This window comes from Peribacillus cavernae (assembly GCF_003989135.1).
Lineage (GTDB): Bacteria > Bacillota > Bacilli > Bacillales > DSM-1321 > Peribacillus > Peribacillus cavernae.
Map to the genome: position 1 here is coordinate 114,698 of NZ_RYZZ01000020.1, position 57,671 is coordinate 172,368.

Below are 57,671 nucleotides of genomic sequence, written 5' to 3' on the forward strand. Positions count from 1 at the left end.
CGTTTCATTGCTTATTGAATATGGCTTTATCTATTTCCGCGGGGCACAGCCTGAAGCGTACCCGTCAGGTGTCCTTCCTACTGAAAAAATCTCGATTTTAGGAGTTTCAATAAATAGCCAGTCCATCTTCATCCTTTGTACATCTGTTGTTCTCATGATTATCCTACAATTCGTTGTCCATAAAACAAAAATCGGAAAAGCGATGCGTGCCGTTTCGTTCGATGCAGAAGCTGCCAAGCTAATGGGGATTAACGTCAATAACACGATCTCGGCCACATTTGCAATCGGATCGGCGCTGGCAGGAGCTGCCGGAGTCATTTTCGGAACCTATTACAGCAAAATCGAGCCCTTGATGGGGATTATTCCGGGATTGAAGGCATTCGTTGCCGCTGTTCTTGGTGGAATCGGCATCATCCCTGGAGCAATGGTCGGCGGATTGCTTTTGGGAGTGGTTGAATCACTGGTCAGTGCTGCCGGATACTCTTTGTGGCGCGATGCAGTAGCATTTATTGTTCTTATCTTAATCCTTATCTTCCTTCCGTCAGGCTTGTTCGGAAAAAACAGAAGAGAAAAAGTGTAGGGGAGACAAAGAGATGACTATTCTTAAAAGTGCAAAAGGTTTTTGGCTCTCAATCTTATTGTCTATTATTTTATTTGCCATTATTCAATTTTTGATAATCGGTGAATATTTGAACGGGTTTTATATTAATACGATCTTTTTCATGGGAATCAATATTATCCTTGCGGTCAGTCTTCATCTCATCATTGGGATCACCGGCCAGTTTTCAATCGGACATGCAGGATTTCTGGCGGTTGGTGCCTACGCATCAGCGGTTGTATCGATGAAATTAGGGCTGCCATTTCCTTTGGCGATCATAATGGGCGGACTCGTGGCAGCGATTGCCGGGCTTGTCATCGGAATTCCAAGCTTGCGCCTTAAGGGGGACTACCTAGCGATTGCTACACTGGGTTTCGGGGAAATTGTCCGGATTGTGTTTTTAAACATTGACTACGTCGGCGGTGCCAGCGGCTTGCAAGTATCCCATTTGACTACCTGGCCATGGGTTTTCGTTTGCATGATGATCACCCTCCTAGTCATTAGAAACTTTACGAATTCAACGCACGGGCGAGCCTGTATTTCCATCCGTGAAGATGAAACGGCTGCAGACGCAATGGGAATCAACACAACTTATTATAAGGTTGTTGCCTTTGTCATTGGTTCCTTCTTTGCCGGGATAGCCGGTTCCTTGTATGCTCATAACTTTTACATTATCCAGCCTTCGAATTTCGGTTTCTTAAAGTCGTTTGACATCTTGATCTATGTTGTACTCGGCGGGCTTGGCAGCATGTCTGGCGCGGTAGTTGCCGCGATACTGCTGACCATCATCTCCACATTCCTGCAGGACTTCCCTGAAACAAGGATGGTCATTTACAGTATTCTCTTGATCGTGATGATGATTTACCGTCCACAAGGCTTGATGGGCACGCGGGAAATCACGTCATTTTTCAAGAAAAAGAAAAGCGTTGAAGGGGGTCCTAAGGATGACAACCAACACACCGTTGCTTAAGGTAGATAACGCCGGCATCCAGTTTGGAGGCTTGAAAGCAGTACAAGGCGTCAATGTGGAATTGGATCGCGGGGAACTTGTCGGTCTGATCGGCCCAAACGGCGCAGGGAAAACCACCTTCTTCAATCTGCTCACAGGCGTTTACGTGCCAACAGAAGGCAGCATTTCTTTAAACGGAGAGAAGCTGAACAAGCAGGCTCCCTATAAGATCACGAGAAAGGGAATCAGCCGTACTTTCCAGAATATCCGTCTGTTCAGTGAACTTTCCGTGATTGATAATGTAAAAGTGGCCTACCATTCGCTGGCAAAGCATTCAATCGCAAGCTCGATATTCCGGGTCCCCGGCCATTTTTCAGGGGAAACAGAAATGCATGAAAAAGCAGTCGAGTTTTTGAAAATTTTTAACCTCGATCGATTTATGAATGAAAAAGCAAAGAATCTCCCATATGGACAGCAGCGCCGTCTCGAAATCGCGCGGGCACTTGCCGCGAATCCGAAGCTATTGCTTTTGGATGAACCGGCAGCGGGGATGAACCCGCAGGAAACGCAGGAACTGATGAAGCTGATCGCGCTCATCAGGGAAAAATTCGATCTGACCGTTTTGCTTATCGAGCACGATATGGCGCTTGTTATGGGCGTTTGTGACCGAATTTATGTGTTGGACCACGGACAGCTGATCGCACAGGGTACGCCAGCAGAAATTAGAAATGACCCAAAAGTTATCGAAGCGTATCTCGGCGAGGAGGTTTCATAAATGTTAAAGGTAGACGGTATCAATGTATATTACGGTAATATCCAGGCAATCAAAGGCGTTTCCCTGGAAATTAATGAAGGCGAAATCGTAACGCTGATCGGGGCGAACGGTGCCGGGAAAAGCACGCTGTTAAAAACAATCTCCGGCCTCTTAAAGCCAAAGCAGGGCAAAATCGTCTATGAGGGCAAATCAATCGGCGGCAAGGCGGCCCAGACAATTGTGAAGCAGGGAATCTCCCATGTTCCGGAAGGCCGCCGCGTATTTGCCAACATGACGGTCGAAGAAAACCTGCAATTGGGAGCATACTTGCGGAAGGATAAAGAAGGAATCAAACAGGATCTTGATAAAGTATTTGAGCTTTTTCCAAGATTGCTTGAACGCCTCAAGCAGCAGGCAGGGACCCTGTCAGGCGGGGAGCAGCAGATGCTTGCGATGGGCCGCGCACTTATGGCGAAACCACGGCTGCTGCTCCTTGATGAACCTTCAATGGGACTGGCTCCCTTGCTGGTGAAAACAATTTTCCGAATTATCGAGGAAATCAACCAGACAGGCACGACAATCCTTCTGGTCGAACAAAACGCCAACCTGGCACTTTCGATTGCCGACCGTGCTTATGTCGTTGAAACGGGCCGGATCGCCCTCTCCGGCGACGCAGAAGAACTGACATCAAGTGAACAAGTTAAAATGGCTTATCTGGGCGGACATTAAATTCTAAAACAGTCGGGAGCGAAACATCCATTTCGTTCCCTTTAATATGTCGGGGGAGTGTGGAGTTATGGAAAATTGGATCCTGCTTGTCATTATTGTTTTAATAGCTTCCTTATTACAAGCCAGTACCGGATACGGCTTTTCCATAGTTGGCACTCCATTTTTGTTAATAATCTACCCGGCGCACACTGCAATCCAAATTAATATGATCCTCTCACTATGTCTCTCTCTGTTCATGATTTTTAAAATCGGAAACGAGGTAGACAAACCTCTGTTATTCAGACTCATTAAAGGCAGCATAGCTGGGCTTGTTTTAGGACTTTTTATTTATCTTTATATTGATGTTCGATTATTAAAAATGGCAGTTGGCGGGCTTATTCTCATTTTAACGGTCTTGCTTATCTGTCAACTTTCGATACATCAAACAAAGAACAGAGATATTTTGTCCGGAGGAATCTCAGGACTGCTAACAACGAGCATCGGTGTACCAGGTCCGCCTTTATTACTCTACTTTTCCAGCGTTGGCACTGGTAAAGCGCTTCTTCGCAGTACCACCTTAGCCTACTATCTCTTTGTCTACTTCATCAGCTTAATTATGCAGATATCATTTGGCGGAACGAGTAAAGAGGCGTGGATTTCATCTCTCATTGCGGTACCTTCCTTATTAGTTGGCATACTGCTTGGACAATTCTTGTTTAAATGGATCAGTCAAAGAGCGTTTCGAATAATAACGTACAATATCCTGCTCTTTACAGGGGGGTATCTGATAGCGAGCAGCTTCTGGTTTTAATAATTGCATAAACATGGCGATATCCTTCGTCGCTCCCATGAAAGCGTTCTGATTAAAAAGGTATTTTTAAAATTGTATTAACAAGGGGTACATAAAATACTGTCCATTCAGACTTAAAAAAGATCAGGGTAAAAAAAGCTTGAATCTATTTTGGTGTTAATTTAAATGAGAGAGTTAAAAAGACTTTTTTTCGGTAGCGATCAAAAAAATGAAATTCTATCATTCATGAAGGTATTTTTAGGACTTAAGTTAGTTGACAATGATAATCGTTATCAATTATTATAAAACTCAGATCACTGATTGATAATAATTATCATTATCAGTATTGGAGATTGTCAACAAGGTTTCTGAAAAAGGATGTGTAGAAATGAGTACGATACAAACCGAAAGTACAAGAGGTACACAAAAAGAGGCTTTTGATGAGGAGGAGTTAAAAACTTTAAGTTACATTAGGAGTAAAGAACCAGAATTGGAAGAAGGGTACCTAACGAATCTTCAGGCAGGACGAAGAGGTATCTTTCAGCGTCTATTTCAGGCACTTATACGAGAAAAGCTAATCGAAGCAGAGAGAGTTTCCTGGCTAGAAGGAGTTGGAACAAGCATCTGCATTAAGCTGCCTAGTGGAAAAACGCTGCAAACTGCCGTCAAGAAGCGGCATTCACTTGGAAGATTTGATGTAGAAGGTGATGCTGTTGTTTATGGTCGTGAGTATTCTAGAGTACTTACACACCCTGTTGAACTTCTAGAGTTATTAAGGCAAGAAGGATTGTTAAACGAAGCAACAGAAGAGCAGTTTCAACGATTCAAAATGGAGATTCAAAACGGAGTAGCGAATCTAACCTTAGCATTGGTAGGTGCTGTCCGAAGAAAACGGGAGTTAGCTACTATAGCTAAATTAGAACATATACAGACCTCCTTAGAATGGGTGGTCAAACAGAGTAAGGACAACAGGAACTTTAGTCCACTGGCTTTTTATGAACAATGGGTAGTGGAAGGTCATCCTCTACATCCTGGAGCTAAGACGAAGTTTGGTCTTGATGTAGCTGATGTCATCCGATATTCACCAGAATGGGGCGCCACTCCAGAGGTAGCACTTGCGGCGATTGTCAAAAACTGTTGTCACACCACATCCATCGATGGATACACCGTGACAACTCGTCTGTACCAAGAGTATGAAGGCTTACAATCATTCGTTGAAAAAACATTACAAAAGCAGGGATTAAATCCTATCCAGTTTGAATTGATCCCCGTACATCCGTGGCAGTTTGATCATACAGTATACCCCCTGTACAAAAAAGAGATTGAACAGAAGAGAATTGTTCCTATTTCAGACTTTCGTATTCCGACACAGTCATTGGTTTCTTTTCGCTCTTTAGCTCCCATTCAAAACCGTGGGCAGAGAAAGCATCATATAAAAACAGCAGTCAATGTACAAACCACCAGTGCTGTACGTACCGTTTCACCTAATTCTGTGGAAAATGGGCCCATTCTTTCGAAGATATTAGCTAACATACAAGAAAGAGAAAATGATTTTGCGGGAAAATTTGTTGTACTTCAAGAGCGTGCAGGTGTTTATTTCCAACCGATAAATCCAACGTTGTCGGGAGATGAGCGATGGACACTACAGGCCAATTTAGCGTCCATCCTGCGGGAGAATCCTGAGAACCATGTCAAAAACGAAGAGGAAATTCCTATGGCTGCTGCAGCGCTTTTAGCGGAGTCTCCGATCAGTGGTAAGCCTATCGCGGTTGAATTAATAGAGGAACTAGCTGGGCATTATGGTTTGTCTGATTTAGCAGAGGCGACATATTTATTTATCCAAAGATATGCTCAAGCATCGTTACCGGGCTTTTTAACCTTGATGGTACGGTATGGAATTAGTTTAGAAGGTCATATGCAAAATAGTGTTTCTGTTTTTCGTAATGGCGAGCTGGTACGTATTCTTTTAAGAGACTTCGGCGGTGTGAAAATTTTACCAGAAAGATTGAGGAAGCAAGGATTTCAAGCAGAGTTTTATCCAGGCTCCTCCATAGTAACAGAAAAAGAAAGTCAACTACGAAATATTATCTTGTATTCCGTCATGCAGAACCATTTGGCTGAATTAATCACATGCATCGTTCGTACCCTGGGAATCGATGAGGAGAAGCTTTGGAAGCAGGTTATTGGAGTATGTAAAGCTGTTTTTGAAGAACTGAAGAGTGACCCTTACATTGCAGAACAGGCTGCAACAGATGAGCAAGCTCTTTTTCAACCTATGATTGACTTAAAGGCCCTAACGACTATGCGACTACGAGGAGATATTACAGCCTATTCATTTATGAAAGTTCCCAATCCTATGATGGGATGGAAAGGAGAGATTCAGTCATGAGCGTAAGTTCAACTCGACTTCTGGAGACCGATGTTCTGCGTACGGCATATAAGAATTACAGACAGGGACTCATGTTGCAAGATGAATTAAAAATCCTCACTTTTTTACAAACCAATTATCCTGATATGGTTTCTGCATATGTGTTATCTCTCGCAAGAGGGCGTCTAGGGATTTTGCGTCGGCTAGCAGAGGCCATGTTGCGTGAAGATATCATGGGACTTACTTCAAGTTCGCATGATCTGTACGTTATTGACTCCATTCACGCTTTAAATGTTCCAGCCATTGATGAGTATTGGCAAATGATTATTCAAACGCTCCATACATACGGCTTAGAAAATAGTAAAATATACAAATTATATCCTCTTTGTGTGAGAGAATGTCTCGTGATTCCTATAAGTCGAACCTATGCATTTAACCGAGTAGAAGTAGATGGGGTTATTTTACATGTTACTAAAGATGGAGTTAGAACAATAGAACACTCTGTTGAACTGCTCCAGTTGATGCGCCATAAGGAAGAGCTTCACCAGGAAAGAGAGCAAAGCGCTTGGGTGAAACTAGCTGAAGAATTAGTAAACGGAAGTGCCAATCTAGCACTTTCCCATGCCTATTGGGAACAGAAAAAAAAAGAACTTCAACAAAAAGCAGAAGAACACGGAATCACAACTGCCATCGATTGGGTACTGTCACAAAAGAGACAAGATCATAAATTTGATTCAAGTTTGTTTTTTGAACAATTATCCGTAGAAGGACATAATCTTCATCCAGGTGCTAAAACCAAAATAGACATGGAACCAAAAGATGTGTTTCGTTACGCACCAGAATTTGATGGAGTAGCTGATATTCAGTTTGTCGGAATTCGGAAGGATTTTATGGAGTGGTGCGTTATAAAGGAAAATGAAGAGGATGCGAATGCATTTCTCTTTAAAGAGTATCCAGAATTATCAAAGGAAGTTGAACGAGAATTCGCAGGACAAGGTCTTTTTGTTAACGATTATGTGTTGGTCCCTGTGCATCCGTGGCAACTGGAAAAGGCGATACCAGACATCTACCACCTAGAAATCAAGGAACAGATCGTGGTTCCTATACGCGGCATAATCATTTCAAGTGGGGCAACATCTTCTTTTCGAACAGTTGTTCCTCTTGTGAACGGGGAGACGAGGAAGTATGCGATAAAAGTAGCAGTCAACAGTCAGATGACTTCTACTGTTCGCTCCATATCCGCAAATACTACAAACAACTCAACGGTTTTTACTCGGCTCATTCGTTCCATTATGCAACAGGAACAAGACCTTGTTGAAAAGTTTGTACCTGTCTGTGAATGTGCAGGATTTAATTTCAAAAGTAAAGAAACAGAAGGTCTTAAAGGTAATCATCAGCTAAAAAGCAGAAATCTATCTGCTGTGATACGTGAGAATGTAGAAACATTTGTAGCGTTGGACGAAGTAGCTATCGTTGGAAGTTCACTTTTTGCTGAATCCCCGATCACAGAAAAGCTGATTCTTGTTGAATTAATTGAAAGGTATGCTGAAAAAAGGAAGGAAACGTCATTTCGTAAGGCAGCGTTTCAGTTCGTCTCAGAGTATGTTTCGATCGCACTTCCAGGCTTTCTTACCCTCATGGTAAAGTACGGAATTGGTTTAGAAGGTCACTTGCAAAACAGTGTGATGATATTTAAAGAGGGGCGTCCTGTTCGAATGCTTTTTCGCGATTGGGGAGGAACTAGAATTTATCGAAGCAGGCTTCAACAACATCAAGTTCAAGTGCAATTTTATCCTGGTTCCGTCACGATGACGGATAGTCTAAAGGAAATGCATAATAAGGTATTTTATACTGTATTACAGAATCACTGCGGGGAGTTAATTCTACAAGTATGCAAGCATTTTGGCTTAGGGGAAGGAGAGTTGTGGCAGGAGATTCATCGGATTTGCGAAAAAGTCTTTGATCAACTTGAATCCTTGCCCCAATATGCCGAAAGCGTACGCATAGACAGGAAAGCATTATATCAAGCTGAAGTAGATCACAAGGCACTTACAAAAATGCGCTTAGAACCTGAAGGAAAAGAATATTCCTACGCAATCGTCCCCAATCCTCTTCACGAATTTAGTCGGAAGGAAGAATAAGGGATCATGGCACAAATAGATGTTCCGTTTCAGAAATCATCAAGCTTTGCTCTTCACTCAAGAACGTTCAGAATTTTTATGTCTGGGAGTTTGGTGACACGAGTAGGGGATTGGATGGATTTAGTCGCCCTAAATTGGGCTGTATTACAATTGACGAACTCCCCGCTTCATTTGGGGTTAATGAATGCTTGCCGTTTGGCCCCAACTTTTTTACTCAGTGTACCGGCAGGCATCTTGGCTGATCGATACGATAGACGAAAATTATTAATTTGGCTTCAAATAGGAATGATGTTATTGACGTTTTGCCTTGGCTATCTTATCGAGGCAAGACAGTCATTTTGGCTTTTTGCATTCATTGTCACATTACGGTCTATGCTTGCAGCTATGGACCCGCCTATTCGTAATGCGTTAGTACCAAATCTCGTGCCTCAAAGCTCTATGGCAAGTGCAATCGCTATTAATACAATGGTCATTAATCTTTCTCGTATTATTGGACCGGCGATTGCAGGAGCATTGCTTGCCATTATCGATATTGCCAATTTATTTTATATCAATGCGTGGGGTACGTTAGGTGTACTATTCTCTTTACTTATGATTCGTACTGATTCCTTTCCAACCCCTGATAAAAAGGAAGGAGAGAACACAACTCTTCGTGAGGCAGCAGATTATGTAAAGAATCAACCATCCATTCAATCTTTACTCATTTTAGCTATTGTACCCATGGTATTTGGGTTTCCTTATACAACGATGATGCCATTATTTGCTAGAGATCTTTTAAACCTTGGACCTGAAGGATTTGGAATGCTTTTATCTGTTTCATCTATCGGTGCTATAGTTGGTACGACATGGCTTTCTCTTGGTAAAGAGATCAAAGGCACGGGAAAGTGGCTGATTTATTCCATTATGGGTTTTGGCTTTTCTTTGCTTTTATTCATAGGAACCAAAAATCTGTTCGTAGCAGGTACAGCTATGTTTCTTGTCGGTTTAACGAGTCAGACCTACCGAACATTGAGCCGTATTACTTTACAGATGCACGTTCCTGATCGACTGCGCGGAAGGATTTTGAGTATTGCCTTAATGGATAGAGGCTTTATTCCGTTAGGAGCGCTACTCATTGGGGCAATTGCCACATGGGCAGGAACTCTATGGGCAGGGGGTGTGATGGGATTAGGTTGTATTGTAACAACCTCAGTCATTGTAATAAGAAGACGCCAAATCTTGAAATTGTAATTATCAATATATATGGGAGTGTAGAACATGATGGAAAAAATCGTGCAATCTCTCAGGATGGAACGAGAGAATCCTTTTTGTGCCTATTTATATGACTTATCGAAACTGCGTCATCATGTGCATCGATTAATGACAACTCTTCCGTCAAGCTGTCGTTTATTTTATGCAATTAAAGCAAACTCAGACGTGACTCTTCTTAAAACCTTAGCTCCGATTGTTCATGGGTTTGAAGTAGCTTCACTAGGGGAAATCGAGAAAGTCAGGGCTGTGGATAAGAAAATCCCCATCCTGTTCGGCGGACCTGGGAAAACACAGAAGGAGATTGAAGGGGCTATTCATTACGGAGTTACTTTGCTTCATGTCGAGAGTTTACATGAATTACAGTTGGTCAATCACATTGCCAGTCAAAAAGGGACTACCGTATCAATTTTGCTGCGTGTCAATCTACGTAGTTCCGTTCCAAACGCACAATTGAAAATGGCAGGTGTACCGACACAATTTGGAATTGATGAAGTAGAAGTGCCCAATGCGATTGCTTTAGCAAAATGTTTGCCGAATTTGAAACTCCTCGGTTTCCATTTTCACGCGATGTCTAATAATGGTGATTCCAAGACCCATGCTTACTTTGTAGACCATTGCTTTGAAATGGAAAAAACTTGGCAAAAAGAGTGGGATATAGATATCTCTTATATAAATGTAGGCGGAGGTATTGGGATCAACTACCAAGATGTAGAAGAGCAGTTTGATTGGGATGACTTTATGAAGTGTGTAAAAAAAGTAGTAGAGAAGCACAAAGATGCCAATTGGCAGACGTTGTTTGAATGTGGTCGATACATCACTTCTTCATGCGGCTACTATGCAGCGGAGGTATTAGATATCAAGCAAAATCATGGTAAAAATTTTTGTGTGGTTCGCGGGGGAAGCCATCACTTAAGACTCCCGGCAGCATGGAAACAGAGTCATCCTTTTACAATCGTACCAGTAGAAAAGTGGCCATACCCCTTCACGCGTCCTGAAGTAAACGAGTCTGTGATTACTGTAGCAGGGGAGCTGTGCACTCCTAATGATGTACTTGCAAGAGATATATCCGTTCCACGTGTAAGGGTTGGAGATATTCTTCTTTTCAGTTATGCGGGTGCCTACGGTTGGGCTATTTCTCATCATGATTTTCTCAGTCATCCGCATCCAGAGCACCTCTACATAGAATCTAACTCTATCAAAAGTTCTGATGCAAGAACGGAAGATCAAAGAGATGAATCGTATATGTTCTCTTGAATGATCCATTGAAGTTAAGCAGAATATCAAAATCAAAAGAATAAAAGACAAAAATCCCGACGGTCTTTTCCATTAGACCTGCTTCACAGGATTTTTCCGAAGCAAAAAGAGATAAAGGACAATGGCTATGAACACGGATACCGCAGACGTGGTGTAAATGCTGCTGTATCCCAATAAATGGCCGATCTGGCCAAATACCATGGCCCCGATCCCGACGCCGAGATCAAAGAAAGAAAAGAATGTCGCATTCGCCATGCCCTTCCGGTTCCTTGGCGCCTGTTCAATCGACCATGCCTGCAGGGCCGGCTGGATCGAGCCGAAACCTAATCCGTAAAGGATGGCGGCCACATATAAAATACCGCTGTTTGGCAGCCATGCGAGGAGGATCATCGCTCCCAGGATTAAAGTCGCTCCGGGAATGAAGACGGCCCGGTGTCCTCGCGCATCATAAATCTTTCCAGCAAATGTTCTTGTCAGCATCAAGGCAAGCGCGTAAAGAAGAAAGTACCACTGGATGCCGGATATATCTTTTTGCGCCGTATATAACGGAAGAAAGGCTGCGATACCTCCAAACGTCACGGTGATAAAAAATAAAAGGATAGAAGGCTGCAAGGCAGTCTTTTCATAAAAGTCCCACTTGACTGTCACCGTTTCCGCCGCCGCTTTTTCCGCCTGTTTATAACGAATCCTTGATGATAGCAAGAGGGAAGCAAGGCCAAGGGCCGCACATATTAAAAATAACTGCACAAAACTTAGCGTACCGGTTAATGCCAACCCCAATGACGGGCCAAATGCCAAGGCCAGATTCCCTGAAAGACCGTAATAACCCATTCCCTCACCCCGTCTGCTGGCGGGTATTAAATCAGTGGCGATGGTACCTGAAGCAGTCGTCGATAAGCCCCAGCCTACCCCCTGAATGATTCTCAATGCGAATAAAAAAACAATGCTCGCGGCAAACCCGAAAGAGCCAACAGAAAGAACGAAAATTGAAAGACCGATCAAAAACACAAATTTCCGGCCCCTTGATTCTAAAGCATGGCCAGCATACGGCCTTATCAGCAGTGCGGAAAACGTAAAGATTCCCACCACGAACCCGATCAATTGATCATTTCCCCCTAAATATTCAACAAATAAGGGAATCGTCGGCAATGTCATTTGAAAGCCGAGAAAAATAAAAAAATTGGCCAAACAAATCAGGATAAAATCCTTTGTCCAAATCCTATCCGATGCATTTGCACCCTCCCTGGCAAGTGATTCACCCATACTGTGCCTCCTCTAAAAATCATGTATGTATTATTTTACAGCAAATTATTTCGTGTGGCTAATCATTTAATTGGTTTTTTATGATTAGTATCCTGAGTTTGGTCATGGTTATTCAGGCGGTTGCGACTGTTAAAATCAGAATGATGAATAACGGATATTCCCATCCATGATTTGTTCATTGGCTACTTATCTATAAATTAACTCGATGAGTGTAAATCTGTTTAAATAAGTCATTAGCTGTTAACTCCAGTTTTTCATTTTTTTTACAAGTGTTGTATGGTGGACACCCAATTGCTTAGCCGCTTTCCGGACAGAACCGGACCTTTTGACTGCATCTTTAATCAACCTTCTTTCGTATTGTTCCACTCGCTGCTTTAAAGTGAGCGTAAGGAGCGGGTCTGCTTGTTCATAGAAATGTAGCGGCAGATGATGGGGTTCGATCACTTCATCCGGAACAGCGACAACGAGATTCTCGATCAAGTTTTTAAGCTCGCGCACATTGCCTGGCCAGTGATAGGCTGTTAACAGCTGTTTGGTTGCTTCTGATAATTGTCTTTCAATATGATAGGTTTTCAGAAAGCTGGCAAAAAAATAGTCAGCTAAAAGTTCGATATCTTCCGGACGCTCTGCCAAAGAGGGGATGTCCAGCTCAATGACATTTAACCGGTAATACAAATCTTCGCGGAATTGTCCTTTGTCGATCAGCTCTTTCAGATTTTTATTTGTAGCAGATATGATTCTGATATCCAGGTTTCTAATTTTGTTTCCACCAATACGCCGAATTTGTTTTTCTTGGATAACACGAAGAAGTTTTACTTGTAAGGATAACGGCATTTCACCGATTTCATCCAGCATGATCGTTCCTTTATCAGCCAATTCCAACAAGCCGATTTTCCCCTCCTGGCGGGCTCCAGTAAAAGCGCCTTTTTCATAGCCGAATAATTCAGATTCCAGCAATGATTCCGGGATGGCGCCACAGTTTATCTTGATTAATGGTTTGTCCTTCCTGCTGCTTAGGTGGTGGATCAAGTTGGTGATGACTTCTTTTCCAACGCCAGATGGGCCAGAAAGTAAAATACTGGTTGGGAAAGGAGCGACTTGTTTCACTTGCTGATACACTTGCTTCATCTTTAGGCTTTGAAAAATAATCGATTGCCCATCTTTTTGCCCTGCTTGAAGGGAAAATCGATGGAGACTAAGCTCCGAGATTTCTTTTGCTTTATTAAGTTCTCTTCTGATCTCATTAAGCTGAGTAATATCCCGGACGCTGGTGACCACGAGTTCGATTTCACCCATATCATCAAAAACCGGGCTACCAGTGACAATGACCTCTTTTTTTTCAGCAATTTTTTGAATAATCGAGATTTGTTTTTTTTCTTCGAGAACCAATAGAGAAACAGATTGATCAAAGTAACCCTTGCCCATCAAGTCCTTCATTTGGTTGCCAATTAATTCTTTCCGGTTGTATCCGGTCATTTTTTCATAGGCCGTATTAACGAATACTGTTTTGCCCGAAGCATCAACTACATAGATCCCATCTGTAGAAAATTCGATTATCGCCTCTAGCTGTTTAAAAAGGCTGCGATAATGTTCAATCCTCGTAATGTCCTGAATAACACCGATCGCTCCTGATCGTTCCCCTTGGTGATAAAGGGGGGTAATGTTAATGAAGTATTGCTGGTTAGCAATTTCCATTTTTTGTCCGATTGAAGGAATTCCCTCGTTAATCACTTTATCCAATGATGCAGGAGGAATCAGATCTTGAATGAAGCGGCCTTCGGATAATTTTTCTTTAGAAAATAGTTCCTTCGCCGACTGATTGGCAAATAATACATGGCTATCGCAATCAATGACAATCAGACCGTTATGCGTAGAGTTAAGAATGCTTTCCCACATTTCATTTTTAACTATTGTATCCTTCATTTTATTTCCTCCAGTAAAAGTGGTGAAATTTTTCAATAGATGGTGAATTTCTTCATCAGTTATTACTTCTAGTTTCTAGTGGAAAAATCCTTCTAAGTGCTGAAAAAAATCACCACGGATCTTTATAAAAAGGGATAAAAACAAACGGTGATAACTTGGCACGGTTCTTGCAATACTATTAGTATGCAACGAAAAGGGGTGACAATGTGACAACAGAAATGAAAGGGTTATGGATCAATGGGGAATGGCGTAAGAAGACGGAGTGAATCATTGATTTCGAATGATTTAGTCAAGAAGATTACGTTTACCGGCAGCGGTAAGGTTGGTAAGCTGATTAAAGAAAAAGCTGGTTTAAAGAAAGTAACCCTTGAACTTGGTTCCAATTCAGGATTAATTATTGAACCGGATGTACCAATTGAAAAAATCATTTCCAGATGCGTGGAAGGCGCGTTTTCTTATGCGGGGCAGGTCTGTATTTCTCTTCAGCGGATTTATGTCCATGAATCGATTTATAAGGAATTTTGTAACCGTTTTATCGAAGTGACAGAATCCTTAAATATTGGTGATCTGTTAAGTGAGTCTACCGATATCAGTGCGATGATCCGGGAAAAAGAACTGGACCGTATCCACTCCTGGATCGAGGAAGCTGTTAAAATGGGAGCGCGAATCGGTACAGGGGGCCAAAGAAAAGAGTACGCTTATCAGCCTACCGTTATGCTGGATGTCACGCAGGATATGAACATTGTCTGCCAGGAGACATTTGCTCCGATCGTTTCCATCGTGCCCTATACAGAATTGGAGGAAGCCATCAACTTCGTGAATGATTCTTCTTTTGGTTTAAATGTCGGGATTTACACAGCAGATATTAATAATGCCTTTTATGCGGCTAAAAAGCTCGAATCAGGCGGTGTCATTATTAATGACATCCCTACATTCCGTTTGGATCATATGCCTTATGGCGGGGTAAAAGAAAGCGGATATGGCAGGGAAGGCATCAAATATGCTGTCCAGGAAATGACGGAGTTAAAATTCGTTACAATAAAAACAACTTTTTAGGAAAAAACGTCCTCATTGGTAACCTTCTTAAGGTTCAGCCAACACTAAGGCTTAAAGCCTTGATAACAGGGAAGTTCTGAAACTAATTATTTGAGTCAGCCCACTTTTGAGTCAGCCTCATTATCTGTTTCAACCCACCCATTTAGGGTCGAGCGAAGATCATACAAGAAGGAGGAAGTTCCATGAAGTGGAAACATCGCCGAGACGGCGAAGAAGCACCATATATTCCTGCGGGACCTTTTAAAATAAGGATTCCGTTTGTTCATTATCGCTTTGAATGGCCGGACTACGTGCAGGGATTATTAATGTGTGCGGTAGACTTAGGGGGCATCACGTTATTAGCGGACTATCTGGGCATGCCCTTTGAAGTCGCATTAGCTATCATGATCTTAAATGGATTTATGTATTTATTGCATCATTTATTAGGTGATCCTGTTATTCCGGGTTGGATTACTCCTGCCATTCCTTTAATTATTCTATTTGTCAAGCAGTTCCCAGAAGGACCAGAACGAGTCTATGCACTCATTGCCTTTCAGTTGACGCTAGGTCTCTTATCTATTTTTCTAGGGATGACCGGTCTCGCAAGTAAAGTTGTACGTTTAGTGCCCAATGCGATTAAATCGGGAATTATTTTAGGTGCCGGGATTGGGGCAATCATCTCGATTTTCGAAAAAGGCGGGAAGTTTGACTTATTTCCAGTGACGATTACCATTTGTATTGGACTTGCTTTCTACCTTATCTTTTCTAAACATTTTGAAGGGTTAAAACAAAGAAACAAAGCATGGGTATTCTTTGGTAATTTAGGAATTCTGCCGGCTATTTTGCTTGCTGTTCTAGTAGCTCCTCTTGCCGGCGAAGCGAAATGGCCCGACATCCAATGGGGCTTCAGCCAGCCTGATTTTGCTACTCTTTGGTCAGATTATACTGTATTTGGATTAGGGATTCCTCCGGTTGCGTTTTTCGTCACAGCCCTCCCGGCGGTTCTCGCCACGTATCTTGTTGTATTCGGTGACGTCCTAAAAACCAAAGCGTTATTATCAGAGTCAGATGACGTCCGTACGGATGAGAAAGTGGATTATAACCCAAATCGGGCACATTTAATTTTTGGGGGCCGCAATGTGATTATGAGTATCATTGGTCCTGATATTACCATGTGTGGACCGTTATGGGCAGCGATGCAAGTCGTAGTGATTGAACGTTTCAAGGGAGGCAAGAAAGCGATGAATTCCTTCTTCGGCGGCATCGGTTCCTTCCGTTGGGGAACGAATACAGGACTGCTTCTATTGCCGATCGTAAGCTTAGTCCAGCCTATTCTTGATGTAGCGTTGGCGTTGACGCTGCTGGTGCAGGGATATGTAAGCGTGCGGATTGGCGTTATGCAATCGCGCAGCCAGCGCGATCTTGGAATAGCAGGGATAGTAGCAGCTGTTCTTGTCATTAAAGGTGCGGGAATGGCATTTGCCGTAGGAGTCCTGTTGTGCTTCTTGCTCTATGGAAAGGACTTTCTTAGCGGGGAAGATGATCAGTTATTTACGAATTCATCCAACGAAGAAAAAGAACCAGATAAGAAGGAATTCGGATAAACTCTGCCATTACTTCGTTTGATGGGAGTGTCGTTACCTACATCAGACTATGAAAAGAAACATTTTAAACAGACGATGATTTTCTGAAAATGAAGTAGTGGTACAATAGGTCTGATGAAATAAACGACCTTATTTAGCACCTGCCAGCTGATTTATATAGCGGGGCAGCCTAAGGAATATCAGGCAGGCTAAAAACATTTTGCTTTTCGCTTGAAAGACGGATATTTTCGCTTAATTCCAGGGTATTATCGCTTAAATCTCTTATTGAAATCATAGTAAACTACAGGAGGGTGTTTTATGTCTATCAATACATTAGTTTTCACACCGTTGAGTCATGTTGGCTGGGGAGCACTGGAACATCTCGTACCGGAAGTAAAAAAGTACTCTGTATCAAAGCTCCTGTTGGTCACAGATCCAATGCTAGAGAAGATAGGATTAACAGACAAGGTGTCCAGACCCCTTGAGCAAGAAGGCTATCAAGTAGAACTGTATACCGATGTCATACCAGAGCCGCCCCTTGAAACAGGGGAAAAGCTGGTTTCCTATATAAAACAGCATCAATTTGAATTAGTGATCGGCCTTGGCGGGGGCAGTGCGCTTGATTTGGCCAAGCTTGCAGCTGTTTTAGCTGTCCATGAAGGAAAGGTAGAGGATTATTTAAATTTAAGCGGTACAAAAAAAATAACGCAAAAAGGGCTGCCGAAAATCTTAATCCCGACGACTGCCGGGACAGGTTCTGAAGTGACAAACATTTCGGTATTGTCCTTAGAAAGTACGAAGGATGTTGTCGCTCACAATTATCTGTTAGCGGATGCAGCGATTGTCGACCCTGAGCTGACGATTTCTGTTCCAGCAAAAGTTACCGCAGCGACCGGAATTGATGCTTTAACACACGCGATTGAGGCATATATTTCCGTGAATGCGAGCCCGACCACTGAAGGTCTATCCCTGCAGGCAATCCGGTTAATCAGCCGCTCCATTCGGACCGCTGTGAATAATGGCGATGACAAACAAGCACGTATCGATATGAGCAATGGCAGCTATATTGCCGGTCTTGCCTTTTTTAATGCTGGTGTTGCAGGTGTCCATGCACTGGCCTATCCGCTTGGCGGGCAGTTTCATATTGCTCACGGTGATTCAAATGCCGTATTGCTTCCTTATGTAATGGGATATATCCGTAAAAGCTGTACCAAAAAAATGGTTGACATCCTAAATGCAATTGGCGGTAACTCGAGTTTCCTTTCAGAGGAAGAGGCATCTTCCAAGTGTGTTGAAGAGCTTAAACGAATCGTAGAGGATGTAGGAATTCCAAGTACTTTAGGGGAATTCGGAATACCTGAAGATGCACTCGATAAACTAACCGAAGATGGAGAAAAGCAAAAGCGGATTCTGGCCCGAAGCCCGCTCGAATTGAAAAAAGAAGATATTCGTGCGATCTACCAGTCCGCATTTGATGGAAGAATTGTAGAACCGAAATAAACAAGCCCTACATGTTTGTCACCTCTCAAAATAAAAGAGAGGGGATTATTATCGCGCAATAACTTCAAGCTGTTAAAGCTGGTAAGAGGGAGTAGTTCAATTGACTTTTTCTTGTTTGTGACCCGCTTATTCAATAAATGTTGCAGTGGCATAGAGTAATTTAATACAATTAAAGATGTTTTAAACAAGTTCATTACCATAGCTTAAAGTCCAAAGGATATTTCTGGCTCAGCCCTCATTTTTAGATTGGGAGAAAACCGATATAGATTATAAAAAGGCAGTCTCGTTGGAATAAATGAGACCGCCTTTTTATAGTCCTATGTGAATTTGTATTTAATATCTTATTTTTTCGTTTACAGAACACACGTTCCTTGTTATAATAGGATAAGACTGGAAGAATGTTTAGGCATCAATAAATTTTTTATTGTATTAGAAAATGTAAATTTGCAAAGTGAAAGGGAGTTGAAAATATGAGTCAATAATGAGTTCTTATTTTTAGGATGGAGGAAATCCTAGTTTTCACTTCAGAGGTGCAAGATATCGAAGGATTCACCGATAGTCACTTATTTGAAAAAGTCTAGAGGACGGCGTGACTATCTTAACCAGGTTATGGCAATAGTTTATGAGAAATATACTAATTTTTGAGGAGTGAACGAAGTGAAAAATCAAATAACACCATATCTTACATTCGATGGCAATGCCAGAGAAGCACTGGAATTTTATAAGGATGCATTTGATGCAGAGTTACTGGAGGTTGGAACTTACGGTGAGGCAGATTTCTCGACTCCCCCTGAATCCGATGACAAAATTATGCATGCACGTATAAAAAAAGATGACTTATTAATTATGGTTTCTGATACGTTTCCGGGCCATTCAATTGATGTTGGCAACAATATTTCCTTAGCCCTTGAACTTGAAAACGAGGAAGAAATTCAAAGAATATATGATGAATTGAGCCAAAAAGGCTCTATATTGATGGAGTTGCAGGATACTTTTTGGGGAGCGAAATACGCTAAAGTGAAGGATGCCTATGGAGTGATTTGGGATCTCAATCATACAAAATCCTAATCCATAGAAACAATTGAGTAATGGATCCCTATAGCTTTTAATTTGTACACAACAGCACTCTAAACAGTGCTGTTGTGTTTTTTAGAAAGTTAGACACTGCTGATGATCACACCAAAGTTCCTATCCAGCGAAACATTGTATTTTTTCTTATAGTTATACCGCTTATTCGAATGAATGCGGCGCAAGGACTAAGCACAGACCTAACTAGAAAAATGTATTCCGAACTTTTTTATTAAATCCTCATTTAGTAATATATTCTTTTTTAATGATTGCAATGTTTTCAGCATGGCACTCTGCTGTAAAGCTTGATGGATAAGGCATCTCTTTAGCCAACAAATCCAATTCCTGCGCATCTTCTCTCATTACAGCAGAGATTAGCTTATCCAGGTATTTCTGTGATGATTCGAATCTTGTCCTCATTTCATGCAATTGATCCGTCGCTTTTCCATGACCAGGCACTAAGACTTTTATATGATGCCTAAGTAAAATTTCCTTGGCCGTCTGTAGGGTTTTCAAATACGACTTTGCACTATCGTAGATAAACGGAAGTTCAAAATCAGATAAATAGTCCCCAGCAATCAAGATTCCTTGTGGCTCAATCACAGTAAATATACCATCATGACTGTGTCCTGGTGCAAGATAGAACGTCAGTGTCATGTTGCCCGATGTGAACAGTTGTCCGTCGTCTTCAATGACAATATCACAGACCGGAAATTCGATGGGATAGGGCCTGTCTATGTAATAGTCATTGTCAAATTTTCGTATTTGCCCTAATGTATTCTCCTTTTTGGGATGGTGTTGTAGTCCTTTACTGCCAATAATCTTTGCATCTGGAAAGGCCCGATAACCAATAATATGATCAAAGTCTCCGTGTGTAAACAATAGATAGAGTTCTCTTTTCCCCCTAACGGTTTCAACATGATGCTGGATAGCTTCAATTTCTTGGGGCAGCCAATTTGGATCTACGATTAAGAGGAAATCATCATTCTCCACAACCGTACATGTAGTTTTAAATAGAGCGCTTTGGAATACAGTTAGATGTTTTTGAATAAACTGAATCAACTGTTTCTCCTCCTTTGAGACTAGTTTTGAAAAGCTAACAGCTTGTTAAACACGTAAAAGCCCGAAAAATATCCAAAGTGATAGTTTGCGGATCTTTCAAATGCATCTGTTTGTTACTTTGCGATATAAAGGTTAGACGAGTCCAACAATAAAAAGAAGCCTCGAGTTTCAGGATTCACCTGTACTGGAGGTCTTACCTGTTTTCCAAAGTTTTTCTTGAAACGGAATAGTTCTAGGAAGCAATGTCTTTGTTGGCAGCTGACTAAGCGGGAGTGCTTTTTAAAATTGACTAATACATTGATGACAAAAGGGGTCAATTAGTACAATTAACCTTGTTTTCGTAATTCCTGTACTTCCTCTTTCGTCAATCCTGTCCTTTTTGCAATTTCGTCATCATCATGGACATCTAAAAAATTTCTTGCTATGGATCTTGCTAGTTCCTTTAGAGCTTCCTTTTTTTCTTCTTCAAAAATTCTGGCTACCTTTGTCATGCTTAACCACTCCCTCACATGTTTTGCGTAATTTTCATCAATGAATTTATCAGTTGCAGTTAATATACCAGCAATAGCTTGAAGCTGAATCTCTTCATTATCGATACGTTGTGCTAATTCAACACATTCTTTTATTAATTCCTGGCGGTCTTTACTGCTATTCATAAGAGGAAGAAGACTTAATTTCATGACTTCTTCTTTGCTTAACTCCTCGCCATTTTCGAGCTTGGTTCGAATTTGATGCGAGATATGATCCCCGCCAAACTCACTGAGCAATACAGCTTTTGACTGAAATTGTAGATCTCCCGCTTCCAAAGAGTCTTTTACGTTTGTGACGTCACTCGTATAGACGACAACTAAACGAATTTTCTTTACCTTCTTAGTGTCACAGTAGTACCTATGCAATATTCTATGGGCATAATCTAAGTATTTAATATAATTTTGATGATATCTCCGATTACTCTCAAATTCTAACATAAGGATAGAGTCATCTTCCAACAGGAATAAAGTATCTGAACGTTTTTCATCTGCGACCACCCTTGCATATTCATTTGGCAACAGACTTTTGATTTTTGGCACATCGTCTAGATGCAGAACACTAAGACTGTCATTTTGATACAATTCACTTAATGACTTTAATAAAATGTCCTTGGCATGGTATGAGATACCTTTATTCATAAAATTATTCCCTACTTTCATTACATTTACGCTTCAATTTAACTGTTTTTAACATTCCTTCTATAATATTTTCACTGAAGAAGTCAGCATAATACATTATTATTTTCTTAATATTTTAATAATTATAGCATATTTAATACCATTTCCTGCAGATAGTAATGTATTCATACATATCTACTCCTCACATACCATAAATTTATCGGTTGGAGGTATTTCCGCCTCTAATTTTATTCAATTCTCGCAACATCTTCACCCCTTTCATTCTCAGATTTACCTTAACTGGCAATATACAAGGTTACACAAGGCTGAATAAAAAGAAACCTCCAGATCGGTACTGGAGGCCCTATTATTTGGTATAAAGATCACTTTCGTTTAAAATTGTCTACTTGATATGGTATAACACCAATATTTCTTCTCATCTCGGGTGTGATTTTGATAGAGTTGGATGTGTGTGTTTCGGTCTGTGTTAAGTTAATGGAACCGCTGCCGTCATAATAAACTGGTTTGTTTTCCATGGGATTAATCGCTCCTCGTTTTCCTAAGATTTTGTTAAATCGGGAATACTCTAGGAAGCTATGTCTTTGTTGGCAACTGATTGGGCGGGGGTGCTTTTGAGATTGACTAATACATTGATAACGAAACAAATGATTCCAATGCTCATAATTGTGGCGCCGATAGCGATGAACGGTTCAACAGCAGAGTTGCCTGATTCTAGTAGGACAAGCCCAAGGAGCATGACCGGCATGCCGAGATTATGAAGCCAGAAATGCAGCTTTCCAATCCGTTTTTGAGCAAGTACGGGGAAGAGATGATACACAATGCCTGCCAGAGCAAGGGAAGGCCTATATTGAAACTTGTGCGATATCGACATGAACATGCCAAGCCCAATCCCGATAAAAAATAAACAACCGAGATTTTAAAAACGTAATACCCAAACAAACTCATCCTTTTTCCAGAACCTAACTCCATTATATGTCCAAATAACCATAATAATCAATGTATTCCAAAGGTTTCTTGGATATTTTATGAGAATATTCCTATACTATATAGTAAAAAGACAATTAAACATTATTAATTTAGTAATAGAAAAGCGTTGCAGTTTGTTTTTCAGCGAACTGATTAGAATCCTATCATTCGCATTCTATTTTTGACAAGAATGGAAAACAAAACTTGATAAATACATTCTACATGTAAAGGAATTGAGAAATGATAAACTTTCTGTCGGAAATTTACAATTGCCCAGCCCAAATTGCGACAGTATTTGTGAAATTATTTTAGTATGATCAACCCATATAGAGTTAATATAGGGGGGCTTGGAGTGCCGATATACCATATGAAAGAAATGTGGACTCCATTGAAATGGATCGGGATTAAATTCTTCAGGACGGAAGAAGGAAATCTATATCTCAAAGTCTGGAACAGAAGACGACGTCAGATTAATTAGAAAGACAAGCATAGGCCAGATAAAATAAATCTATCAAAAAAACCAGAATTAAAAATTTGAAACTAGTCTCTAGGTGATTTTATGCATTCTCTCGGAAGCTTCCCTTCCAATATGACTTCCTCACAAGTATTAGAAAGCATCGGGGAAAACATTATCCTTGCTGATGAAGATTATAACGTGGTCTGGGTCAATCCAAAAGCGATTAAGCTATTAACTGTAGTAGGACCTTTATTTGGAATCGAAAATGTCGAGGATATGATTGGGATGAACATGGACCGTTTTCACCGCAATCCTTCCCATCAGCGCAGAATTATGAAGGATTTATCCAGTCCTTTACGTTCCCGAATTGATACTAAGGGCCAGTTTGTTACCGATATTGTGATCACTCCTATTCTTGACACTGAAAAAGAAGTATCAGGATATGTCGTTATGCTGATGGATGTAACGACAAAAGCTCAGGAAGAGGACAGAATGCTGCGCCTCGTTAACGAGCTCTCCGTACCAATCATAAGAATTTGGGAGAATGCCGTTGTGATTCCCGTTTTAGGTAAACTGGATCCGGACCATTTTGAGTTGATTGTCTCTAAGTTGCTCACGTATTCAGTGGAGCATGAGATTAAATATGCTTTTATTAGTTTTGCTGGAGTAGAAAAAGCCGGTGCTGGAACAAGTGACAGTCTGATTAAATTAAATGAAATGCTGCGATTAATTGGGACCCAATGTATCGTGGTCGGAATTTCGGCTACATTGGCATTAAGTCTTAATGCGGCATCCTACCCATTCCCAACCTTTGCTAAGCTTCAGCAAGGTATCAAGTATGTTTTAAAGCAGGATAAAATTACGCTATAGCTTCAGTAAACAGGTTATCTCTTTTACTTAACTTGGTAAACGGGGTAACTTTTTTTTACTTGTACCCGAACAGCCTTCCATTATTTCTGATCAATTCAATCGTAATAGAGTTTATTTTAGTATGGATTTTGGTTTTGTACCCTCAATAAGTTTACAACCACCTCCCCAATTTGCCTGCCTAATCGTAACCCTTCATCGTTGTCCACTTTAAAATGTACGCCAGCGTACAAACGAGATTGAGCACTTTCTTCCATTACTTTTTTTATACTGGATGACTCTGCCGGAAAGAAATAGCTTAATAATACCTCCGCACATCCCGCAATGGTAGCGTGTGCAGAGGATATACTGGAAAACGAGGGGTAGACAAACAGTAGGTAAGTTCCTTTCATACTGATTTGGACGTGCTACATCCCAAAGATATTTAAGAAACCATGTGATAACACAGACATCATTTATAGCGGCGTGAAAATATCCTAGTACCCTGGCAAAATCCGGTGATCCTAGTCTATACTTTTCAGTGAAACTGAAAAGTATAGGGGTAATTCGTTGGGTTGGTTCAACTGTTCCTCATATTGTGCGAGGCGTATTTGTTGAGTAGTTAATGACTTTAAAGTTTGTTCTACTGTGAACAGCTCTGTTCCCCAATCAATATCATTCGGATATTTGATTCTCCACTGGATACGCTGACGAAAGGGATAGGAATCATTGTCTCTTCCCCTTGAAATAAAAAACATAGGCCAATATCCTGCTCCTGGAGAACCTTTAGGTGGGTTTTTCTCTCCTGGATAAATGTGTTCTGTCCATTTCCTGTAGCTTGTTCGCATAAAGATAAAGACCAACCCCCTATAGAATGTTCTATTGTTCCTTATGATAAAGAGTAATAAAATATTACAAAGTTTTAACGTATGTTCGAATATTACGTGATGAATGTTTTGATTAAGTAACCTCCCACAATAATAAATAAGTGTACGATTATAGCCGCATTTCCAGATGAAGAAATGCGGCTTCCGGCCGTAAAGTAAAAGGGGAACGATAAGAATAATCGTTCCCCACAGATTGTCGAGAAAGTAATCGGGTATGATATTTATCCAGGTAAATGAATGATCATAAATTCATCCTTAAACCGCCAAGCTATTGGCGGTATTATTTACGTCCATTTAGTTGTTCCACTAACGGTCCATTAGTTTAAGAAGGAATGCTCCAAAGTAGTGGTATAGTTGCCCCAAAGGGATGAATTGACAGTCAAATTTTAATGCAATATAATTCGGTTCAAAACGAAGAAAGAAGGAGGCTTGTAAATGAAAATTTCATTTAATGATTATATAAGTATTATGATTCATCAAACCGACCTAACCCTGACAAGTTATATCAAAGCTAAGTTAGCACCCTTGAATATTGCACCTGAACAAAATTTAATTTTGTTACTTCTTTGGGAAAAAGATGGACTGAGTCAAAATGAAATAGCTAAAAGACTTAATAAAGATAAAACGAATATCGCTCGTATGTTAAGTAATCTTGAAAAAAAAGAATTGATTAGCAGACATATTAATGAAACGGATGGTCGGTCTTTCAACGTGTACCTCACTGAAAAAGGCATAAAATTAGGTGAACAGGTTTATCCTATTACTGAAGAATTCAATCGTACTGTATGTTCCGGAATCACCAGCGAGGAATTACAAGTAGTGAATGAAGTTTTATTAAAAATGCAACAGAATGTGGAGATGAGTGTTAAGTGAAAATTAGTTGCATAGACTACCAATTTTCTTTATAATTAAATATGTTCCTTTTTGGTTGCTATAGCAACTAAATATAATATTTTGGAGGTATTTGTGATGGAAGCTCTCGGTCTTTTAATTATACGAGTTGTCGTTGGACTATATTATGCTGCACACGGATCTATGAAAGCATTTGGATGGTTTGGAGGTGGTGGACCTGCGGGAACAGGTGCATTCTTCGAGCAAATCGGTATAAAGCCAGGTAAACCTATGGCTTTATTAGCTGGTTTAGGCGAATTCATTGGAGGAATACTATTCTTGTTGGGATTCCTTACGCCTTTTGCCTCCCTATTAATCATTGTTCCGATGATTGTTGCTATTAAAACAGTACACGGAAAAAATGGTTTGTTTTCTGATAAAGGTGGAATTGAATACAATTTGGTATTAATTGCTGTTGCTATAGGAATAGCATTGTCAGGTCCTGGTTCTATATCATTAGATGCACTCTATAATATCAAGTTTTGGTAAATTCAACGTTTATGCATTCTCAATTTGTAAAATAGGTGTTTATTGACAGCCTGAGGGGAACGATAAATAATCGTTCCCCATTTTACATTTTACAGGCAAAATTACATGCGCTATGTGACTGAATATCAAGGTAAGATTGCATAGATCTTTTTTCATTCTGTCTCCGAGCCAGGGATGAATTCATCTTTTGGAGTCAATCCATGCATGATAAACTGGATGGTCCTCTCCATTTCAGCCTCGTCATCCCAGTCTGCTTCCGGAAAGATGATATAGCGGCTAATCAAAAAACCAAATATCGTTGAAGCGGCCAGCCTGATGATACTTTTTGATGGCAATTCAATGATTTGCCCTTTATCCTGGTAGTGTTTAAACATTTCAGAAACCCGTTCGAACACTTTATTGCCAATATGCTCTTTAAATTGTGCTTTAAGTTCAGGATGGAAAGGAATTTCTTGAATGATAATTTTAAATAGCGGCAAGTTTTTCTTTAAAAACTCGATCCGGTTTTCAATCATTGCTCTTAAGAAATCTTCATAATGTTCGAACCGATGATCTAATACTTTATTGATATCTTTGATGACAAACGGCGCAATAAATTTCCCCATCATCGGCGTAATCATCGATAGTAATAAGTCTTTTTTCGTTTTGTAATGCCGGAAAATCGTTCCTTCAGCAACGCCTGCTTTTTTTGCTATTTCACTTGTTGAAGTCGCGGCATAGCCTTTTTCTGAGAAGGACTCAATGGCCGCAAGAATAATTTTTTTCTGTTTTTCTGTTAAGCCTTCTTCATCCTCGAAAAACGTATCCATCATGAAGTCTTGATTGGACATTTTCTACTCCTTCTAATTAAACTAATCATCGTTTTAATCCTATTATATACGAATGAACGAGATAATGAAAAAGCAGGGGATCTTTAAATCTTGCGGTATTTTTTTAAGGCAAAAATGTTTAAGATGATAAATAAAGCAGAAAATCCGGTAAGGACAAGTAAATCGAGATAAATGTCTTTCCAACCGTATCCTCTTACCATGACATCTCGAAGGGCATCGGCGGCATAATACAAAGGCGTAAATGGCCCGATCCAGCTTACCCATTCCGATATCGTCTCCAGGTTAAACAACCCGGAAAAAAAGATTTGCGGGATGGCAACAATGGGGATAAATTGTATCATTTGCAGCTCATTATTTGCGAATGAAGAAAGGAAAATCCCCAACGTTAAGGCGGTGAGCGATAAAAGCAATGTGATTAATAATACGTAGCCAAATGCCCCTTCCATTAACATATGAAGAACATAGATCGCAAACGAAACAATGATTCCAGCCTGGAGGATCGTAAAAATACCGAACCCTCCAATATAACCAATGACAATTTCCCAGCGGCGCAGCGGACTTGAAAGCAGTCTTTCCAATGTACCGGTTGTTCTTTCCCGAAGGAAGGATACTCCAGCAATCAAGAAGACAAAGAAAAAGACGAAAAAGCCAAGCAGGACAGGTCCAAAATAATCAAACTGCCCCATATCGCTGGAACCGTGCAAGTAGTTAACGTCCAATTCTGTTGGTGGCGCATTTTTCTGCAGCGGTTTAAATGCTGCCTGGACCCATTTCATCACGGCTCCGTTAACGCCTGGATCACTTCCTTCGAGAAAGACATATGGGGATTGCTGTTCAAAAACAACGTATCCGTCCAACTTTTTATCAACAAGATCTTCTTTTGCGTGCTTGTTAGTTTGATAATCCGATATCGTCGCATTTTCCAAGTTTAATTTGCTATGAATCTGCTCCGGTACATTGACAAGCCCGATTTTAGGTTCGTAATCATCACCGTTAAACACTAAATTCAGCATCGTAAGAACTAAGATGGGAGCAACAATCATCAGAGCCATGGTTCGTTTATCACGAATAAACTGCCGTAAAATTCTTATCACTAAAGCTGCAATCCTCATGATTCAGCACCTCCGTAAACGAGAAACGCTTCTTCAATCGTAGACGAGTTCGTTTTGTTTTTTAACTCTGCCGGTGTACCGACTGCAATCAATTGACCGTCCCGAATCATGCCAAGCCGGTCGCATTTTTCCGCTTCATCCATGACGTGGGTTGTGACAATAATGGTGATGCCTTTTTTCTTAAGCTCATAAAAAGATTCCCAAATGCTTTTTCGCAGCACAGGATCGATTCCGACAGTCGGTTCATCAAGAATGAGCAGCTCTGGTTCATGCAACAAGGCAATGGCCAACGATAATCGGCGCTTCATACCACCGGAATAGTTAGAAACTAATTTATGGAGGTGATCAGATAGTTCAACGATTTCCATTACCTCTCTTATTCGGTTTTGGCGCTGTTTTCGCGTTAATCCGTAAAGGGAAGCAAAAAACTCAAGGTTTTCCTTTGCAGAAAGCTCCTCGTATAAAGCATCCGATTGAGCCATGTAGCCAATCCTTTCCACGATAGACAAAGAAGGCATTCGTGTTTGGAAAATGTAATTCTCACCTCCGGTAGGCAAATCAAGTCCAATTAATTGTTTCACAAGTGTGGTCTTTCCAGCTCCAGAAGGACCAAGGAGGCCAAAAATTTCTCCGCTGAAAATTTCAAGGGTAATATCGTTTAATACAAGCTGTTTGCCAAATGATTTTGAAACATGTTGACTGGAAATAATGATTTCTTGTTTTTCCATAGCATTTCACCTCTTTATTAAAGTGAGTAATCACTCATATAGATAATAAAACGAAATGCACTATTTGTAAAGTGAGTAATCACTCAATTATACTAAAAAGTTAGAAGAAGAAAATAAAAAAATGCGTGAACAATTGAAAAGTTGCATACGCAAAGGTTTATAAAAAGGTTTAGTTTGACAAGGATTTTACTTCTGATTATTTAGTGGAACAAAAAGTCTCTTTTAAAATTGCCACTTTATTGGCCATTGGTTTTTGGGGATTCCAAAAAGGTAGTGGGATTATATCAAGTGTTCTATTGGGAATTGGCGGTCCGTTATTAATTGCTATTATATGGGGAATGTTTATAGCACCCAAATCCCTTGTCATTTTACCATTCTGGGCACAACTAGGATTAGAGGCAGGAATCTTTGGAGTAGCTTTTATTGTACTTATGAACATGGGGTTTTCGCGAATTGCCTATATAATTGGTTTAATAGTTATAATCAATAGAATCTTGATGATAATATGGAAACAGTAAATTAATCAAGCAATCTTTCAAACTTTACTGAGTGTTGGGGAACTGGCATGTCCACATTGAAGAGACAGAAAAAACCTGAAATAATATCAAACACTTACAAATTGCTGCTTTCTTGAATAAACACCGCCTTCTTCCTATACTCAAAAGGAAAGATATCAGGAAAAAAGTTAAACGATCGGCGGGCGCGATTGTAAGTAAAGGAAGCCCAATTTCTTTTTTATAACACTGAGAAATTGGGCTTTTAATATTGGGATATCCTTAACATTGTAAATTAATAGTTCCTGATGCTATCCGTTCGCACTATACCATGTGGTATCCAGCATTTGCACTATATACTTTTTTTTCATATAACCTTGTTTATTATCATTCCATCTTCGTTTAGCCGGTGAGATGCCTTTTTAATAATTTCCTATTTCCTTTGACCTTTCAAATTAACTCCAATTGCTGCCCCATTTCTGCTGGAATCTGCCACTCCTTTAAAGGTACCATTTTCATGATCTATTAGGATACTTTGTACGTTGCCAATAGTTGTAGAACTTGTTCCAAAACCATGACCCATTTGTTTTAACCGGCTGATAATGTCTGGGGAAATTACATCTTCATAACGGTAAGAGGTTATGCTATTAGTATAAATTCTCGGTTCCTCCACTGCTGCCTTCAGCTCCATATCATACTCAATTGTGTGTAGAATGGTTTGAAGAACAGAAGCGATAATGGTTGCACCACCTGGAGAACCGACGGTTAAAATTGGCTTATCATCTTCAAATAAAATCGTTGGTGTCATACTGCTTAACGGACGCTTATTTGGCTGTACTTCATTTGCTCCGCCAGGAACCGCGTCAAAATCAGTTAATTCATTATTTAACATAAACCCGTATCCTGGAACCATAATGCCGGTACCAAAGACTTGCTCAATAGTCGTCGTATAGGAAACAACATTTCCCCATTTATCTGCTACTGTAAAGTGAGTGGTTTCACCATCTTTGCGGTCATTTGGCTGTTGGCTTTGTCCATAATCAGCGGATTCCTCTTCATATTTCCACGGGTCACCAGCAGTTGGTTTTTTATTGACCGTATTCAAGCTGATAAGCTGTTGACGTTCCTTAATATAATCAGGATTCAGCAAACCCTTTAAAGGAACTTTTACAAATTCAGGGTCACCTGCATAAGCCGCCCGATCGGCATAGGCAAGATGCATTGTTTCGGCAAGCAAATGGTATTTTTCCCATGAGCGTACGTCATATTGAGAGAGGTTAAAATCATCAAGAATTTTTAACATTTGCAGTAGGAATACACCGCCGGAACTTGGTGGTGGCATACTGGCAATTTGATAACCTTGATATTCTCCCCAAATTGGCTGGTCAATCGTTACTTGATAGTTTTTTAAATCCTTAGGAGTCATTGAGCCGCCGTAGGCCTGCACTGTGCTTGAGAGTGTTTTAGCTAGTGCACCTTTATAAAAAACATCTGGACCTTTAGACCGTATTAATTTAAATGTTTTACCTAGATCTTTTTGAATGAGCCGTTCTCCTTCTTGCAATGGTTTCCCCTTTGGAAGAAAAACATCCTTTGCAGCGGTACGCGATAAGTTCTCCTCATTATCTGAGATAGCTGCTGCTAATACAGAGTCAATCGGAAAGCCTTTATCCGCGAGTTTAATTGAAGGACCGATTAACTGCTTCATAGGCCGTGTTCCCCACTTATCAAGAGCTTTTTCAAGACCTTTCAATGTACCCGGTACTCCCACAGCTGTTCCTCCTGTTGATCGCTCAGAAAATGGTATGGGTTTTCCGTTTTCATCAAGGAACATATCAGGGGTTGCTCCTGCAGGGGCGCGTTCACGACTGTTAATGATGGTCGTATTTTTTGTTTTACCATCGTAAACCATCATGAAGCCGCCGCCACCGATACCTGACATCATTGGTTCCACAACATTCAGAGCAAATTGGATGGCTACAGCCGCATCAATCGCATTACCTCCCGTTTTTAGTACATCTGCACCTATTTCAGAAGCAAAAGGATGGGCTGTTGCGACCATGCCACCGTTTCCAGTATCTACCTGACTATACCCATCATAACTTTTGTGACGTTCTTTAGCCTGCCCGCTTAAAGGAAAAGTTCCAACTACCAATAAGATACTAAATAGTACAGCTAAACTGACGTTCCAAATTTTTTTCATTTTTTCCCTCCCCCAGTATATTCCTACTCCCATTATAAGGAAGGGAAAGAACATTATCAAGTTATATATCTAAATTTTCAGATAACTATATTAGAAATGGAGCCATTAAGCTAGAATTTGCTAAATGGCTTCTTACATTTATCTACTCTATTTGTGGGATATTCTCTTTGTATATATACTTCAATAGTAAGGTATGTATCTAACAAATAATACCGGTTATAATGGGTATGGAGTTAAGTATTTTAATAACTTCATGAACTCAACATTTGAAGAGAGGTTAGTGGGACATGACGATCTATATTGCGCTGTTGCGAGGTATTAACGTAGGGGGAAGGAATAAGATCAAGATGGCTGAACTGAAGCATACGCTAGAAGCAATGGACCTAAGTCGAGTTCAAACGTATATCCAAAGCGGCAATGTTCTGTTCGAATCGGATGAGGAGGAAGAACCGCTGCGCAACCGGATTGAGCATGAGATAGAGGCAGCTTTTGGTTTTTCAGTAACGGTTGTTTTAAGAACGGCCGAGGAGTTGAAAATGATTGCCGCGAATTGCCCGTTCTCGGAAGAAGAAGTTTCTGAAGCAGAGGCATCGTCTGAAGGTGAGAGCCTATATGTCTCGTTTTTGCTTGAAGAGCCTTCGCAGGAAGGGATTGATCGGCTGAAGGATTTTAGCAGCGAAAACGAAACGTATCAAATTCAGGGCCGGGAAGTCTTCCTGTTATTCAGTAAAAGCATACGCAATTCCAAGCTTGCCAACAACCTTCAAAAGCTGGGCGTCCCGGCAACCGTACGCAACTGGAAAACGATAAACAAGCTCGTTGCTCTGGTCAATGCAAAGGAGGTTTAATGTTTAAACAGTAATGGTAACGAGATTCATACATTCGGCAAGGGACTGGCAGCTAAGAGAAGAACCACACCGTTGATATACTCAGGCCAGCCAGCTTTAATGCAACAGGGTGAAGAATAATGGGGGATGCAGAATGAATAACAAACTAATCATTAGACAAGCGACAATTCAAGATTTGCCTAAAATAGTTCCGATATTTGATTCCTATCGTGAGTATTTTAAGCAACAGAGAAATCCTGTGGAAGCAGAACGTTATTTATTTGAAAGATTTGAACACTTAGAATCTGTGATATTTATTGCAGAGCAAAACAGCGAAGTTATCGGTTTTGCACAGCTTTATCCAACTTTTTCATCCTTAACGTTACAGCGTGTTTGGTTACTAAATGACTTTTTCATATCCGAGGATTACCGTGATAGCGGAGTGGGGAAACAGCTTTTTGTGAAGGTGAAGGAATTTACATTGTTAACAAATTCAAAAGGTATTGAGCTTTCAGTAGAGCATATCAATAAAAAAGCTTGGGGATTTTGGGAAAGACAAGGATTTAAGATGGACGATGAATTTCGTTATTACTTTTATAAGTTGTAAAAGTATAGTTTTTTAAATTGGTTGATCTTAGAACGTCATAGGCCCGAAAAATGCTATATAATGTGAGCCAGATCGTTATCAAATCTTATGGAGCAATACTGAATATATTGATTAGCAGAGGAATCAAATGGGTCTTACTTAACTATGCATTCACTGATAAAAGTAAATTCCATTGATCTTTGAGCCAATTTATTGAATAGTCAAGGTCAATTAGCAAGATTAATTTTGTTTTCGTAACTTCTGTACTTCTTCTTTGCTTAATCCTGTCTTATTAGCGATTTCATCGTCATTAAGAACATCTAAAAGATTTCTTGCTATGGATCTTGCTAGTTCCATTAAGGCTGCCACTTTTTCTTCTTCAAAAATTCTGGCTACCTTTGTCATGCTTAACCACTCCCTTACGTGTTTTGCGTAATTATCATCAATGAATTTATCAGTTGCAGTTAATATACCAGCAATAGCTTGAAACTGAATTTCTTCATTATCGATACGTTGGGCTAATTCCACACATTCTTTTATTAATTCCTGGCGGTCTTTACCCTATTCATGAGAGGAAGCAGACTTAATTTCATGAATTCTTCTTTGCTTAATTCTCGCCATTTTCGAGCTTGTTCGAATTTGATGCAAGATATGATCCCCGCCAAACTCACTGAGCAAAACAGCTTTTGACTGAAATTGTAGATCTCCCGCATCCAAAGAGTCTTTTACGTTTGTGACGTCACTCGTATAGACGACAACTAAACGAATTTTCTTTACCTTCTTAGTGTCAAAGTAGTACCTATGCAATATTCTATAGGCATAATCTAAGTATTTAATATAATTTTGATGATATCTCCGATTACTCTCAAATTCTAACATAAGGATAGAGTCATCTTCCAACAGGAATAAAATATCTGAACGTTTTTCATCTGCGGCCACCCTTGCATATTCATTTGGCAGCAGACTTTTGACTTTTGGCATATCATCAAGATGCAGAACGCTAAGACTGTCATTTTGATACAGTACACTTAATGACTTTAATAAAATGTCCTTGGCATGGTATGAGATACCTTTATTCATAAAATTATTCCCTACTTTCATTACAAATACGCTTCCAATAACTGTTTTTAACATTCCTTCTACATATTTAGAAGCTGCCATAGTACATCTACCGTTTTCTTAATAGTATAATAATTATAGCATGTTTAAGCGTTTCGAAAAAAGTTCTTTATGATTCTCAACATTAAAATATCAGCCAATACTTTACGTAATTTAAGATCTTAAAGTACTATAAGATGTAAAATTAATAGTCCAGCAATAAAGATTAATTTGGAAGGAGAAACGTTAATGACAATCAGAATAGAAAAGAGTAAGGACTTTGACGCAACCGAAAATATAATAAAAGAAGCGTTTACCGGGCTTCCATTCAGTGACCAAAAAGAACACGAACTCGTAAAACGTCTAAGGGAATCACCAGAATTTATCCCAAGCTTATCTTTAGTTTATGAAGTGGATGAGAAGATTGTCGGGCATATATTACTAACAAAACTAAAAATTAATGATGACAAACAATCTTTTGAGGCTTTGGCTCTTGCTCCTGTTTCGGTTAAGCCTTCCTACCAGAGGAAAGGTATTGGAAAAGAAATGATTCATAAATCGCTAGAAATGGCGAGAGAGTCAGGTTTTAAAGCAGTAGTCGTTATGGGGCACGAACATTATTACCCGAAATTTGGCTTTGAGCCGGCTTCTAAATGGAATATAAAAGCACCGTTTGAGGTGCCTGATGAAACGTTTATGGTTAAAGAGTTACAAATGGGTAGTTTAAAAGGTATTCAAGGGGTCGTAGAATATTCTCCAGCTTTCGGTTTACAGTAATTCTGATATATTTTAACACGAGTGTTGATTATCCAAAATTAGACAGACCCATCCCGTCGTTCCTGGAGATCTTTCTTATAATCATGGCCAACTCCGAAGCCCAGTCAATGGGAAGTTGATCGCTAAACCAAAGCCGTTGAAAGGAGACAAAAGATATTTTTTTAAAAATGCGGCCTTTTGATGTACGTTCATAAAGATATTTTAATAGGACATAGGCTATTAATGCGGCGAATAACTGGTTATAAACCGCATTTTCTGTTGTCCCAAACAAAACAGGCACATGTAAGTTTTGTTTGATCCATCGAAAGAACGTTTCAATTTTCCATCTCGCTTTATACATGTCTGCAATGGTTTCCGCAGAGACATTCATCCGGTCTGTTACCACCCGGATCTCACGCCCCTGATTGTCTTTAAAGAAAACGACACGATGACGCCTGGCAGAACGGGACTGAGGAGTCCCTAGCAGACAAGTCATATCCTTGGTGATGGGTGAGGGTTCCTGAGCTAGTCGCTTTAAGGAGTGCGGCCTTACAATTTCGATATTTTCTTTCATACGGATGACAAAGGATTGGCCGTTAGAAACAAACTGATCAATACGCTTGATTTTAAAATAAGCACGGTCTTCTACCAATATAAAACGTGGGTCTGCAAGCTTTTCACCAAGTGGCCCATCGTGGGCAAGTCCTGTCGACTCCATGACTTTCAGGGGCATTCCGGTTTCAGGTGTAAAACTAACATGTAGTTTCACCCCAGATCGTTCACCATGATAGACGGCCCAGGGAAGCCGAGTTTCCCCGTACAGTGATCGTAGTGGAATCCACAATAAGGAGTTCCTTAGGAATCTTCAAGGTTCGCCGGGTAGCACGATTGCATTTTGAAACAACCAGTTCAAATATTTGCTTAAGTACCTTGTAATCCACGTGAGCTGCCTTTTTTGATAGCGTCGAGTGGTCAACTTGAGGAAGGACATAGCCTAGACCGACATCTGCACCTTCGCGGTAGCTTTTCCATTCGTTCGCTGCTGCCGTTAGAAGGTATTCAACAAGACAGAAAACAGTTAACTTTCGGGCGGAATCATGATAACCAAGGACTTCACTTATGTTATTGACTTCATCTTCTAAAATAATCTTTTGGGTTACATTCGAGAATGTGGTATTCTTATTCATAAGGACACCTCTTTCTTGAGTTTGGTTGCTGGTACATCCATTCTATAAGAAAAGGGTCTTTTTTTGTATTATTTTATTGTATAAAACTGGTTAATCAACACGCCTGATTCTGTATACGAGAAAGAGCCTGTTTACGGTGAATTCTCCGGATTTGAAGTATTGTCTGCACCACCTCCTTTCTCAGGAATTTCCCTGATTCAATCTTTACAAATGGCTGAGATGTTAAATATTCATGAGGCTTCAGAAGACATTACAGACTTTATCCACTTAACCGGAGAGATATCCCAACGCACTTATAGTGATCGTATACATAATCTCGGTGACCCGGTATTTAATGATATTTCTGTAAAAAAGTTAACCGAGAAGGATTACTCTATAAAGCTATCGGACGATATATCCTTTGATGAACAGTCTGATAAATATCGGTTAGACCAGACAGAACAAGATGAGGAACATACTAGCACGACCCATTTTGTCGTCACAGATAAAGAGGGGACTGTAGTTTCGGCTACCAATACTTTAAGTAACTTTTTTGGCTCAGGAATCTATATTGATGGCTTCTTCCTTAATAATAATCTTGATAATTTTAATTAGATAAGCGGCTCTTCTAATAAATATGAGCCAGGAAAACGAGCAAGGACCTTTATGGCACCTACAGTTCTCCGAAAGGATGACCAACTTATTGGTATAGGATCTCCGGGAGGCAGCAGGATACCAATGATGCTAACAGAGGCTCTCATTCGCCACCTAAAGTTTCATGAATCTTTAGAGAGTGCAATTGAAGCGCCACGATTTTATATGGAGGACAATAAAATCTATTCAGAAATCAGATATTCTAGAGGAATTAGGAATGAATTAGAAGAAATGGGGTATGATATTGAATTAAAAAGTTCCCCTATATATTATGGTGGAATTCAAGCAATAGTAATTGACAAAGGGAAAAGTGTCATTTTTGGATCTGCAGATTCTAGAAGAGAGGGTACATGGAAGGTTAAATAAATGGAAGCAAAAAAGCAGCATCAAGAGGGAGAAACGGACCTTGATGCTGTTTTTCTTACGATTTTCAAAGGTTCTTTGCGGACTTCATTCATCAATGACTTGACTGCAGCCCTGATTTCTTAGATAGATGAGAAAAACACATTGTAAATGACCGATTTTCTAACCAGCCCCAAAGTCCTTCCACGATATTGAGTTGGTGGGAGAATGAACTCTTTCGACAATTCCTCTAATTCCTTCGATAAAAGAGATTCCATCACCTTTTTTGCTTTAAGATCCATTTTCTATCCTCCAATCAACCTACTTGCTTAGGGAAATTTGTCCGACTAATTAATCAAGTTTGGAACTATCCAAACAGTATAATATTTATTGGTGTAAAAATGGAAATCCGTTGTGTTAAAATAATACATATAACATAAAATTTACATATTTTGCAATACAAGTAATCGAAGGTAGTCATATGAAAAGTACAGGCATTGTCCGTAGAGTTGATGAATTAGGCAGAGTAGTGATTACGATTGAACTACGTGGATTAATATAAAAGATGCTATGGAAATTTTCGTTAAGGAAAACCAAGTATCCATATGAAATCCCTGTCATCCTTTTTTGTTGAAAAAGATGCATGGCGTTAGGTTATAAGCCTTTTTGCGGGAATTAAAGTCTGAATATTTGAAATTCCATTTTAAAAAGGGGGTGTTCGCGATTTTAAGAGATTATGCTTCTAAAGAAGCGCAAGTGATTATCGATTCTTCCCATGACGGCGTTATTGTCGTTGATCAGGAAGCAAGGGTGACTTTAGTTAATAAGCACGCGAAAGAAATACTCGGGCTGCCCGATCAAATCATCGGTTCGAAAATTACGGAGTTCATCCCAAACTCCGATTTACTCCGAATTTTGCGAACTGGGAAAAGTGAGATGGGGGATATTAATACGATATTTAATAGAGAATTAATCATTAACCGCTTACCGATTATGGAAGAGGGGAAAGTGGTCGGTGCCGTATCAAATATTAAGCACATAGACGACATTCAAAAAATGGAAATGAAAATCCGTAAAAAGCTTCATCAAAGCGGGCTGGAAGCAAAACATCAACTCTCTGATATTATCGGGACCTCCAACGTAATGAAAGAATGTAAAGAATTAGCTGAAAAATTTGCGAAAACCGATGCCACGATTATGATTACCGGCGGGTCCGGTACAGGAAAAGAATTGTTCGCGCAAGGAATTCACTTAAGCAGCATGAGAAAAAAGGGTCCATTTGTCGCAATTAATTGCGCTGCGCTTCCTGAAAGTTTGCTTGAGAGTGAACTATTCGGATATGAAGAAGGAACATTTACGGGAGCCATCAAAGGCGGAAAAATGGGTTTGTTTGAGCTCGCGCACGGGGGAACGATTTTTCTTGATGAAATTGGTGAAATGCCGCTTCGTATTCAGTCGATGTTGCTGCGCGTTTTGGAGGAACGAGAGGTACGGAGGATCGGTGGTGAGAAAATCATTCCCGTCGATGTACGCATTATTGTTGCGACCAATCGCGAGCTCGAACAGATGACTCAAGAGGGAACGTTTCGTGAGGACTTATACTACCGACTCAATATTTTGGCACTTGAACTTCCGGCTCTTCAAATACGCCTTTCGGACATTCCGGAACTCGTCTATTCGTTTTTGGAGGAACTGAACGAAAAACACCCACATCGAGTTGCAGTATTCAGTGATGACGTTTTTTCATTGTTTAAACAATACGAGTGGCCGGGAAACGTAAGGGAATTAAGGAATGTTGTCGAACGAATGGTGATCCTGGCTGAAGACGACACAATCACATTAAAAGATGCCAAATTTTTAGTGGAAAAATTGAAGAATCGTGTTAACGAAAAAAAAAGTAAATTTGAAACGGAAAAGAGCGTCATACTTTCTTTGCTCGAAGAAGAACAAGGCAATAAAACAAGAGTTGCCGAAAGATTAGGAGTGGATCGAACAACGCTTTGGCGAAGAATGAAGAAATATAACCTATAAATCTTACAGCAATGCATATGGTGCAACACTGTTGCAATGTTCAACATTAGAATATTTTAAAAGAGCGCTATATTCACCCTTTAATCACTGGCATGTTTCTTGCATTACTTTTTGTATAGAAAGGGGGATGAACTGTTACTATGCAGTATTAGTCTGCTGTGTTTCTAGTAAGGGAAAGATGATAGTCGTGCTAATCTGAGAAATATCGCCATTGAAATGATTGCCGATCTGTATAAAACTCGTTGGAAAATAGAGAAGTTTTTATGGATCAGACAACGCTTTTGCGATTGACTGAACATCTCAAATGGATTGTATTATTTAAAAATACTTATTTCCTTTTAACAAAAGATTTCAAGTGGTTCTAAAAAAAGGGAAAGGACTGAAGATATGAAGGATATTAAAGTGAATTCTAACTATCGTTCCAAGATTCTCCTTCTTATGTTTTTTGGTGCAGCTATCAACTATATGGATCGCTCAAATATTGGTATTGCAGCTCCATTAATCGCCGAGCATTTCCAATTTAATGATGCCCAAATGGGTATTATTTTATCTTCTGTGTTGTGGACATATATGATCGTCCAAATACCCATGGGAATTTTAATCGATAAATTTGGTTCCCGGATTATGGTTTTTGTGGGTGTATTAGTATGGTCCGTCACGACGGGACTTACTGGAATAGCTACTGGGTTTACAAGTCTTTTACTCTATCGGATGGCGATGGGATTAGGAGAAGCACCTACTTTCCCTGCCTTTAGTCGAGCTGCTTCACAATGGTTTCCTACGAATGAAAGAGGAAAGGCCAATGCTTCCTTTATCTCCGCAGTAATGTTCGGGTCAGCATTCACACCTCCGTTGGTCACTTTTTTCATGATTAGATTTGGTTGGGCAAGTGCATTTTTTGTAACGGGTTTAATTAGCATCATTTGGGCATTTCTCTGGTGGAAATACTTTAGAAACCGTCCCGTTGAATCTTCTTACGTCTCACAAAAAGAGCTCTCTGTTATCGGCGATACAGATGAAAAATATTCACCAGCGAACATTCGAATGTATGCCTTATTAAAATATCGCAATGTATGGGCCTTAATGATTGGACTATTTGCTATCAATTATGTTTTATATATCTTTGTAACGTGGCTACCTACGTTCCTAGTTAATGCTAAAAACCTATCGCTGTCGAAAACAGGATTTATTGCCATGATTCCCTACGTGTTTGCCTTCATATTGGTCTGGGTTTTTGGATTAATGTCCGATCGACTGGTTCGGAAAGGCTGGTCTTCGATAAAGTCATGTCGTACATTGGCGGTTATTGGCATGACCATTTCCCTGTCTATCCTACTGGCTGTTCAAGTAGAAAGTATCTTTTGGGTTATTCTGTTTTTAAGTCTTTCTTTAGGCGGGGTAATGGCAGCTAATGGAGTCATATGGGCACTCCCAGGAGCTATCTCGAAATCAAACTATGTAGGAAGAATCGGCGCTCTCCAAAACTTTGCAGGGAATATTGGGGGGGCACTAGCTCCACTGATTACAGGGTTTATTGTGCAATCTACAGGATCATTTACCGTTCCCCTTTCCATTGGAGGAGGATTGGCATTAATAGCGATACTATCCTATCTTTTCCTGATGAAAGAGCAACCGACATTAATTGGTGATCATAATCTATCTAATGATACAAGTAAATATATTGATGCAAATCATTCTATATAAAGGTGTGTGATTAAAATGGCTGTTTTAGAAAGTGGGTTTGACTTTGAAAGTCCAATGATGTATAAGGTTCTACAACATTTTGATGATAGGATGCTAAGTAAAACGAAAATTCATTCTGTTATCCGGGATCAATTTCATGATGAAGCCATTAAAAACGTAATAAAACCTAATATGAAAATTGCTGTGGCTGTTGGTAGTAGGGGAATAAGACATATATCCTTTATTGTTCGCACAGTAATCGATCTATTAAAAGAATTAGGCGCTGCTCCGTTTATAGTTCCCGCGATGGCCAGCCATGGTGGAGGAGAAGGGGAGGGACAAAGGACTGTTTTGTCCAACTATGGTATAACCGAGGAAACCATGGGGGTACCTATTAATTCCTCTATGGAAACAATAGAATTAAGTACAGTGAACGGAGTACCTGTATATTTTAGTAAGACCGCTTATGAAAGCGACTTCATTATTCCTATTTGCAGAATCAAACCACATACCGATTTTAAAGGCCCTATTGAAAGTGGCGTTTATAAAATGCTTTGTGTTGGTTTGGGCAAGCACAAAGGTGCCTCAACCATCCATAGCGCCGGATTCGCAGCCTTTCCTGCACTTATTCCCGCTGCTGGACAGTATATTATTGATAACGCTCCGGTAGGTCTTGCGGTTTGTATAGTAGAGAACAGCTATGATGAAGTCGAGAATGTTTACGTTATACCAAAGGAATTAATCCCAGTTGAAGAACCCAAACTCCTGGAGAAGGCTAAAAACTTGTTGGCGAAGATCAATATTGATCCAATCGATTTATTAATTGTTGATCAATTGGGAAAAGACATCAGTGGAGAAGGAATGGATCCTAATGTTACAGGAAGATCACCAGTACCAGGAGTTCCTTTCGAGGGAATATCCACCATCCAACGAATAGCCGTTTTGGATTTAACAGACGAAACCCACGGAAACGCAACAGGAATTGGTATGGCAGATTTAACAACCATAAAGTGTTTCAATAAAATAGATCTTAAAGTGACCTATGCTAATGTACTAACAGCAGGACTTTTTCAAAGTGCAAAAATACCTGTAATGCTGGAGAATGACCGTGAAGTTTTGGCAGTTGGTCTAAAGTCTGCAACTTTAGTTCCTTCTCAGAAGGCTCGTGTTGTTCGTGTTAAGGATACTCTTCATCTTTCGGATTTTTGGGTTTCAGAAACTATAGCAAAGGAACTTTCCAATAATCCGTATTTTACCATTACAAATGAGAAACAACGCTTTACATTTGATTCAAAAGGGAGTTTAGAATGGTAATATTTCAAATGATACTAGCGCATACGGTGCAACACTGTTGCAATGTTCAACATTAGAATATTTTAAAAAGAGCGCTATATTCAACCTCTACTCTTGGCATGTTTCTTGCATTACTTTTTGTATAGGAAGGGGGAACTGTTACGATGCAGTACTATTCATTAGCCGTGATTCCGGGAGATGGGGTCGGTCCAGAAGTTATGAAAGAGGCTTTAAACATTCTTCATGTGATAGAAGAATTGCACGGAGGTATGAAATTTGATAGTCAAACGTTTGATTGGAATTGTGACTATTATGTAAAGCATGGAAATATGATGCCCGCCAACGGGCTTGAGATTTTGCAGGATTTTGATGCAATCTTATTCGGAGCCGTTGGTTCGCCCCTTGTTCCCGATCATATATCGGTATGGGAGCTAATTCTTCCGATACGCCGCAGGTTTGAACAATATGTTAACATGCGGCCGATTAAACTGCTGCACGGATTAGAAAGCCCCTTAAGAAATAAAGGGCACGATGATCTGGATTTTGTTGTGATCCGTGAAAATACGGAAGGTGAGTATACGAATATGGGTGGGAGGCTATACCAGGGCTTGCCATATGAAATGGCATTGCAAAATAACGTGTTTACGAGATTCGGAACCGAGCGCATTATTCAATACGCTTATGATTATGCAGAACACCACCGGCGAAAAAATGTAACAGCAGCGACAAAATCGAATGCCATGAATTTTACAATGACGTTTTGGGATGAAATTGTGAAAGAAGTAAGTGGAAAATATCCGGACATTCATACGAATCTTTATCACGTTGATGCGTTGGCCGCTTATTTTGTGACATCGCCTGAACGATTTGATGTCGTTGTCGCCAGTAATTTGTTCGGAGATATATTATCCGATCTTGGAGGTGCGATCGTTGGAGGACTCGGTATTGGTCCATCAGGAAATATCAATCCTGAGAAAAAGTATCCCTCGATGTTTGAGCCGGTTCACGGGTCAGCACCTGACATTGCAGGTAAAGGAATTGCCAACCCTATTGCCCAGATTTGGAGTGTGGCCATGATGCTTGATCATTTAGGATTTAAGGAGGCATATGATCTTATTCTGGACAGTATTGAAAAAGTGCTTATCGATGGTGTATTTAGAACGCCGGACTTAGGGGGAGATGCTTCAACAAGGGAGTTGGGGAATGCAATAGCTAATACTTTAAAGAAGACTGCGGGTATTAAATGAACATCAATTTAATAAGGCTGGTGTAAATAATGGGAACCGATGTAGCCAATACAAACAACCCAATTGAGAAATCCGTGATTAACAAAATTAAGTTTCGTGTTATCCCGTTTGTGGTCATTTTATATGTCGTAAGTTATCTCGACCGGGTGAATTTAGGCTATTCGGCATTGGAATTGAACGAAGATTTAGGCATCACAAGTGCCCAGTTTGGTTTAATGGCCGGGATATTTTTTATCGGGTATTTTCTTTTCGAGATACCTAGCAACATGTTTATGCATAAGGTCGGTGCACGAATTTGGATTGCTCGCATTCTAGTTAGCTGGGGTATTGTTGCAATGGCAACCGGCTTTGCTCAAAATGTGACTCATCTTTATATTTTGCGTTTTATATTAGGGATAGGGGAAGCGGGGTTTTTCCCGGGAATTCTTTTATACCTAACATACTGGTTTCCAGCACGTGAGCGTGCCAGAGTAGTTGCTATGTTTATGGTAGCGCTTCCGATTTCTTATATTATCGGTGCTCCAATTTCCGGTGTGATTCTTGATTATGTCCATTGGGGCGGGCTAGCCAGTTGGCGTTGGTTATTTATACTTGAAGGGTTTCCTGCGGTGGCTTTAGGCGTCCTAACGTTTTTTATTCTTGCAGACAGGCCCGGTGATGCAAAGTGGCTAACAAATAAAGAAAAAGCTTGGTTAAAACAGGAGCTGGAACAGGAAAATCAGAAAAAAACGGGAAAGCATCAGTTGTCTACAAAAGAAGTTATATTAAATGGCCGGATTTGGTTGTTGGGGTTTATCTATTTTTGTATTGTAATTGCTTTGTATGGAGTAGGCTTTTGGGTTCCTCAAATCGTAGAAAGCCTTTCAGAATCGATATCAAATACGCAAGTTGGTTTAATTACGGCGATTCCTTATGTCTTTGGCGGTATTGTGATGGTCTGGTGGGGGCGACACTCTGACAGAACACTTGAACGACGGTACCATACAGCGATCCCGCTGATTGTTTGTGCCGCGGGACTTGCGGTATTAGGGCTTGTTGCGAATAATATCGTTTTGTCAATTGCGGTTTTGACGGTTGTGATCATTGCCACTTTTAGTTTCTTTGGGCCATTCTGGTCTCTGCCATCATCATTTTTAACTGAGTATTCGGCTGCAGTAGGTATTGCTAGCATTAATTCGTTAGGAAACTTGGGGGGATTCCTCGGACCTTATGCTATTGGGATGGTCACTCAGGCGACTGGAAATCTATACAGCGGTCTCTATGTCATTGTCGTGTTTTTAGTTATTGGTTTCTTCGTGACGCTTGGCGGTTCGCGTTTTGCCAAAAGCGAATTAAACAAAGGAGGTATGCAAAATGAGGTTAAACAATAAAGTAGTCATTATTACAGGGGCTGGAGGCGGGATGGGGCTTAAGACCGTCACACGTTTTCTTGAAGAAGGAGCAAAAGTCGTTGCAACGGATTTAACGGTGGATATTATTCATGAACAGTTAGGTGGCAATGCTGCCGATGATCAACTTCTTATTGTTAAGGCAGATATAACAGAGGACCGCGACATTGAAAAACTTGTTCAACAAACAGTTAACCGATTTGGAGGAGTGGATGTTTTAGTAAATGTGGCGGGGATTGCCCAGACAGCTACACCGATTGAAGATGTTTCAAATGAAACATGGGATCGCATCATGTCGATTAACACGAAATCGTTATTTCTCACAAGCCGTGCGGTTGTCCCGGTCATGAAAAAACAAAAAACCGGGGTCATCATTAACGTTGCTTCAATTGCGGCTGTGCGGCCGCGTCCTGGTTTGAATGCCTATATTGCCTCAAAAGGAGCGGCACTCGCTTTTACGCAAGCACTGGCAATTGAACTGGCTGACCATAAAATTCGTGTTAACGCAATTAATCCGGGACCTGCCGATACGAAGATGCTGGGGCAGTTTGCAGCAGAAGGGGTTAATATAGAAGAAACGAAAGAGGCTATTTTTCGAAACAGTGTTCCGCTTGGTGAGTTGATCCAACCGGAGGATATTGCAAATGCTGCTGTTTATTTAAGTTCCGACGAGGCGAAAAGAGTAACCGGAGCAATCTTTAACATTGACGGCGGAAGAGGAATTTAGCTAAAACAGAAGGGAGATCATGGGAGTGCAATCTAAACGAATGTATATAAATGGAGAATGGACGGAAAGTATCTCAAAAGAAACGCTGAATGTCCTAAACCCTGCCAATTCTGAACGGTTATACGATGTCCCGAGAGGAAATTCAAAAGATATTGACAGAGCAGTGGAAGCGGCTCGAACCGCTTTTGAATCAGAGCAGTGGCAAACGTTCAAACCCCATGAACGGGGAAGGATTCTATTTGAGGTGGCGCAAGCAATCCGCAACGAAAAAGAAACGATTGCCGAGATGGAGACGCTGGATTGCGGAAAGCCGATTACTCAGGCTCGTGCAGATGTGGAAGCAGCTGCCCGATATTTCGAGTATTATGCTGGGGTGGCTGACAAGATTCTGGGTGAAACAATACCTGTCGAACCGAGCATTCTTGATTATACCGTTCGAGAACCGGTTGGTGTCACAGCACATATTATTCCGTGGAATTACCCGATCCAGATATCCTCACGAAGCACTGCAGCAGCCATCGCTACGGGGAATGCTGTCGTCATGAAGCCAGCCGAAGATACACCGGCAACGGCACTGAAGCTTGCTGATATTTTTGAAAAAACCGCTTTGCCAAAAGGCATTTTTAATGTTGTTACAGGTTATGGTTATGAGGCAGGCACTGCTCTGTCGGATCATCCTGGTGTGGATCATATTACGTTTACCGGATCCGTTGAAACCGGAACGGCGGTCATGACGATGGCAGCAAAGCATATTACTCCGGTTACGTTAGAGCTCGGCGGCAAATCGCCGAACATCGTTTTTAGAGATTGTAATCAGGAAGAAGCACTAAATGGCGTAATCCGTTCGATTATCCAGAATGCGGGACAAACTTGCTCGGCCGGATCCCGACTGCTCATTGAGTCAACGTTCCATGATGAATTTGTCGGGAAAGTATGTGAAAGAATGCATGACCTGGTAATAGGACCGGGAATGGATGATCCGGATATCGGGCCGATTTTGTCGGAAAAACAATTGAACCGGATTGAAGAATTTATGAAACTAGCTAAAGAAGAAAAGGTTGATATTCTCGTTGGGGGAGGAAGAGAACTTGTACAAGGGGCCGAGGGCGGATATTATTTTCAACCGACCGTATTGGATCATGTTGATTCAGAAAGCAAACTTGCCCAGGAAGAAATTTTTGGTCCTGTCCTAGCTGTGTTTACATTTGAAACGGAAGCGGAAGCACTGGCCCTTGCAAACCAAACGGAGTATGGATTAGTAACGGGAATTTGGACGACTGATATTGGCCGTGCTCTCCGGCTCGCTGGAGGAATTCGTGCAGGGCAGATTTTTATTAATAATTACGGAGCAGGCGGTGGGATTCAAATGCCGTTCGGCGGTTATAAGAAAAGCGGTTTCGGACGAGAAAAAGGATTAGAAGCTTTGAAAAATTACACGCAGGTCAAAAATGTAGCCATTAATACAGGGAGTTGAAGCCCGTTTTTTAAAAGCGTCATGGTTTTTCATTCACGAGGAGAATGTATATGAAACTAGCTTTAATTCATGCCACTACAACTGCGTTAGATCCTATTGTTAGAGCATTTTATGAAGCGGGGAATGAAGTAGAACTTCTTCATTTTATGGACACTGGGTTGCTTTCTATGATGGAAGAATACGGTTCGCTAACACCAGAAATTATCCAGCGATTTTCTTTATTAGTTAACTTGGCTGCTCAATCTGATGTGAACTGTATTCAACTCACTTGTTCTGCCTTTAATAACGTAACCAATATCCTACAACCGCTGTACCCTATTAAGCTATTTCGATCGGATGAAGCGATGCTTGATGAAGCACTTGCTTATGAACGTATTGGTTTAGTTTCTACAGTAAGAGAAACACCCATTGCATTAATGAGTTATTTAAGAGAAAAAAATCCAAGTGTTAAGGTGAAATCCCTAGTAGAACCAGGTCTTATTCATTTGCTCTTTCAAGGAAAGAAAGACCAACATGATGAACAAGTAATGAAAATGGTTCATAAATTAGAAGGAGAGGTAGATGCGATTGTCCTTTCCCAATACAGTATGGAGCATATAGCAGATCAGGTTCATTCTTCTGTTCCAATCCTAACTGCTCCTAGAGCATCAGCAAAAAGATGCTTAACCTATTTAAAGACTATGTGTTCACCATAATTAAACGCGATTGTGTAGATTGAATAAATATCTATTTGATTGTATAAGAGAAGATAGAAAAAGGAATTAAAGATTAAAATGCCCTTTAACCCATCTTTTACTGTTTGAAGAATAATTAAAGCCAGTTTTTTATGCGTAAAGCATTGAAACTGGCTTTTTCTCTTTTTTTGAATGGTTACAATCAGACTTTCACAAAATGCGGGCGACCACTCATATTAGTCGAAGTTAGAATAAGTAAAATGTTTTTGTGATTTTTAGATAATTGTGCTAATATATTGATTAATGATATACCGTATCACTTATCGGTATGACTCTTCTGTGAATTTACAAAAGAAATTTTATTAAATTAGTTAGGAGGGATCATTTTTTGACACTGCCATTAGAAGATATTAAGATTCTCGATTTATCAAGGATCTATGCTGCTCCGGCAGGATCGATGATATTAGCCGATTTGGGCGCAGATGTGATTAGGATCGAATCTCCTAAAGGAACCGATAGCATGCGCGAATGGTCTCCTTTTGTGCAAAGTGAGAGCACATATTATTTTACAGCTAACAGGAATAAACGTTCTGTTACCATTGACTTGAAAAACGAGCACGGTAGATCTTTGTTTTTAAAACTCGTAAAAAACGCGGATGTGGTGCTTGAGAATTTTTTAACAGGGACACTGGATCGTTTAGGAATTGGGTATGAACAACTCAAAAAGATCAATCCTAATATCATCCTGTGTTCAGTTACAGGGTATGGACAAACGGGACCATATAGCAAAGAACCAGGTTTTGACCCGGTTATACAAGCAATAGGTGGATTAATGGATGTCACAGGCCATCCTGAAGGAGAATCTACACGAGTGGGGGTACCTGTCGTTGATATTATCTGTTCCCTGTATACAGCAGTAAGCATTATGTCAGCTATTAGAGTTAAGGATAAAGAAGGGGAAGGGCAGCACATCGATCTATCTTTGTTAGATGTACAAATCAGTTCTTTAGCCAATATTGCAAGCAGTTATTTGATGGCAGGGAATATTTCAAAAAGATTAGGCAACCAGCACAATAATGTCGTTCCATACCAAGTATTTCAATGTGAAGATAGGCCACTGATGATTGCCGTAGGGAATGATAAACAATTTAGTAAGCTCTGTGAACTCCTGAATCAACCTGAATGGTTAACTAATGATAAATATAGAACAAACAGTGCCAGGGTTGAAAACAGACGCGAAATTACCGAACAATTAGAACAAATATTCATGACGAAACATGCAGATGAATGGTTTAAGCTCCTTTCAGAAAAGGGCATTCCTTCTGGCCCGGTTAACAATGTTGAACAAGCATTTAATCATCCGCAAGTTCGTGCCAGAGAAATGGTGGTAGAGGTTCCTCATCCGACTTTAGGAAAGATTAAATTGGTTAGAAATCCAATCCGTTTTTCAAAAACACCCATTACGATTAGGAAACATCCTCCTCTTCTAGGGGAGCATACAGTTTCATTTCTTCAAGAGGAATTAAAATTAGATTTGGAAGACATAGAACACTTACGATCTCAGGGCGCAATTTAATTTTAGGTGGCTATAAAATGGCAAAAGAAGATTCTATGCAAACAATTAGTCGTGCAATTCATATATTGAAATCGTTTTCTCGTGAAGAGAAAGAGCTTTCCTTAGCAGATCTTCACCGAAAATTAGGATTATCCAAAGCAAGCCTTCAAAGAATTCTAAACACGTTGGTATTGTATGGAATAGTTGATAAAAACGAGGAAAGGAAAACCTATCGGCTGGGGATTGAGTTGTACTTTCTCGGACATTTGGTAGAAAAGAATTCCAATATATTATCTATCGCAAATCCACATATGAAAGATTTGAATAAATTGTTTGATGAAACAGTCTCCTTAAGCATCATCCATCAAAACCAGAGGAAATGTATTGGATATGTAGCTAGTAATCATGAATTAATGGCACTTACTTATATCGGGCAGTATTCGCCACTGTATGCAGGAGCGTCAGCCAAAGCATTAATGGCTTACCTTTCCGATCAAGAGCTAAATGAGATTTTAGACGGCCTTACGCTAGAGCCGATAACCAAGGAAACGATTACGGATAAAGAAAAGTTAAAAAAAGAGATCCAGACAATTCGAGAGCAGGGGTTTGCAATAAGTAACAGCGAACGTGTGGTTGGCTCATTTTCTATCAGCTCTCCTATAATAGACCGATTTAATAAAGTGATTGCGGCTATTACATTGATGATTCCTACAGTACGGGTAGATGAATCAAAAATGGAAACATATATCAAACACGTGAAAGAAACGGCTTCGATCATTTCACAGAAATTGTCTTAAAGTCTTAGATAATTAAAAAATTTTTAAGGAATAGGGTGGGAAAATGACTGATTTAATTTTTGAAGTGCATGAGGGAGTAGCTACGATTACACTAAATCGTCCTGAGGCAAGGAATGCCTTTAGTATGCAGATGATCGATTTATGGATCAAGGCACTTGAAGAAGTCAGGGATAATGATGAGATTCGTGTTTTGATTTTAACCGGGAATGGAAGGGCATTCTGTGCCGGCGGCGATATTAAGGCAATGAAAAACGGACTGGGTTTCTTGGATCTTACCGGGCATGAGGATAAGGACTTGGCCACATCAGGATTAGCTCGAAAGAATAGCTTATGGAAGTATGTCCAACGAATCCCGTTGTTAATGGAGGAAATTGACAAACCTACAATTGCAGCTATAAACGGTGATGCCATAGGCGCAGGTTTCGATATGTCCTTACAATGTGATTTACGAATAGCTTCAACACAGGCAAGGTTTAGTGAAGGTTATGTAAACGCAGGTATTGTTCCTGGTGACGGCGGTGGTTACTATTTACCTAGACTGATAGGTCTCGATAAAGCACTTGAATTATTATGGACGGGAAGAATGATTGACTCGGAGGAAGCAGGAAAGTTGGGATTAATTACAAAGCAAGTACCTCACGATGTATTAATGGAGGAAGCCTACAAGTTAGCAAATCAACTCGCACGCGGTCCTCAAACTGCAATCCGACTCATTAAACGAACCGTGTATCAAGGTCTAAAGACAGATTTAAGAACATCCCTGGATATGGTCTCCTCCTTTATGGGAATCGTTACGGAACATCCTGATTATCAAGAAGGCTTAGATTCTATCGTTGAGAAACGTAAGCCTGAGTTTAAATAAGGCTTTTTACTTCGGTAATCTATACGTTGTTATCATTCGGAGGTGAACTTTTTTGGTTAAGTCTTTGGAATTAGAAACTATTCAGCTATCGCAAAAGACAGAACAGGTAAGACATCAGGTTCGTAACTTTCTTAAAGAAGAAATGGAAGCGGGAACTTTTATTCCGCAATGTGATTCTTGGCTAAGTAAATGGGATCCGGAATTCAGCCGTAAGCTTGGACAGCGCGGATGGCTTGGGATGACGTGGCCTAAACAATATGGCGGTCAGGAACGGACAGCGCTAGAGCGTTATGTGGTCACTGAAGAGTTATTGGCTTTTGGATCACCTGTTGCAGCACATTGGTTTGCTGATCGCCAGACAGGTCCTCTTTTGCTGCGCTATGGAAACGAAAAACAAAAAAGTGAAATTCTACCTCGTATTGCTCGGGGGGAAGTTTTCTTTTCTATTGGACTAAGTGAGCCAAATACAGGTTCAGATCTTGCCTCAATATCTACGAATGCAAGGAAAATAGATGGGGGTTGGCTGCTTAATGGCAGTAAGATATGGACCAGTGGTGCACATCGTTCTCATTATATGGTGACACTATGCCGAACTTCTACTAAAACAGATAACCGACATGAAGGATTGAGCCAATTAATGGTTGATATGTCTTCCTCGGGAGTATCCGTACGTCCTATTCATTTAATGACAGGGGAACATCACTTTAACGAGGTCTTCTTGGAGGATGTCTTCGTACCGGATGATATGGTTGTGGGAACTATTGGGGATGGATGGAAGCAAAGCATGGCTGAATTAGCCTTCGAACGAAGTGGCCCGGAGCGTTTCTTAAGTACCTTTCCATTATTGGTTGAGTTAATTCGTGTTTTACAACAAGAGACAACAAATGAAGGCGGTTTCACAGCCGTGGGAAGACTTGTCGCTCGTCTAACGACATTACGTGAAATGTCGTTAGGAGTAGCAGGCCTACTTGAACAGGGTGTTTCTCCTGACATTACCGCTGCTTTAGTAAAAGATTTAGGTACGCAGTTTGAGTGTCAAATCGCTGAAGTCGCCCGTTTATTAGTCTCTTCTTCAACACGGGTTGCAAATTCGCGCTTTAAATCATTGTTAGCGGACGCGGTATTACATTCGCCAGGTTTTACCCTTCGTGGAGGGACGACGGAAATATTACGAGGAATTATTGCAAGAGGGGTCGGGATAAGATGAACGACATAAGCCAGATCATTAAGGAAACGGCTGAAAAAATCATGGAAGATTTGTGCACCAAACAAGTTGTTGAAGACTCCGAACTTGGTATTTTACCTAGGGAACTATGGAAAACGATAGTTAAATCAGGAATGGCAACCGTTGGGGTTTCTGAGGAAGCAGGGGGTTCAGGCGGCAGTTTTGCCGATGCTTTAACTATATTGAGGATTGCAGCGAAATTCTCGGCCCCTATTCCAATTGCAGAGACGTTAATGGCCAACTGGGTCCTTTCCGAGGCGGGCTTACCTTTAATGGAAAAGCCAACTACAATTGCTTCAAATAACAACGGGAATAAAATGATGTTTATAGAAATTTCGGATGGGTGGACAATTTCTGGCTCTGCTTATGATGTTCCTTATGCTCGTTACGCTGAAGCTGTTGTAGTAATAGGGAATTCACAACAAGGAAATATGGTTGCAATTGTAAATCCGAGGGCATGTCATATTGAACATGAGCAAAATCTAGCAGGCGAGGCAAGAGATCATTTGTATATTAATAACGTCCATTTGCAGGGGGAAGCGGTTTCGAGGGTGAGAGAAGGTAATGATAATAATCTCTTGTATAGAGGTGCATTAATACGTGCCGTTCAAATGACAGGGGCGCTTGAAAGGATTCTCGAACTTTCTATAGCTTATTCAAAAGAACGGATACAGTTTGGGCGCCCTATCGCAAAGTTTCAAGCGATCCAGCAGCAAATTGCTATTTTAGCAGGTGAAGTTTCATCAGCAAAAACTATTACCAATCTAGCAGTCAAGTCTTTTGAAGCGGGCAACGGTGAAAAACAAATCATGGCCGCTAAAATTAGAGTAGGTGAGGCTGCAAGTCTTGGAGCACCAATTGCACATCAAATTCATGGCGCTATCGGTTTTACCGATGAACATTCCTTGCAACAAAGTACGAGGCGACTTTGGTCATGGCGTGATGAGTTTGGAAATGAGAGCTATTGGGCTAATAAACTGGGGAACGAGGTTTTAAACACAGGGCCAGATTATTTATGGCCGTTTGTTACATCAATGAACAGTGAGCTCGTTTTATAATAATTGCAGTAAATTCCTGATGCCCGGACATCAAGCTAACAGACCCCGTTACATCCGGGAACCGCCAAGTATCATTGAAAATGGATATGAAAAAGGGGAGGTAATGTTAATGCAAAGAATCATGAGCTTGATTATTGTTTTATTGCTGGCCGCTCTGACAGGCTGCGCTAATCCTACTCCGCAAAAGCCTGGAGAAACAAAACAAGCAAGTGGATCCAACGAAGGTGAAGCCAAACAAATTACGATTGCTGGAAATGGTGGAAAAATTGAAAAAGCTGTCCGTGACATAATTGCCCCTAAATTTGAGGAAGAAACAGGCATTCAAGTAAATTATATTGCCGGCCTATCAGGTGAAATTTTATCCAAAGTTGAATTGCAGAAAAATGCGCCGCAAATTGACATTGCTTTCTTTGTTCCCGTCGATGTACAGCGCGCTAATGAAAAAGGGCTTATTGAAAACGTTGACGTAACAACAGTCCCAAATATGGAAAAGGTTGATCCGCGTTTTGTTGCGATTGACAAGGTAGCTGCACCGGCATTTGGCCTGGTGAATGCTCCAGCATACAACACTGAAACTTTTAAAAAGAACGGTATCAAACCAATTGAGTCTTGGAATGACTTGGCTCGTCCTGCATACAAAGGTAAAACGGCATTTGCTGACATATCTAACGACTGGGGTTTTAACACATTATATAACCTGGCACTGGCCAATGGCGGTAGCATTGATAACCTGGAACCTGGGTTAAAAAAGGCCAAAGAGCTGGCCGGCTATTCTTCTACTTTCTATAAAAACTCCACACAAATGATGCCCGCCATCCAACAGGGGGCTGCGGACGTTACAGTAATGGGAAGCTACGTAATTGCAGATCTGGCTGCTAATTCCGGGGTACCGTTAAAAATGGTCGTACCAAAAGAAGGTGTATATATGCATGCTTTTAGTGCCGCATTGATAAAAAATACACCTAATAAGAAAGAGGCAACCGAGTTTATTAACTACCTAATTAACGAAGAATCACAAAAATCCATTTCTGAGGAAGGTTTCTATCCAGTTATCAAAGGAATGAGCATACCAGAAAAATATGAAGAAATCATCGGCCTGAAAGATTCAGACAAAACATATAAGCCTGACATTGCAAAATTAGCGGAAACCCGGGGTGAATGGACAGACAGATGGTCGAAAGAGGTAACTCCTGAGCTTGGGAAATTATTAAAATAAAGATGTGATAAATAAGAGACAAACAAAAAATAAAGCAGCAAGAAGAGATGATAAACAACCTCTTCTTGCTACTATTTATTTTTTAATCAAAAACTCCTCGATATACAAGGCCCAGACTTCATGGCCTTTTGCATTGGCACTTTCGTTGTCTTTGTTTAAGAAATTTTGTAGTTCTTTTGAATGGATATCTGGCCAAACTGTCCAGTGATCCAGGTACGTGATGTTATTTTCCTTTGCAAAGTTCTTTAGTTCATTAACCTGCTGAGGATAGAAGGTTGCCTTATAGAGCGGATGGGGAGGCTGCAGGATAAAGGTTGTATCTTTCTTGGCTGCCTTCACATTTTGAATAATGGTAGTGATGTTGTCTAACGTATCGCTGTTGTTAATCTCTCCATTATCAGCCAGTGTAAATGGCTCAAAGATAATCAGATCTGCTTTCTGATCAATCAACTCTTGCTGTTTATCTTGTTGGACAAATTCCATGGAGTTGAGGTCGTACTGCTTTACTTTTACTGTTACCGTGTCTCCATACGTTTTTTCTAGTTCCCCTTTAACAGCGTTTGGCCAGCCATTCACGTTTGCTGCCATTGCTTTGGAACCGCCAAAAAGAATCGTGAACGGCTTTTTTTCTCCGAGTCTTTTTTTATATAATTCCTGACTTTCTTTTGGCCAATTGCCGGCAAAAGAAAGCAACTCATCTTCGGTTGGATTCTGCTTTTCATCCACACTCTTTTGTGGAACTTCCTCCTGGGCAGCCGATGAAGAATTTACGGAACTTTTGATTTGATCATTCCAGTGCATATTCCCAAGTACCAGAACGGCAGTACAAGCAATAGCCAATAACAATGATAGGATAATTTTCATATTTACCTCCAAAATAAAACTTTATACCTAATGATAGCGCCACTAAACATGTAACTATTACCAATTTAATAGATGTACTACCTTTTTACTAGGAAATACTATTTAATAATTGAGTAGATAAAAAAACAAATTCACTAAGATTATGACAAGAAAATCATAAAATGACAAGATAATATGATATAATACTCTTTGTTTTTATAGTAAGAAACTGGGAGGAAACAATGGAAGAGACGATAAGTTTAAAAGAATTGTTTGGCACACTTAGAAAACGGCTGAGTTTAATTGTAATCATTACCCTTCTGGCTGTTCTGGTCAGCGGCATCATTAGCTATTTTTTCTTAACTCCTATTTACCAGACATCTACGCAGATCCTGGTGAATCAATCGAAGAATGAGCAATCCACCTATGACATTAACCAAGTACAAACGAATTTGCAGTTGATTAATACATACAATGTCATTATCAAGAGCCCGGCCATTTTGGAATTAGTAAAGAAAGATTTAAATCTTGATATGACCGCAGAGGAGTTAAACGGAAAGGTTACCGTTCAAAGCGAACAGGACTCTCAGGTAGTGAATGTAATGGTTGAGGATCCAGATCCGCAAAAAGCAGCAAATATCGCAAATAAAACGGCAGAGGTTTTTCAGGCTGAAATCGTGAAAATCATGAATGTCGATAACGTGAAAATCCTGTCTAAAGCTTCCGTACAAGATAACCAATCTCCAATCAAACCAAATCCACTACTGAACATAGCGATTGCCTTAATCGTTGGATTGATGGCCGGCATCGGTTTGGCATTTTTGTTGGAATATTTGGACAACACGATTAAAACAGAACAGGATATTGAAAGGGCATTAGAGTTGCCTGTTTTGGGTGTCATTACGGAGATTGACGAGCAAGAAGATTTCCGATCTAGAGCTGGGCGGAAACTAAATGGAAGAGGTGAGGCAGTTGGCTCCTAAAAAGAAAATGGCGGAACTTAAAAGAAAGCTAATCACCAAACTGAATCCAAAATCACCTATCTCAGAACAATACCGGACAATCAGGACCAATATCCAATTTTCTTCAGTCGATAAAGATGTTCGATCCATATTAGTGACTTCTTCAGGCCCTGGCGAAGGAAAATCTACGACTGGCGCTAACCTGGCTGTTGTATTTGCGGAGCAAGGAAAATCAGTGCTATTCGTTGATGCTGACTTACGAAAACCTACTGTCCATTACACATTTAATATAACAAATACATTTGGATTGACGAATGTGCTAACAAAGCAGGCTGATCTAAAAGATACAGTGTTTCAAACGGATGAAAGAAACTTGTATGTGCTTCCAAGCGGACCGATACCTCCGAACCCAGCTGAATTGTTAGGTTCAAAGGCAATGGACGACTTGATGAAAGAGATCCTGCAGGAATTTGACCTTGTTTTATTTGATACGCCGCCAATATTAGCTGTAACAGATGCCCAGATCCTGGCAAATCGCTGTGATGGAACAATCCTGGTCGTATCCAGCGGCAAGACGGAAATTGAGCAAGCTGCCAAAGCAAAAGAACTGTTGTTATCTGTTAATGCAAGCATTTTAGGAACGGTATTAAATAATAAAAAGGTAAAACAGGGTCAATATTACTATTATGGTGGGAAGTAGTATCATTTACGATAAATTAACGTCTGTAATGTAAGAAATGTGTTACATTTAGTAGAAAGATAATTGGAAACGTAATGGAGGGATTGTAATGATTGATATACATTGCCACATCTTGCCTGGTATTGACGATGGAGCTCAAACTATAGAGGATAGTATGGCGATGGCAAAACTAGCGGTTCAGGAAGGGATCACTTCAATTATTGCAACTCCCCATCATAACAATGGAAGTTACGAAAATAAAAAGCATGAAATCTTAGAAAAAGTAGAAGAACTAAACAGCATTTTGCAAATAGAATCAATACCATTACATATATTACCCGGGCAAGAGCCGAGGATTTACGGGGAATTGTTAGAAGATTATCAGAAGGATGAAATTGTAACCTTGAATGTTGGTGGACAATATCTTTTCATTGAACTGCCGTCAGGACATGTACCACGCTATACGGAACAGCTCCTTTATGACATTCAACTGAATGGCTTGACCCCTATTATTGTCCACCCGGAAAGAAACTCGGAACTCATTCAAAACCCGGACACTATGTATCAGCTCGTAAAAAAAGGAGCCTTGACCCAAGTGACAGCTTCAAGTGTGGCAGGATACTTTGGCAAATCGATTAAAAAATTCAGCCTACAATTAATCGAGGCGAACTTGACGCACTTTATTGCATCAGATGCCCATAATGTCTCAAACCGGAGCTTTAAAATCACTGAAGCATTGGATGAAATCGAAAAAAGGTACGGTGTGGATATGGTTTATCTCTTTACTGAGAATGCGGAACTATTGGTTGACAGAAAGTCTGTATACAAAGAAATACCTGAAAAGGTAAAAAGGAGAAAAGTGTTGGGAATCTTTTAATCTATTAGTTAGACAATAATATATACTGTCAGGCTTAACACCTGACCGGCGAAGCTTCCAGTCCGTTATCCAGGGTGGCACTCGATCATGCTGTGGGGATAACCGGACCGGTACCCTTAGACGCCTGTCGTCGATAGCATGGTGTGAGGACGGGTTAGATGCCCATCTTTATCTTTTTATTTAACTAAGTTAAATATCTAATGATAGGGCATGTAAAGACACATGTATTATCATTAGATATTTATTTTTCAGCTTTATTCTTTCATTTATTATGTAAGCAAAGAATGAGATATTTTTTTTAATTTGAAGAGAGACTCAGTTGGCATATTAAA

52 protein-coding genes and 3 pseudogenes (1 of these 55 cut by a window edge) are annotated in these 57,671 nt (G+C 40.3%); 39 read left to right on the forward strand and 16 right to left on the reverse strand.

Going from position 1 to position 57,671, the window contains the following annotated elements:
- The 9 genes from ELQ35_RS14855 to ELQ35_RS14895 all read left to right on the forward strand — a co-directional run.
- Positions 1–580: the 3' portion of a branched-chain amino acid ABC transporter permease gene (locus ELQ35_RS14855; RefSeq protein WP_126865602.1), read on the forward strand. 299 nt of this gene lie to the left of the window's left edge; 580 of the gene's 879 nt are visible here — the last part of the coding sequence; its start codon lies beyond the left edge, outside the window; its stop codon occupies positions 578–580.
- A gap of 13 nt (positions 581–593) precedes the next feature.
- The gene (locus tag ELQ35_RS14860; protein ID WP_126865603.1) at positions 594–1,568 is read left to right on the forward strand and encodes a branched-chain amino acid ABC transporter permease; all 975 of its coding nucleotides are present in this window, start codon (positions 594–596) and stop codon (positions 1,566–1,568) included.
- Positions 1,543–2,322 (forward strand): ABC transporter ATP-binding protein, encoded by a 780-nt coding sequence (locus ELQ35_RS14865; RefSeq protein WP_126865604.1) that lies wholly within the window; start codon positions 1,543–1,545, stop codon positions 2,320–2,322. Before ELQ35_RS14860 ends, ELQ35_RS14865 begins: the two co-directional genes overlap by 26 nt.
- Positions 2,323–3,030: an ABC transporter ATP-binding protein gene (locus ELQ35_RS14870; protein ID WP_126865605.1), complete on the forward strand. Its 708-nt coding sequence runs from the start codon at positions 2,323–2,325 to the stop codon at positions 3,028–3,030.
- 67 nt (positions 3,031–3,097) lie between these two features.
- Positions 3,098–3,820: a sulfite exporter TauE/SafE family protein gene (locus ELQ35_RS14875; protein ID WP_126865606.1), complete on the forward strand. Its 723-nt coding sequence runs from the start codon at positions 3,098–3,100 to the stop codon at positions 3,818–3,820.
- Positions 3,821–4,187: 367 nt separating this feature from the next.
- Positions 4,188–6,188: an IucA/IucC family protein gene (locus ELQ35_RS14880; RefSeq protein WP_126865607.1), complete on the forward strand. Its 2,001-nt coding sequence runs from the start codon at positions 4,188–4,190 to the stop codon at positions 6,186–6,188.
- Entirely contained in the window at positions 6,185–8,308 is a 2,124-nt protein-coding gene (locus tag ELQ35_RS14885; protein WP_126865608.1) for an IucA/IucC family protein, read from the forward strand. Before ELQ35_RS14880 ends, ELQ35_RS14885 begins: the two co-directional genes overlap by 4 nt.
- Before the next feature lie 6 nt (positions 8,309–8,314).
- Positions 8,315–9,538: an MFS transporter gene (locus ELQ35_RS14890; RefSeq protein ID WP_126865609.1), complete on the forward strand. Its 1,224-nt coding sequence runs from the start codon at positions 8,315–8,317 to the stop codon at positions 9,536–9,538.
- Between the two features lie 27 nt (positions 9,539–9,565).
- A complete protein-coding gene (locus tag ELQ35_RS14895; RefSeq protein WP_126865610.1) occupies positions 9,566–10,813 on the forward strand; it encodes a type III PLP-dependent enzyme in 1,248 nt (415 codons plus the stop codon).
- Between the two features lie 72 nt (positions 10,814–10,885).
- Here ELQ35_RS14895 and ELQ35_RS14900 read toward each other — a convergent pair whose 3' ends face one another.
- On the reverse strand, positions 10,886–12,076 hold the full coding sequence (locus ELQ35_RS14900; RefSeq protein WP_126865611.1) for an MFS transporter: 1,191 nt from the start codon (positions 12,074–12,076) through the stop codon (positions 10,886–10,888).
- A 240-nt stretch (positions 12,077–12,316) separates the two neighbouring features.
- On the reverse strand, positions 12,317–13,999 hold the full coding sequence (locus ELQ35_RS14905) for a sigma 54-interacting transcriptional regulator (RefSeq protein WP_126865612.1): 1,683 nt from the start codon (positions 13,997–13,999) through the stop codon (positions 12,317–12,319).
- A gap of 261 nt (positions 14,000–14,260) precedes the next feature.
- On the opposite strand from ELQ35_RS14905, the pseudogene ELQ35_RS14910 reads away from it, so the two are divergent.
- The 4 genes and pseudogenes from ELQ35_RS14910 to ELQ35_RS14925 form a co-directional block, all read left to right on the forward strand.
- A pseudogene (locus ELQ35_RS14910) lies at positions 14,261–15,055 on the forward strand (aldehyde dehydrogenase family protein); the annotation flags it as partial.
- A gap of 182 nt (positions 15,056–15,237) precedes the next feature.
- Positions 15,238–16,638, forward strand: coding sequence for a hypothetical protein (locus tag ELQ35_RS14915; protein ID WP_126865616.1), 1,401 nt, complete (start codon positions 15,238–15,240; stop codon positions 16,636–16,638).
- Positions 16,639–16,935: 297 nt separating this feature from the next.
- Positions 16,936–18,117: an iron-containing alcohol dehydrogenase gene (locus ELQ35_RS14920; protein ID WP_126865618.1), complete on the forward strand. Its 1,182-nt coding sequence runs from the start codon at positions 16,936–16,938 to the stop codon at positions 18,115–18,117.
- A gap of 657 nt (positions 18,118–18,774) precedes the next feature.
- On the forward strand, positions 18,775–19,185 hold the full coding sequence (locus tag ELQ35_RS14925; RefSeq protein ID WP_126865620.1) for a VOC family protein: 411 nt from the start codon (positions 18,775–18,777) through the stop codon (positions 19,183–19,185).
- Between the two features lie 240 nt (positions 19,186–19,425).
- Here the strand turns inward: ELQ35_RS14925 and ELQ35_RS14930 are convergent, their stop codons facing one another.
- From ELQ35_RS14930 to ELQ35_RS14940, 4 genes are all read right to left on the reverse strand, one after another.
- Entirely contained in the window at positions 19,426–20,247 is an 822-nt protein-coding gene (locus ELQ35_RS14930; protein WP_126865621.1) for an MBL fold metallo-hydrolase, read from the reverse strand.
- A 326-nt stretch (positions 20,248–20,573) separates the two neighbouring features.
- Entirely contained in the window at positions 20,574–21,416 is an 843-nt protein-coding gene (locus ELQ35_RS14935; protein WP_126865623.1) for an RpnC/YadD family protein, read from the reverse strand.
- 362 nt (positions 21,417–21,778) lie between these two features.
- Complete coding sequence (locus ELQ35_RS22660; protein WP_185861782.1) at positions 21,779–21,931, reverse strand: hypothetical protein; 153 nt, start codon at positions 21,929–21,931, stop codon at positions 21,779–21,781.
- A 50-nt stretch (positions 21,932–21,981) separates the two neighbouring features.
- A complete protein-coding gene (locus tag ELQ35_RS14940) occupies positions 21,982–22,293 on the reverse strand; it encodes a cytochrome-c oxidase (RefSeq protein WP_246026084.1) in 312 nt (103 codons plus the stop codon).
- A 648-nt stretch (positions 22,294–22,941) separates the two neighbouring features.
- Here ELQ35_RS14940 and ELQ35_RS14945 point away from each other — a divergent pair.
- Positions 22,942–23,709: a PAS domain-containing protein gene (locus ELQ35_RS14945; protein WP_126865625.1), complete on the forward strand. Its 768-nt coding sequence runs from the start codon at positions 22,942–22,944 to the stop codon at positions 23,707–23,709.
- A 500-nt stretch (positions 23,710–24,209) separates the two neighbouring features.
- On the opposite strand, the gene ELQ35_RS23155 is transcribed toward ELQ35_RS14945, so the two are convergent.
- Positions 24,210–24,533 carry a hypothetical protein gene (locus ELQ35_RS23155; protein WP_246026085.1) on the reverse strand — a complete coding sequence of 108 codons (324 nt, stop codon included), beginning with the start codon at positions 24,531–24,533 and terminating at the stop codon, positions 24,210–24,212.
- Between the two features lie 474 nt (positions 24,534–25,007).
- Here ELQ35_RS23155 and ELQ35_RS14955 point away from each other — a divergent pair, with 474 nt between their 5' ends.
- The gene (locus tag ELQ35_RS14955; RefSeq protein WP_126865627.1) at positions 25,008–25,445 is read left to right on the forward strand and encodes a MarR family winged helix-turn-helix transcriptional regulator; all 438 of its coding nucleotides are present in this window, start codon (positions 25,008–25,010) and stop codon (positions 25,443–25,445) included.
- Between the two features lie 96 nt (positions 25,446–25,541).
- Complete coding sequence (locus tag ELQ35_RS14960) at positions 25,542–25,952, forward strand: DoxX family protein (RefSeq protein WP_126865628.1); 411 nt, start codon at positions 25,542–25,544, stop codon at positions 25,950–25,952.
- Between the two features lie 152 nt (positions 25,953–26,104).
- On the opposite strand, the gene ELQ35_RS14965 is transcribed toward ELQ35_RS14960, so the two are convergent.
- The 3 genes from ELQ35_RS14965 to ELQ35_RS14975 all read right to left on the reverse strand — a co-directional run bounded on the left by ELQ35_RS14965 (position 26,105) and on the right by ELQ35_RS14975 (position 28,622).
- Positions 26,105–26,782 (reverse strand): TetR/AcrR family transcriptional regulator, encoded by a 678-nt coding sequence (locus tag ELQ35_RS14965; RefSeq protein WP_126865630.1) that lies wholly within the window; start codon positions 26,780–26,782, stop codon positions 26,105–26,107.
- A gap of 83 nt (positions 26,783–26,865) precedes the next feature.
- Complete coding sequence (locus ELQ35_RS14970; RefSeq protein ID WP_126865632.1) at positions 26,866–27,894, reverse strand: ABC transporter permease; 1,029 nt, start codon at positions 27,892–27,894, stop codon at positions 26,866–26,868.
- Positions 27,891–28,622: an ABC transporter ATP-binding protein gene (locus tag ELQ35_RS14975; RefSeq protein WP_126865634.1), complete on the reverse strand. Its 732-nt coding sequence runs from the start codon at positions 28,620–28,622 to the stop codon at positions 27,891–27,893. The genes ELQ35_RS14970 and ELQ35_RS14975 overlap by 4 nt, the downstream gene beginning before the upstream one ends.
- A 203-nt stretch (positions 28,623–28,825) precedes the next feature.
- Here ELQ35_RS14975 and ELQ35_RS14980 point away from each other — a divergent pair, with 203 nt between their 5' ends.
- On the forward strand, positions 28,826–29,140 hold the full coding sequence (locus ELQ35_RS14980; RefSeq protein ID WP_126865636.1) for a YrdB family protein: 315 nt from the start codon (positions 28,826–28,828) through the stop codon (positions 29,138–29,140).
- 409 nt (positions 29,141–29,549) lie between these two features.
- Here ELQ35_RS14980 and ggt read toward each other — a convergent pair whose 3' ends face one another.
- Positions 29,550–31,319 carry a gamma-glutamyltransferase gene (gene ggt / locus ELQ35_RS14985; RefSeq protein ID WP_126865638.1) on the reverse strand — a complete coding sequence of 590 codons (1,770 nt, stop codon included), beginning with the start codon at positions 31,317–31,319 and terminating at the stop codon, positions 29,550–29,552.
- A 287-nt stretch (positions 31,320–31,606) separates the two neighbouring features.
- Here ggt and ELQ35_RS14990 point away from each other — a divergent pair, with 287 nt between their 5' ends.
- Positions 31,607–32,167, forward strand: coding sequence for a DUF1697 domain-containing protein (locus ELQ35_RS14990; RefSeq protein ID WP_126865640.1), 561 nt, complete (start codon positions 31,607–31,609; stop codon positions 32,165–32,167).
- Between the two features lie 133 nt (positions 32,168–32,300).
- Positions 32,301–32,753 (forward strand): GNAT family N-acetyltransferase, encoded by a 453-nt coding sequence (locus ELQ35_RS14995; RefSeq protein WP_126865642.1) that lies wholly within the window; start codon positions 32,301–32,303, stop codon positions 32,751–32,753.
- Between the two features lie 219 nt (positions 32,754–32,972).
- Here the strand turns inward: ELQ35_RS14995 and ELQ35_RS23570 are convergent, their stop codons facing one another.
- Positions 32,973–33,260, reverse strand: coding sequence for a hypothetical protein (locus tag ELQ35_RS23570; RefSeq protein WP_307365267.1), 288 nt, complete (start codon positions 33,258–33,260; stop codon positions 32,973–32,975).
- Between the two features lie 33 nt (positions 33,261–33,293).
- Positions 33,294–33,893 (reverse strand): hypothetical protein, encoded by a 600-nt coding sequence (locus ELQ35_RS23575; protein ID WP_307365264.1) that lies wholly within the window; start codon positions 33,891–33,893, stop codon positions 33,294–33,296.
- A 186-nt stretch (positions 33,894–34,079) separates the two neighbouring features.
- Here ELQ35_RS23575 and ELQ35_RS15005 point away from each other — a divergent pair, with 186 nt between their 5' ends.
- Positions 34,080–34,607 carry a GNAT family N-acetyltransferase gene (locus tag ELQ35_RS15005; RefSeq protein ID WP_126865643.1) on the forward strand — a complete coding sequence of 176 codons (528 nt, stop codon included), beginning with the start codon at positions 34,080–34,082 and terminating at the stop codon, positions 34,605–34,607.
- Positions 34,608–34,635: 28 nt separating this feature from the next.
- Here the strand turns inward: ELQ35_RS15005 and ELQ35_RS15010 are convergent.
- Positions 34,636–35,773 (reverse strand): annotated as a pseudogene (locus tag ELQ35_RS15010) (IS4 family transposase).
- Between the two features lie 93 nt (positions 35,774–35,866).
- Here ELQ35_RS15010 and ELQ35_RS15015 point away from each other — a divergent pair.
- Positions 35,867–36,772: pseudogene (locus tag ELQ35_RS15015) on the forward strand (gamma-glutamyltransferase).
- Positions 36,773–36,895: a hypothetical protein gene (locus ELQ35_RS23475; protein WP_281278127.1), complete on the forward strand. Its 123-nt coding sequence runs from the start codon at positions 36,773–36,775 to the stop codon at positions 36,893–36,895.
- On the opposite strand, the gene ELQ35_RS22665 is transcribed toward ELQ35_RS23475, so the two are convergent.
- Entirely contained in the window at positions 36,892–37,050 is a 159-nt protein-coding gene (locus ELQ35_RS22665) for a hypothetical protein (protein ID WP_185861783.1), read from the reverse strand. The two genes, ELQ35_RS23475 and ELQ35_RS22665, sit on opposite strands and share 4 nt — an antisense overlap.
- 364 nt (positions 37,051–37,414) lie before the next feature.
- On the opposite strand from ELQ35_RS22665, the gene ELQ35_RS15025 reads away from it, so the two are divergent.
- From ELQ35_RS15025 to ELQ35_RS15090, 14 genes are all read left to right on the forward strand, one after another.
- Positions 37,415–38,779, forward strand: coding sequence for a sigma-54 interaction domain-containing protein (locus tag ELQ35_RS15025; protein WP_246026086.1), 1,365 nt, complete (start codon positions 37,415–37,417; stop codon positions 38,777–38,779).
- Positions 38,780–39,166: 387 nt separating this feature from the next.
- The gene (locus ELQ35_RS15030) at positions 39,167–40,483 is read left to right on the forward strand and encodes an MFS transporter (protein WP_126865644.1); all 1,317 of its coding nucleotides are present in this window, start codon (positions 39,167–39,169) and stop codon (positions 40,481–40,483) included.
- 15 nt (positions 40,484–40,498) lie between these two features.
- On the forward strand, positions 40,499–41,776 hold the full coding sequence (locus ELQ35_RS15035) for a nickel pincer cofactor-dependent isomerase, group 22 (protein ID WP_126865645.1): 1,278 nt from the start codon (positions 40,499–40,501) through the stop codon (positions 41,774–41,776).
- Positions 41,777–41,919: 143 nt separating this feature from the next.
- Entirely contained in the window at positions 41,920–43,002 is a 1,083-nt protein-coding gene (locus tag ELQ35_RS15040) for a tartrate dehydrogenase (protein ID WP_126865647.1), read from the forward strand.
- 29 nt (positions 43,003–43,031) lie between these two features.
- Complete coding sequence (locus ELQ35_RS15045; RefSeq protein WP_126865649.1) at positions 43,032–44,372, forward strand: MFS transporter; 1,341 nt, start codon at positions 43,032–43,034, stop codon at positions 44,370–44,372.
- A complete protein-coding gene (locus ELQ35_RS15050) occupies positions 44,356–45,117 on the forward strand; it encodes a glucose 1-dehydrogenase (protein WP_126865651.1) in 762 nt (253 codons plus the stop codon). Before ELQ35_RS15045 ends, ELQ35_RS15050 begins: the two co-directional genes overlap by 17 nt.
- Positions 45,118–45,136: 19 nt before the next feature.
- Positions 45,137–46,591, forward strand: a complete 1,455-nt coding sequence (locus ELQ35_RS15055; RefSeq protein ID WP_185861784.1) for an aldehyde dehydrogenase family protein — start codon at positions 45,137–45,139, stop codon at positions 46,589–46,591.
- A 50-nt stretch (positions 46,592–46,641) separates the two neighbouring features.
- A complete protein-coding gene (locus ELQ35_RS15060) occupies positions 46,642–47,286 on the forward strand; it encodes a hypothetical protein (RefSeq protein WP_126865654.1) in 645 nt (214 codons plus the stop codon).
- Positions 47,287–47,653: 367 nt separating this feature from the next.
- Positions 47,654–48,841: a CaiB/BaiF CoA transferase family protein gene (locus ELQ35_RS15065; RefSeq protein ID WP_126865656.1), complete on the forward strand. Its 1,188-nt coding sequence runs from the start codon at positions 47,654–47,656 to the stop codon at positions 48,839–48,841.
- Positions 48,842–48,858: 17 nt separating this feature from the next.
- Complete coding sequence (locus ELQ35_RS15070) at positions 48,859–49,617, forward strand: IclR family transcriptional regulator (protein WP_126865658.1); 759 nt, start codon at positions 48,859–48,861, stop codon at positions 49,615–49,617.
- 43 nt (positions 49,618–49,660) lie between these two features.
- On the forward strand, positions 49,661–50,479 hold the full coding sequence (locus tag ELQ35_RS15075; protein WP_126865660.1) for an enoyl-CoA hydratase/isomerase family protein: 819 nt from the start codon (positions 49,661–49,663) through the stop codon (positions 50,477–50,479).
- Positions 50,480–50,543: 64 nt separating this feature from the next.
- On the forward strand, positions 50,544–51,686 hold the full coding sequence (locus ELQ35_RS15080; protein WP_126865662.1) for an acyl-CoA dehydrogenase family protein: 1,143 nt from the start codon (positions 50,544–50,546) through the stop codon (positions 51,684–51,686).
- Positions 51,683–52,762, forward strand: coding sequence for an acyl-CoA dehydrogenase family protein (locus tag ELQ35_RS15085; protein WP_126865664.1), 1,080 nt, complete (start codon positions 51,683–51,685; stop codon positions 52,760–52,762). Before ELQ35_RS15080 ends, ELQ35_RS15085 begins: the two co-directional genes overlap by 4 nt.
- A gap of 109 nt (positions 52,763–52,871) precedes the next feature.
- Complete coding sequence (locus ELQ35_RS15090; RefSeq protein ID WP_126865666.1) at positions 52,872–53,978, forward strand: ABC transporter substrate-binding protein; 1,107 nt, start codon at positions 52,872–52,874, stop codon at positions 53,976–53,978.
- Positions 53,979–54,053: 75 nt separating this feature from the next.
- Here the strand turns inward: ELQ35_RS15090 and ELQ35_RS15095 are convergent, their stop codons facing one another.
- A complete protein-coding gene (locus ELQ35_RS15095; RefSeq protein WP_126865668.1) occupies positions 54,054–54,842 on the reverse strand; it encodes an SGNH/GDSL hydrolase family protein in 789 nt (262 codons plus the stop codon).
- A gap of 221 nt (positions 54,843–55,063) precedes the next feature.
- On the opposite strand from ELQ35_RS15095, the gene ELQ35_RS15100 reads away from it, so the two are divergent.
- From ELQ35_RS15100 to ELQ35_RS15110, 3 genes are all read left to right on the forward strand, one after another.
- Entirely contained in the window at positions 55,064–55,804 is a 741-nt protein-coding gene (locus ELQ35_RS15100) for a YveK family protein (RefSeq protein WP_126865670.1), read from the forward strand.
- Positions 55,776–56,483: a CpsD/CapB family tyrosine-protein kinase gene (locus tag ELQ35_RS15105; protein ID WP_281278128.1), complete on the forward strand. Its 708-nt coding sequence runs from the start codon at positions 55,776–55,778 to the stop codon at positions 56,481–56,483. Before ELQ35_RS15100 ends, ELQ35_RS15105 begins: the two co-directional genes overlap by 29 nt.
- 88 nt (positions 56,484–56,571) lie before the next feature.
- Positions 56,572–57,339: a tyrosine-protein phosphatase gene (locus ELQ35_RS15110; protein ID WP_126865672.1), complete on the forward strand. Its 768-nt coding sequence runs from the start codon at positions 56,572–56,574 to the stop codon at positions 57,337–57,339.
- The last annotated feature ends 332 nt before the right edge of the window (positions 57,340–57,671 follow it).

Bases quoted from the DNA above. Each gene is read 5' to 3' on its own strand.
- ELQ35_RS14860 (WP_126865603.1), top strand. From the start codon at position 594: ATGACTATTCTTAAAAGTGCAAAAGGTTTTTGGCTCTCAATCTTATTG.
- ELQ35_RS14865 (WP_126865604.1), top strand. From the start codon at position 1,543: ATGACAACCAACACACCGTTGCTTAAGGTAGATAACGCCGGCATCCAG.
- ELQ35_RS14870 (WP_126865605.1), top strand. From the start codon at position 2,323: ATGTTAAAGGTAGACGGTATCAATGTATATTACGGTAATATCCAGGCA.
- ELQ35_RS14875 (WP_126865606.1), top strand. From the start codon at position 3,098: ATGGAAAATTGGATCCTGCTTGTCATTATTGTTTTAATAGCTTCCTTA.
- ELQ35_RS14880 (WP_126865607.1), top strand. From the start codon at position 4,188: ATGAGTACGATACAAACCGAAAGTACAAGAGGTACACAAAAAGAGGCT.
- ELQ35_RS14885 (WP_126865608.1), top strand. From the start codon at position 6,185: ATGAGCGTAAGTTCAACTCGACTTCTGGAGACCGATGTTCTGCGTACG.
- ELQ35_RS14890 (WP_126865609.1), top strand. From the start codon at position 8,315: ATGGCACAAATAGATGTTCCGTTTCAGAAATCATCAAGCTTTGCTCTT.
- ELQ35_RS14895 (WP_126865610.1), top strand. From the start codon at position 9,566: ATGATGGAAAAAATCGTGCAATCTCTCAGGATGGAACGAGAGAATCCT.
- ELQ35_RS14900 (WP_126865611.1), bottom strand. From the start codon at position 12,076: ATGGGTGAATCACTTGCCAGGGAGGGTGCAAATGCATCGGATAGGATT.
- ELQ35_RS14905 (WP_126865612.1), bottom strand. From the start codon at position 13,999: ATGAAGGATACAATAGTTAAAAATGAAATGTGGGAAAGCATTCTTAAC.
- ELQ35_RS14915 (WP_126865616.1), top strand. From the start codon at position 15,238: ATGAAGTGGAAACATCGCCGAGACGGCGAAGAAGCACCATATATTCCT.
- ELQ35_RS14920 (WP_126865618.1), top strand. From the start codon at position 16,936: ATGTCTATCAATACATTAGTTTTCACACCGTTGAGTCATGTTGGCTGG.
- ELQ35_RS14935 (WP_126865623.1), bottom strand. From the start codon at position 21,416: ATGAATAAAGGTATCTCATACCATGCCAAGGACATTTTATTAAAGTCA.
- ELQ35_RS22660 (WP_185861782.1), bottom strand. From the start codon at position 21,931: ATGGAAAACAAACCAGTTTATTATGACGGCAGCGGTTCCATTAACTTA.
- ELQ35_RS14940 (WP_246026084.1), bottom strand. From the start codon at position 22,293: ATGTTCATGTCGATATCGCACAAGTTTCAATATAGGCCTTCCCTTGCT.
- ELQ35_RS14945 (WP_126865625.1), top strand. From the start codon at position 22,942: ATGCATTCTCTCGGAAGCTTCCCTTCCAATATGACTTCCTCACAAGTA.
- ELQ35_RS23155 (WP_246026085.1), bottom strand. From the start codon at position 24,533: ATGCGAACAAGCTACAGGAAATGGACAGAACACATTTATCCAGGAGAG.
- ELQ35_RS14955 (WP_126865627.1), top strand. From the start codon at position 25,008: ATGAAAATTTCATTTAATGATTATATAAGTATTATGATTCATCAAACC.
- ELQ35_RS14960 (WP_126865628.1), top strand. From the start codon at position 25,542: ATGGAAGCTCTCGGTCTTTTAATTATACGAGTTGTCGTTGGACTATAT.
- ELQ35_RS14965 (WP_126865630.1), bottom strand. From the start codon at position 26,782: ATGTCCAATCAAGACTTCATGATGGATACGTTTTTCGAGGATGAAGAA.
- ELQ35_RS14970 (WP_126865632.1), bottom strand. From the start codon at position 27,894: ATGAGGATTGCAGCTTTAGTGATAAGAATTTTACGGCAGTTTATTCGT.
- ELQ35_RS14975 (WP_126865634.1), bottom strand. From the start codon at position 28,622: ATGGAAAAACAAGAAATCATTATTTCCAGTCAACATGTTTCAAAATCA.
- ggt (WP_126865638.1), bottom strand. From the start codon at position 31,319: ATGAAAAAAATTTGGAACGTCAGTTTAGCTGTACTATTTAGTATCTTA.
- ELQ35_RS14990 (WP_126865640.1), top strand. From the start codon at position 31,607: ATGACGATCTATATTGCGCTGTTGCGAGGTATTAACGTAGGGGGAAGG.
- ELQ35_RS14995 (WP_126865642.1), top strand. From the start codon at position 32,301: ATGAATAACAAACTAATCATTAGACAAGCGACAATTCAAGATTTGCCT.
- ELQ35_RS23575 (WP_307365264.1), bottom strand. From the start codon at position 33,893: ATGGCAGCTTCTAAATATGTAGAAGGAATGTTAAAAACAGTTATTGGA.
- ELQ35_RS15005 (WP_126865643.1), top strand. From the start codon at position 34,080: ATGACAATCAGAATAGAAAAGAGTAAGGACTTTGACGCAACCGAAAAT.
- ELQ35_RS23475 (WP_281278127.1), top strand. From the start codon at position 36,773: ATGGAAGCAAAAAAGCAGCATCAAGAGGGAGAAACGGACCTTGATGCT.
- ELQ35_RS22665 (WP_185861783.1), bottom strand. From the start codon at position 37,050: ATGGATCTTAAAGCAAAAAAGGTGATGGAATCTCTTTTATCGAAGGAA.
- ELQ35_RS15030 (WP_126865644.1), top strand. From the start codon at position 39,167: ATGAAGGATATTAAAGTGAATTCTAACTATCGTTCCAAGATTCTCCTT.
- ELQ35_RS15035 (WP_126865645.1), top strand. From the start codon at position 40,499: ATGGCTGTTTTAGAAAGTGGGTTTGACTTTGAAAGTCCAATGATGTAT.
- ELQ35_RS15040 (WP_126865647.1), top strand. From the start codon at position 41,920: ATGCAGTACTATTCATTAGCCGTGATTCCGGGAGATGGGGTCGGTCCA.
- ELQ35_RS15045 (WP_126865649.1), top strand. From the start codon at position 43,032: ATGGGAACCGATGTAGCCAATACAAACAACCCAATTGAGAAATCCGTG.
- ELQ35_RS15050 (WP_126865651.1), top strand. From the start codon at position 44,356: ATGAGGTTAAACAATAAAGTAGTCATTATTACAGGGGCTGGAGGCGGG.
- ELQ35_RS15055 (WP_185861784.1), top strand. From the start codon at position 45,137: ATGGGAGTGCAATCTAAACGAATGTATATAAATGGAGAATGGACGGAA.
- ELQ35_RS15060 (WP_126865654.1), top strand. From the start codon at position 46,642: ATGAAACTAGCTTTAATTCATGCCACTACAACTGCGTTAGATCCTATT.
- ELQ35_RS15070 (WP_126865658.1), top strand. From the start codon at position 48,859: ATGGCAAAAGAAGATTCTATGCAAACAATTAGTCGTGCAATTCATATA.
- ELQ35_RS15075 (WP_126865660.1), top strand. From the start codon at position 49,661: ATGACTGATTTAATTTTTGAAGTGCATGAGGGAGTAGCTACGATTACA.
- ELQ35_RS15085 (WP_126865664.1), top strand. From the start codon at position 51,683: ATGAACGACATAAGCCAGATCATTAAGGAAACGGCTGAAAAAATCATG.
- ELQ35_RS15090 (WP_126865666.1), top strand. From the start codon at position 52,872: ATGCAAAGAATCATGAGCTTGATTATTGTTTTATTGCTGGCCGCTCTG.
- ELQ35_RS15095 (WP_126865668.1), bottom strand. From the start codon at position 54,842: ATGAAAATTATCCTATCATTGTTATTGGCTATTGCTTGTACTGCCGTT.
- ELQ35_RS15100 (WP_126865670.1), top strand. From the start codon at position 55,064: ATGGAAGAGACGATAAGTTTAAAAGAATTGTTTGGCACACTTAGAAAA.
- ELQ35_RS15105 (WP_281278128.1), top strand. From the start codon at position 55,776: ATGGAAGAGGTGAGGCAGTTGGCTCCTAAAAAGAAAATGGCGGAACTT.
- ELQ35_RS15110 (WP_126865672.1), top strand. From the start codon at position 56,572: ATGATTGATATACATTGCCACATCTTGCCTGGTATTGACGATGGAGCT.